This is a genomic window from Streptomyces sp. NPDC008238 (genome assembly GCF_042956445.1).
GTDB lineage: Bacteria > Actinomycetota > Actinomycetes > Streptomycetales > Streptomycetaceae > Actinacidiphila.
Window position 1 is genome coordinate 141,922 of record NZ_JBIBGK010000012.1, and the last position, 56,887, is coordinate 198,808.

A 56,887-nucleotide genomic window follows, 5' to 3' on the forward strand; every position below is an offset into this window, starting at 1 on the left:
GGTACCGAATGATGCGGGCCTGAACCGCGGGGCCGCGGGGTCAGTGAGCCGTTCGGGGCAACCCCGGACTGCCCTCACACCCCCACCGGCCGTTGTGCGCCCATACGAGAGGAGGGGGTGTGTCGGGGTGCGCCCGGAAACGACGAGCGGCGCACGCGGTGCCCAAGGATGTTGAGGTAAACCGCGAGCGTTGAGGACGTGCGCCGGCGCGGCGCCGACCCCACAACGAGCTGCGGGACCCGCACCAATCGCGCCGGGCAATCGGGAGGGAGGGTGGGGGAACAGCCCGCCGCAGGCGCAACGGACCCGCACACAACAACCGGCCGCAACCACAGACCCCGGTCAAAAGCCGCCGCAGGCACTCGCACGGAACCCCGCAAGCCGCGCCGTGACGAATCCGTCCCGGTCCGCCCCGGGCGCCCCCTCGCCCCCGTACCAGCGGACCTCCCCCGGCTCCAGGCCCTCGAACTGCTCCGCCGTGAAGTCCACGTGCTGCGTCGACCACGAGTTGTCCCGAGTCCAGCCGTACAGGCTGTACGTGCGGTGCGCCGCAAAGGGCAGGGACGCCGGCACCTCGGTGCGCCACCCCCTGCCGCCGCCCTCCAGCGACCACACCGTGAACCCCGTCACCGGCCTCCCCCGGCTCCACCTGCCGAGGTGGTCCGACGACTCGTCCGCGTCGGAGTCGGAGTCGGAATCGGAGTCGTAGAGCGTGGCCCCGTCGATGTGGTCGTGGCACACCAGCATCACCCCCAGCGGCCTGCCGTCCTCGCTCACGGCGATGCCGGTGACCCCCGCCGGTGGAACGCCGCACCCGGTCAGTGTGCCGAGCACGGCCGCGATGCCGACCAGTGCCGGCACGACGACCCCCGTCCGCGTCATGGCTTCCCCCGCTCCCCCCGGCCCCGCCGGACACCCCCAGCGTGCCCCCGTACCCCGTACGCGGGGAACCGGTCCGGGCCCGATCGATGGCGGATCGCAACGCGGGCGCAGGAACGTACGGCGTTGGCGGAGCGTTGTCCCGCCGTGGGTTTGCCCCGCGGCAGCCGGATGGCATGATCGGGCGGCCAGGACCACGACCGATGACGCACCGCCTCCGCAGGAGCCCCGAACGATGACGACCGCAGCAACCCGCAGTGAACGGCGGATCAGCCCGATCTTCCTGGGCCTGGTCGCGATCATGGCCGTCTCGGGCTGGGCGGTGTGGACGGACTTCTCCACCAGCACCGGCTTCGCCGTGTTCCTCTTCGTCGTGTCCGGCTGGGTCGTGTCCCTGTGCCTGCACGAGTACGCGCACGCCCGCACCGCGCTGCACGGCGGCGACATCTCGATCGGCGCCAAGGGCTACCTGACCCTGAACCCGCTGAAGTACACGCACGCGCTGCTGAGCATCGTGCTGCCGGTGATCTTCGTGATCCTGGGCGGGATCGGCCTTCCCGGCGGCGCCGTCTTCATCGAGCGGGGCAGGATCCGCGGCCGCTGGAAGCACAGCCTCATCTCGGCGGCGGGCCCGCTGACCAACGTGGTGTGCGCGATCGCCCTGCTGCTGCCCTTCACGCTGGATGTGGTCGACTACCGCGACCCGGCGCAGACGCCCTTCGCGTCCGCGCTGGCGTTCCTGGCGATGCTGCAGGTCACGGCCTCGATCCTGAACCTGCTGCCGGTGCCTGGTCTGGACGGCTACGGCGTGATCGAGCCCTGGCTGTCGTACCGGACGCGGCGCCAGTTGGAGCCGTTCGGCCAGTTCGGGCTGCTGGCAGTCTTCGGTGTGTTGTGGATCCCCGAGGTCAACGCCGCGTTCTTCGGCTTCATCGACTCCGTGACGGCGGCCTTCGGGGTCCCGGGCGACCTGTCGCGCCTTGGTTACGCCTACTTCCAGTTCTGGAAGTAGCGACGCTCAGTTGGCCGTCCCCGGCTCGCCGGCCTCCCGCTCCGCCTTGGCCTTGCGCAGGTAGTACCAGCACATGTTGCTGGTGAGGCCGGCGATCAGGATCCAGAGGACGCCGAGCCAGCTGCCCTCCACGAAGGAGACGACGGCGGCGGCCACGGCGAGCGCGCACAGGACGAGCGCGTAGAGGGCGAGGCGGGGCATGGGGGGCGGCTCCTGTCGGGTCGGTCGCGAACCCGCCCATTGTCCCCCATGCCCCCGCGGCCCTAGACGTCGGTCAGGCGCAGACCGGCGTGGGCCTTGTAGCGGCGGTTGACCGAGATCAGGTTGGCGACCAGCGACTCCACCTGGTGCGCGTTGCGCAGCCGGCCGGCGAAGACGCCGCGGATGCCGGGGATGCGCGCGGCCAGTGCCTGGACCAGGTCGGTGTCGGCCCGGCTGTCCCCGAGGACGAGGACGTCGGTGTCGATCGAGTCGACCTCCGGGTCCTCGAGCGTGACCGCGGAAAGGTGGTGGAAGGCGGCGGTGACCCGGGACTCCGGGAGCAGCGCGGCGGCCTGCTGGGCGGCGCTGCCCTCCTCCGGCTCGAGGGCGTAGGCGCCCTGCTTGTCGAAGCCCAGCGGGTTGACGCAGTCGACGACGAGCTTGCCGGCGAGCTCCTCGCGCAGGGACTCCAGGGTCTCGCCGTGGCCGTCCCACGGGACGGCGACGATGACCACGTCGCTGCTGCGGGCGGTCTCCGTGTTGTCGGCGCCCCGTACGCCGAGGCCGATCCGGTCGGCCGTGGCCTGGGCGCGTTCCGCGGCGCGCGAGCCGATGATCACCTGCTGCCCGGCCTTGGCGAGCCGGTACGCCAGGCCGCGGCCCTGCGGGCCGGTGCCGCCGAGGACGCCGACGACGAGGCCGGACACGTCGGGCAGCTCCCAGGGGTCCTTCGCCGGCGCCTTGGGGGCGGGGGTCTCATTGCCACTGTCAACAGTCATACCGCGATCCTGCCAGGTGGGGACGGTGCCCGGCCCGCACGGACGCTGTGACGCGCCCCGCGCCGACCGATGCCCCGCGGTGCGGGAAAGCCCCCGTCCGCACCGGAATTGGCTCGGCGGACGACGGATGTGAGGTATGACATCGGTGTTGCCTCCTGATCCGCGGCCGCGGGGCGGACGCAGGACGTCCCTCGTCCCGCGGGGCCCGGAGGAGGCACTGACGGAACGTCAAAGGTGCGCGACAGCACAGGGAAAGGCGGCCACCCGTGACCAGAACCGCCGGCAAGGGCCGCGGCCCGGGACTCCAGGACCGCATCGTCGAGCTGATCCACGAACAGCGGCTCGCCCCGGGCGCCACCCTGCCGACCGAACCGCAGTTGATGGACCTGCTCGGTGCGAGCCGCAACAGCGTGCGCGAGGCGGTGCGCGCGCTGCAGGCACTGGGCATCGTGGAGATCCGGCACGGCACGGGCACCTTCGTCGGCGAGGCGCCGCTGCGGGTGATGATGCCCTCGCTCACCTTCCAGCTGCGGTCCCGGGTACGGGCGCTGGCCGACCTCGTCGCGGTGCGCGAGCTGCTGGAGGTCGGCCTGATAGGCGAGGTCGCCGGGACGATACCGGACAACCGGCTGGACGAACTCGACGCGCTCGCCGCCCGGATGGTCGTCGACCCGGACGCGGACCGGGCCTTCCACGCGCTGCTCTACTCCTCCTGCGGCAACGAACTCGTGCTGCAGCTCCTCGACCTGTTCTGGAGCGCCTACCACGAGGTCGGCGCCGCCCTGGTGCCCGCGGACGACCCGGTCGAGCGGGTCGTCGCCAACCACCGCGCCGTCGTCGGCGCGCTGCGCACCGGGGACGCGGGCGCGGCCAGGGCCGCCATGCGCCGGCACTTCACGGACGTGCGGGAGCGGGTGTCCCGGGCGCTGCCCGCGGACACGACCGGCTGACCCCTTCGGGTGAGCGGGGCGCGAAGCGGGGCCGGGCGGGGGCGCGGTCCGCGAGGATGCGGGGATGGATGCCGTACGGGTCGAGGTCGTCCGTGAACTGCTCGCCGGGAGCGAGTGGCCGGAGCTGACCCGGTCCTTCGCCGGCTCGCTGCGCGGGGCCGTCCGCCGGGGGCCCGCCGGTGGGCTGCTGCTCGTCGGCAGCGGGGATTACGAGCCCTGGCACATGGCAGCGCATCTGGACGACGAGGCGGCCTGGAACGGGCTGCCGGAGCTGTCCCCGACGCTGGTGCGGCACCGGGTTCCGCCGGGCGCGCCGCCGCATCTGGCGGTCGGCACGGCCCGTCTGGAGGCGGCGCGCAGGGGCGAGACGGTGCTGGTGGTCACGCCCGAACGGGCCGAGGCCGGGCTGCTGCAGCGAGTGGACGACGCGCGGCGCTCGGGCGCCACGGTGCTGGCGATGGACGCCGGCGACCCGGAGCTGCGCGGGCTGGCGCACGACGCGCTCACCGTGCCGCCGGAGCCCTCCGAGGTCGGCATGGACGTACTGCAGCACCTGGTCAGCGCGGCGGCCGGGCGCCGGGTGCGGCTGCGGGACCGGCTGCCGCGGCTCTCGCGGCTCGCCGAGCAGTTGGTGTCGCCGCCGCCGGCGAGCTGGTAGAAGCGGTCCATGACGGCAACCGGGACCGATCCGCTCCGCCCGCTGCGCGGGGTCGTACCACCTCTGTGCACCCCGTTCACGGAGACGGGGGACGTCGACACCGCGGGGCTGCGCGCCCTGGTCGGGCACGTGCTCTCGGCGGGGGTGCACGGGGTCTTCGTCCTGGGGTCCAGCGGCGAGACGGCCTTCCTCACGGACGCGCAGCGGCGCACCGCGCTGACGACGGTCGTGGAGGCGGTCGGCGGCCGGGTGCCCGTGCTGGCCGGTGTCGTCGACATGACCACCCCGCGTGTCCTGGAGCACGCGCGCGCCGCCGTCGCGGCGGGCGCCGACGCGCTGGTGGCGACCGCCCCCTTCTACGCGGCGACGCATCCGGTGGAGATCGCCGACCACTTCCGCCGGGTGCGGGACGGGGCCGGCGGGGTGCCGTTGTTCGCGTACGACATCCCGTCCGCGGTGCACACCAAGCTGCCCGCGGCGACCGTGCTGGCCCTGGCGGAGGAGGGCACGCTGGCCGGGCTGAAGGACAGCAGCGGCGCGGACGGCCCCATGCGCCGGTTGCTGACGGAGCTGCGCCGCCGCGGCCTGGACTCCTCCTTCGCCCTGCTGACCGGTTCCGAACTGGCCGTGGACGGCGCCCTCCTGGCGGGCGCGCACGGGGTCGTCCCGGGGCTCGGCAACGTGGACCCGCACGGCTACGTACGGCTCCACGCGTACGCCGTCGAGGGACGCTGGCGCGAGGCCGCGGCGGAGCAGGACCGGCTCGCGCAGCTCTACGCCATCGTCGACGCGGGCGCGGACTCCACGCCGATGGGCCCGGTCTCCTCCGCTCTGGGCGGCTTCAAGGCGGCGCTGCGGCTGCGCGGCGTCATCGGCTGCGCGGCGACGGCTCCCCCGCAGGTCCCGCTGGACGACACCGCCGTCGCCGTGGTCCGGCAACGTCTGGCGGCCGCGGGCCTGATGCGCTGACGGCGACGCCCCCGGCCACCGGTGCGCAATTGATCCCGAGGCGGCCCGAGCGGCGCCCGGATGTGAACGGGCCGTGCCGTCACCGGCGCACGGGCCGGAAAACCCGGTTGCGCCGGCGGGCCCGCGCGCGGAGCATGCGACCTCGTGTCCAGACTCCTTCCCGACCTCGCACCGTGGCGGACCTCGCGCGACTTCCGCCTGATGTGGTGCGCGGGCCTGATCACGACCTTCGGCAGCTTCCTGACCTTCGTGGCCGTCCCGGTCCAGGTCAAGGAGCTGACCGGCTCCACCCTCGCGGTCGGCGCCCTCGGCGCCGTCGAACTGGTGCCGCTGATCGTCTGCGGCCTCTACGGCGGTGCGCTCGCGGACGCCCTGGACCGGCGCAAGCTCATCCTGTGGACGGAGGCGGCCCTCGGGGTGCTGTCGGCCGTGCTGCTGGTCAACGCCCTGCTGCCGCGGCCGGTGCTCTGGCCGCTGTACGTGGTGGCCGCGCTGACCAGCGCACTGGGCGGGCTGCAGCGGCCGGCCCTGGACGCGATCGTGCAGCGCATCGTCCCGCACGGGCAACTGACCGCGGCCGCCTCGCTGAACGCGCTGCGCTGGCAGATAGGCGCGATCGCGGCGCCCTCCCTGGCGGGCGTGCTGATCGCGTACGCCGGTCTGCGGTGGGCGTACGCCATCGACGCCCTCACCTTCGCCGTCTCCGTCGTCCTGGGCCTCGGGCTGCGGCCCTCGCCGCCCTCCCACGACGCGAAGCGCCCGTCGCTGAGCTCGATCGCGGAGGGCGCGCGCTACGCGTGGAGCCGCAAGGAGCTGCTGGGCACCTATGTGGTGGACATCGCCGCGACCGGACTGGCCTTCCCGATCGCCGTGTTCCCCTTCATGGCGGACGACCTGGGCGCGCCCTGGTCGCTGGGCCTGATGTACGCGGCCCTGCCCGCCGGTGCGCTGCTGATGAGCCTCACCGGCGGCTGGTCGTCGCGGGTGCACCGGCACGGGCGGGCCGTCGTGCTGGCCGCGGCGGCCTTCGGGCTGTGCATGGCGGCGGCCGGCTGGTCCCGCGACGTGTGGGCGGTGCTGGGCTTCCTGGCGCTGGCGGGGGCGTTCGACATGGTCAGCGGGGTGTTCCGGGCCACGATCTGGAACCAGACCATCCCCGACTCGCTGCGCGGCCGGCTGGCCGGCATCGAACTGCTCTCCTTCACCGTCGGCCCGCAGTTCGGCCAGGTGCGGGCCGGCGGCTCGGCGGCGCTGCTGGGCCTGCGCACCTCGGTGTGGACGGGCGGGCTGGCCTGCGTGGCGGCGGTCGGGGCGCTGGCCGCCTGCCTGCCGACGCTGATGGCGTACGACGCCCGGACCAACGAGCACGCCGTGAGCATGCGGAAGGCGGCGGAGGACGCCGTGTCCTCCGCCGCCTGACCCGTGGGGGGCGGGGGTGCGATCAGCCGGTGAAGCCGGCGGTGATCGAGGTGAACTGCCAGGTGCTCTGGTTGATGCCGGAGCAGTTGCTGGTCACGCCGCCACCGGGGCACGGGCGGTCCCGGTTGACGGCCCAGTAGGCGAGCCGGGCGATGTGGTGGGAGTTGGCCCAGTCCCGGATCTGGGTCCAGATGGCCGGGGTGGTGGTCTCCTGCTGGTCGCTCAGCCCGTTCATGCCGGAGATGCCCAGGTGGGCGTAGGCGGTGGCGTCGTCCCAGCCGAAGGTGGACTTCAGCTTGGCCTTCAGGCCCTCGGCGGCGTTCACGGTGTTGCCGTACATGTCGGCGCCGCCGCCGAAGTCGAACGGCATGATCGTGAAGACGTCGATGTCGGCGCCGAGCGCGTTGGCCCGCTCGACGAGACGGTTGCCCCAGTAGCTCGGGCCGGTCGTCGACGTGCCGAAGGTGATGATCGTGCGGATGCCGGGGTTGTTCTGCTTGACGATCTTCAGGGCGTTGAGCACGCGGTCCTGGACGACCTCGCTCTCGAACTCGTCGGTGTTCTCGATGTCGACGTCGATCGCCTTGAGGCCGTAGGCGTCGATCACCTTCTGGTAGGCACCGGCGAGCGCGGCGGGCGTGGAGCAGTTGGGCCCGAGCTTGTTGCCGCTCCAGCCGCCGATGGACGGGACGATGTCGCCGCCCGCGGCGCGGATCGCGTTGATGGTGGACTGGTCGGTGCCGCCGGTCAGCGGACGGGAGCCGTCCCAGGCGGGGTTGCAGCCGCCGGAGGAGAGGATGAAGGCCATGGTGAACCACTTGATGCCGGTGGCGCTCATCACCGTGGCCGGGCTGGGCGGGTCGCCCCAGCCGAGGTAGAGGTAGGGCGCGGCCTGCTTGAAGCCGGTGCCCCCGCCGCCGCCGGCGTTGGTGGTGACGCTCACCGCGTTGGAGGCGGCCGAGGTGTTGCCCGCGGCGTCGCGCGCCTTGACGGTGAAGGTGTAGGCGGTGCTCGCGGCCAGTCCGGTGACGGTGGCGGAGGTGCCGGTGACGGTGGTGGCGAGGGTGCTGCCGCGGTAGACGTCGTAGCTGGTGACGCCGGTGTTGTCGGAGGAGGCGTTCCAGGACAGCGAGACGCTGGAGGCGGTCTTGCCGGTGGAGGTGAGGCCGCTGGGCGCGGTGGGCGCCTGCGTGTCACCGCCGCCCCCGCCGCCGGGGCCGTCGAGGCTGATGTCGTCGGCGTTGTAGGCGCCCTGGGCGTACCAGCCGTGCACGTAGATCTGGACGCTGGTCTGCGCGGCGCCGGTGGTGAAGGGGACGGTCAGTTGGGTGTAGGAGGCGGCGGACGGGGTCCAGGTGGACGCGCCGCCGGTCACGCCGAGGTAGACGTACGCGCCGCGCACCCAACCGGAGAGCGTGTACGCGGTGTTCGGCTGCACGGAGACCGTCTGGGTGCACTGGGCGGTGTCGCTGCTGCTGACGGCGCCGGCGAGTGCCTTGGTGCCGCCGTGCACGGGGCTGCCGACGACCGATCCGCCGGAGCAGGACCAGCCGGAGAGGCTGCCGCTCTCGAAACCGGGGTTGGTGACGAGGTTGGCGGCGTGGGCGGTGCCGGGCAGGGCGATCAGGCTGCCCGCGGCGGCGAGGAAGGCGGCGGTGAGGCCGGCGAGGATGCGGGACCTGCGTGATCCCGGGCGGGGGACATGACGACGGAAGAGCACGTGACCTCCCTGTGGGGGGCGGGGGGCTGCGCTGTGCGAGTGGTCTGGACCGTTGGTCTGGACCTGTCATCGCGGATTGAAGCGAACTGTCGTGCTCCCGTCAAGAGGTCCGGGCCACCGCCGCTTCCTGGTTCGGCAGTGGCCCGGACCGGCCGCGGTGTCCCGGTCAGCCGACGCGTTCGATGCGCGCCTTCCTGATGAGGAACTTCCCGGGCTCCCGGACCTGCTCGAAGGCCGCGTTGTTCAGCAGCGCGCAGCTCCCGGAGGTCGAAGTCACCGACACCGTGGTCGACTTGTTGTTGTCCAGGTTGGTCACCTTGAGCCTGGTGCCCAGCGGGAACTGGTTGCTGGAGGCGGCGGGCGCACCGGCCTCGCCGGAGAGGGTGACCGTCGATCCCGCGCAGACGACCTGGCCGCCGTCGGCCGGCGGCGCGGCCTGGCCCTGGTTCTGGCCCTGGCTCTGGCCCTGCCCCTGGTTCTGCTGGTTCTGGCCCTGCTGGTTCTGGCCCTGTCCGGCGGGGGCGGCCGGTGCCGCGGGCGCCGCCTGGGCGGCTCCGCAGCCGGAGGCCGCCCGCTGCACGTTGATCTGCTGGATCACGGCCTCGCGGTTGGCGATCCGCGCCGCCGACTGGGAGTCGGGGTTGGCGCGTTGCCCCGCGATGAAGTTCTCGTTGTTGCGCAGTGCCTGGTCGAGCCCGTCGCACACCACCGAGGCGTGTCCCATGCTCATCGTCACCACGGCGAAGCCGCCGGCCAGGGTCGCCGCCCCGGTCGCGAGCGCGATCTTCTGCTTGGTGCTCATCGTGCGCTTCCTGGACATGGGGCCCCTTTCCTCCGACCGGCCGTCGGTCGGTTCCGGTCCACGTGCCCTGGGAAACGGAGCGCGGCTGGTCTGGACCTCAATCCGTTCGGAATCTCGGACAGGAAGGGGGTGCGTGTGCTACGGGCGGGTAGCCTCGGCGTCCCAGCGGACCACCAGCCGTCCGCCCTCCTCCGTGACCTCGTGCCCGAACGCGGCGCAGGCGCGTCGGAACCGCCGTGCGATCCAGGCCCGTTCACCGCGGTCGGCCAGTCGGGTGAAGCAGAGGTCGAGGGCGATCGGCACCGCCTCCAGCCGGACGGGGCGCCGCCCGGCGGGGTCGAAGGTGACGAGGAAGAGCAGACCTCGGTCGTTGCGCAGCCGCGGGTCGGTCGCGTAGTCGTCGACGAGGTCCCCGAGGTCGTAGAGCACCCCGTCCGTCACGCCGTGGAAGACGTGCGCGGAGGTGCCCGCCACGAGCGTGGCGCCCGCCGTGCGCAGGGCCGATGCGGCGTCGCGGATGTAGCGGGCCGGACGGGTGGTCATGTTGGGCCCCCAGTGCGGGGTGACGAGTACCGCCGGGGCCCGCGCGCGCAGGCCCGCGACGCCGTCGGTGAGCCAGCGCGGGACGCCCCCGGCCAGGTCGGCGTAGGCCACCCCGGGGCGGTTCGGCCCCGCGGCGTACTCCGGCGGATGGTCGGTGACGCCGAGGACGCCGAGGGCCGGGGAGCCCCCGACGCCGCCCAGCACCACCGGTGCGCGCGCCGCGGCCTCGTCCGGTCCGGCCCCGACGGCCGCGATCCCGGCGCCGGCCAGGTGCTCCAGGGTGTCCAGCAGCGCCGTCCGGCCGTAGTCCAGGGCGTGGTTGTTGGCCAGGTTGACGCAGCTGACGCCCAGGTGCGTCAGGGCGCGCACGGCGACCGGCGGGGCGCGGAAGAAGAAGGGCTTGAAGGGGTCGGGCCAGGGCTCGCCGCGGTCGGAGATCGCGCACTCCAGGTTGAGGACGAAGAGGTCCGCCTCCCGCGCGGCGGCCACGACCTCCTCGGAGAACAGCGCCTCCGCGGGGGCCTCGGCCAGCCGCGCGGCGACCGTGCGGCCGAGCATGGTGTCGCCGGCCAGTCCCAGCTTCACCCTTCCATCGTGCACCCGGCCCCCGCGGCCCGGTCAGCCCTCCTCGTCCTCCCGCGCACGGTCCTTCCAGCGCGGGTCGTTCTCCCACTGCAGGTTCCGCTCGGCGGCCGTCTCCATCGCCCGCTCCGCGTCCGCGCGGCTCGGGTACGGCCCCATGCGGTCCTTGGCGGGGCACTCCGGCCCCTCCTCGACCTTGTGGTGCTCGATGCAGTAGAACCACTCGCCGGGCTTCCCCGCGGGCTTGCGGACTCGCCTGAACAGCGCCATCGTCCCTCCTCGTACGACGTCCTGCCGCCATGCTGCCCGACCGGCCGCCGATACACTCGCTGACATGTCTGTCCTGGTTCCCGGCAAGCTCTCCCCCATCCGTCCCGTGCCCGCCTCGATCCCGCGTCCGGAGTACGTGGGCCGGCCGGCGCCGCGGCCCTACGACGGCCCCGAGGTGCAGTCCGCGGAGACGATCGAGAAGATGCGGATCGCCTCGCGGATCGCCGCGCGGGCCATGGAGGAGGCGGCGAAGGCGATCGCGCCCGGCGTCGCCACCGACGAGCTGGACCGGATCGCGCACACGTACATGTGCGACCACCAGGCCTACCCCTCGGACCTCGGGTACCGGGGCTTCCCCAAGTCGCTGTGCTCCTCCATCAACGAGGTCATCTGCCACGGCATCCCCGACTCCACCGAGCTGCGCGACGGCGACATCGTCAACCTGGACGTCACGGCCTACATCCACGGGGTGCACGGGGACACCAACGCCACCTACTTCGTCGGTGAAGTCGCCGAGGAATCAAGGCTGTTGGTGGAACGCACGCGGGAATCCCTGAATCGCGCCATCAAAGCGGTGAAGCCGGGACGGCAGATCAATGTGATCGGCAGGGTCATCGAGTCCTATGCCAAACGATTCGATTACGGTGTCGTGCGCGACTTCACCGGCCACGGCATCAACACCGCCTTCCACTCCGGCCTGATCGTCCCGCACTACGACGACCCCCGCGCCACCACCGTCATGAAGCCGGGGATGACCTTCACCATCGAGCCGATGCTGACCCTGGGCACCCACGAGTACGAGATCTGGGACGACGGCTGGACGGTCGTCACGAAGGACCGCAAGCGCACCGCGCAGTTCGAGCACACCCTTGTGGTGACGGACACAGGCGCGGAGGTACTGACACTCCCTTGACCTTTCCATTGCCCTTCCTTTACGAAAAGCAGAAGAAGGCGCAGGGAGCCTCGGATAGGTTAGGCAAGCCTTTCACAGGAAAGGCTTGCCTAACGTGTTTTCCCTGAGCCGCCTGGAGATCGCATGTCCGCCGTCCGCATGTCCGCCGTCGCCGCCGCCGGCATAGTGGTCGCCGTCACCGCCGTCACCGGATGCGCGGAGAAAGCGGACGGCAAGGCCTCCGACGCGATCACGGTGACCGCGACGGACAGCAAGTGCGAGGTCTCCAGGACCAGTTTCCCGGCCGGGCACGTGCAGCTGGCCGTCGAGAACAAGGGCTCCAAGGTCACCGAGGTCTACGTCTACACGCCCAGCGACCAGATCGTGACCGAGCGGGAGAACATCGGCCCCGGCACCAAGGCCACCATCACCGCCGAGATCAAGGCCGGCACGTACGAGATCGCCTGCAAGCCCGGCATGCAGGGCGACGGCATCCGGCAGAAGATCACCGTCACCGGCAAGGGCGCCGCCAAGGGCGACCCGCGGCTGGACGCCGCGGTGGCCGCGTACCGCAAGTACGCGCAGGAGCAGGCCGACCAGACCATCCCGGTGGTCCAGCAGTTCGCCGACGCCGTCAAGGCGGGCGACGTGGAGAAGGCCAAGTCCCTCTTCGCGCCCTCCCGCGTCGGCTGGGAGCGCACCGAGCCGGTGGCGGAGTCCTTCGGCGACATCGACCCGCTGACCGACACCCGCGAGGACGGCCTGGAGGACGGCCAGAAGTGGACCGGCTGGCACCGGCTGGAGAAGTCCCTGTGGCAGGAGAAGAAGGCCGGCGCCGAGGAGGGCGCCCTCGCCGACCAGCTCGTCACCGACCTGAAGGACTGGCAGACCCGCGTCGGCAAGGCCGACATCACCGCCACCAGCATGGCCAACGGTGCCAAGGAACTGCTGGACGAGGTCGCCACCGGCAAGATCACCGGTGAGGAGGACCGCTACTCCCACACCGACCTGTCGGACTTCCAGGCCAACGTCGAGGGCGCGATGAAGGCCTACGAACTGCTGAAGCCGGTCGCCGCCGAGAACGACGCGGCCCTGGCCGCCGACCTCGACAAGCAGTTCCCGGCCCTGACGGCGCTGCTCGACAAGTACCGCAAGGGCGGCAGCACCACGGAGTTCGTCTCCTACGAGACCGTCGGCAAGGACCAGCGCAAGGAGCTCTCGGACGCCGTCAACGCGCTCGCCGAGCCCCTGTCGAAGCTCGCCGCGGCCGTCGCCAAGTAACCCGAGGGGGCACCGGACCATGTCCGAGGAGACCGTCACGTCGCGCCGCAAGGTGCTCGGCTGGACCGGAGCGGGCGTCGTCGTCGCGGCCGCCGCGGCGGGCGGCGCCGTGGCCGCCGTCCGCGCCGGGGACGACGTACGACCCGCCGGCGCGGCGGGCAGCGCGATCGCCTTCCACGGCGAGAACCAGGCCGGCATCACGACCCCGGTGCAGGACCGGCTCCACTTCGCTTCCTTCGACGTCAAGACCGAGGACCGCGAGGAACTGGTCGCGCTCCTGAAGGAATGGACCGACGCCGCCCGCAAGCTGACGCAGGGCCGGCCGGTCGGCGAGGGCGCGGTCGGCGGCCTCGCCGAGGCCCCGCCGGACGACACCGGCGAGGCGCTGGGCCTGCAGGCCTCGCGGCTCACCCTCACCGTCGGCTTCGGGCCCTCGCTGTTCACCACGAAGGACGGCGGGGACCGCTTCGGCCTCAAGGCGCACCGCCCCGCGGCGCTGGTGGACCTGCCCAAGTTCCCCGGCGACGCCCTCGACCCGAACCGCAGCGGCGGCGACCTGTGCGTCCAGGCCTGCGCGGACGACCCGCAGGTGGCGGTGCACGCCATCCGCAACCTGGCCCGGATCGGCTTCGGCAAGGTCGCGATGCGCTGGTCGCAGCTCGGCTTCGGCAAGACCTCCTCGACCACGCCCGAGGAGCAGACCCCGCGCAACCTGATGGGCTTCAAGGACGGCACGCACAACGTCGCGGGCTCCGACCGGGCCGCGCAGGACGAGCACGTGTGGGTCGCCGCGAAGGACGGCCCCTCCTGGATGGCCGGCGGCTCGTACCTGGTCGCCCGCCGCATCCGCATGCACATCGAGACCTGGGACCGCACCCCGCTGCGCGAGCAGGAGCAGATCTTCGGCCGGACGAAGGGCGAGGGCGCCCCGATCGGCAGGCAGCGCGAGCACGACACCCCGGACTTCAAGGCGATGCTCCCGGACGCGCACGTCCGGCTGGCGCACCCGGACAACAGCGGTGTGACGATCCTGCGCCGCGGCTACTCCTTCACGGACGGCACCGACGGCCTCGGCCGCCTGGACGCCGGGCTGTTCTTCATCGCCTACCAGCGCGACGTCCGGGACGGCTTCGTGCCGCTGCAGATGCGGCTGGCGAAGCTCGACTCGCTCAACGAGTACATCCAGCACGTGGGTTCGGCCGTCTACGCCGTACCGCCGGGCGTCCGCGACGAGGACGACTGGTGGGGCCGCGAGCTCTTCCAGAACGACTGAGAGGAAGTGACCGGCGGTGTTCGCCAACTACCTGATCGGGCTCCGGGAGGGGCTGGAGGCCAGCCTGGTCGTCTGCATCCTGGTCGCGTACCTGGTGAAGACCGGCCGCAAGGAGAAGCTGCCGCCGGTCTGGCTGGGCGTCGGCGCGGCGGTCCTGGTGAGCATGGCCTTCGGTGCCGCCCTGCAGTTCGGTTCCTCCACGCTCACCTTCGAGGCGCAGGAGGCGCTGGGCGGTTCGCTGTCGGTCGTCGCGGTCGGCCTGGTGACCTGGATGGTCTTCTGGATGCGGCGCACCGCGCGGCACCTGAAGGCCGAACTCCACGGGAAGCTGGACGCCGCGATCGCCATGGGCACCGGCGCGCTGGTCGTCACCTCCTTCCTCGCCGTCGGGCGTGAGGGGCTGGAGACCTCGCTGTTCATCTGGACCGCGGTGCAGGCCACCGACGACGGCGTGCGCCCGCTGGTCGGCGCGGTCCTGGGCCTGCTGACCTCGGTGGTGCTGGGGTGGCTGTTCTACCGGGGCGCGGTGCGCATCAACCTCGCCAGGTTCTTCACCTGGACGGGCGCGATGCTGGTCGTCGTCGCGGCGGGCGTGCTCGCCTACGGCTTCCACGACCTGCAGGAGGCGGGCTGGCTGCCGGGGCTGACGGCGAGGGCCTTCGACATCAGCGACGTAGTGCCCCCCGACTCCTGGTACGGGACGCTGCTGAAGGGCGTGTTCAACTTCCAGCCGGACCCGACCTGGCTGCAGGTCACGGTCTGGGCGCTGTATCTCGCGCCCACGATGTTCCTCTTCCTGCGCCCCGGTAGGGTTACCGCGCCGGCCGTTGAGCCGTCCGCCGCAGCCCCGAAGGAGCCGACGTCCGATGACCCGCAGGCCGCGATTCCTGCCAGCGCTCGCCCTGTTGACGTTGACGGCGGCACCGCTGACCGGGTGCGTGACGGTGCACGGGGAACGGGCGCTCATCCCGTCGGTGACGAAGGCTGAGGCCACCGAGGCACTGGACCGCTTCACCGAGGTCAACAACGAGGCGAACCGGAAGCTCGACGCGAAGCTGATCTCCTCCGTCGAGTCCGGCCCCCTCGGCGCCGTCGACGGGGCCGGTCTGCGCGCCCGGCACAGCGTCGACCCGGACGGCGACCAGGACTTCAAGGCGCTGAGCCTTCGCGACCCGCGCTTCCTGATACCCCGCCAGGTGGGCTGGCCCAAGTGGTTCGTGGCCGACGTCGCGCCGGACTCGGACGGCTCCGGCCCCGGCACGAACCGGTGGCTGATGGTCTTCGAGCGGGGCGGCGCGCGCGAGGCGTGGCGCGTTTCGTACGTCGCCTCCGTCCGGGCCTCCGCCGTACCGGAGTTCGCCCGCGACGGGCAGGGGCACGTGGAGCCGGTGGCGGCCGAGCGCTCCGGACTGGTCGTGGACCCGGGCGAGCTGGGCGGTGCCTACACCGGTTACCTGGCCGAGGGCGACGCGAAGGACGTGTCCGTGTTCGCCCCGGGCTCGTCCACCTCGGAACTGATCACCAGCCGGGCCAAGACCGCCCGTACCGCCCGCTCGGCCACCCAGTTCGCCGACCAGCCCGCCACGGAGGGGGACTTCGCGCCGCTGGGGCTGCGCACCGAGGACGGCGGCGCGCTGGTCTTCTTCGCCACGCACCACACGGCGAAGGTCACCATGCTGCGGGCGGGCGTCACGCCGCAGGTGGACGCGTACACCGAGGCGCTGATGACCGGCACCCCGAAGAAGTCGGTCACGCTGGGCCGGATCGCCCGCCAGGCCGTGCTCGTCCCGGCGGCGAAGGACGGCGGCGGTCAGGTCGTCTTCCTCACCCGCACCGTGGGCCTGGTCGCCGCGCGCGGGGAGTGACCCGCGGGGGGCCGTGCCGCGGGGGTCAGTGCAGCCAGCCGACCGTCTCGGGCTCGGGCTCGACCTGGGCGCCGGCGTCGGTCAGTACCGCGAGCAGCGGCAGCGGGTCCGGCAGCGGGCGGTCCGGACCGTGGCCGGCGACCCAGGCGACCGTGGCGCCGGAGGGCAGCCGGGAGGGCGGCAGCAGCACGTAGCTGGCGCGGCAGTGCCAGCGCAGGCCCGGGTGCTCGTCGAGGGTCTCGGGATGGCAGTCCAGCTCGCACGGCCACCACTCGTCCTCGTCGGCCGTGGCGCGGGTGGCGGTGAAGAACAGCATCCGCCCGTCGGAGACCGCGACGGGTCCGGCCGCGGAGCCCTCGGCGGCCAGCCGCTCCAGGGCCATGCGGCCCGCCTCCGCGGGTACGTCCAGGACGTCGTGGGCGATGCCGGTGGCCGTGATGAAGTTGGCCAGCGGGTGCGCGCGCAGCCAGCGCCTGACCTGCTCGGGGTCGGTGGTGGCCTGCGTCTGCCAGGCGAAGGAGACGGGGTGCGTGCCCGGGGTGGGACAGCCGATCCGGTCGCAGGAACAGCGGTAGCCGGAGACCGGCGAGGGATGGGCGGCGGGCGCCAGCGGCAGGCCCGAACCCGCGGCCTCCAGCAGGAGTTCGTCCCGGCGCAGGTCGTCCCCGTTCCGGCCACCGGCGGCCGCACGGACCGCGGCCCCGTCCATCCCGGCACCACGCTCCCCCGCCTTGCGGCGCAGCCAGTCGGACAACCTGCCCTTGGTGACCATCGAGCCTCTTTCCTCGCCCCGTGAACCCTTGCTCCACCCTACGTAACGAGGGAAAGGCCGTAGGCGGAATCCACGGATGGTGGAAACCATCCTGCTCCCCGTCCGCATTCCGGTGTCACGCGGGGTCCCCCTGAAGGGGTGATGTCGTACGCCCTGCCGTACCGGGGCGAAACACGACGGGGCCACCCATGAGGGATTTCACGGGCATAAGGGAATGATTTCCTGGTCACCGCTGCTCGCGGGGCGCGCCACGACGGCCTGCCAGGGCTGCGGGTCCGTGAGCACCGTCACCCGCGGGCCGACGCGCCGACCGCCCCGGGGGGCGGATCCGCGCTAGCCTGGTTTTCCGACAGCATGTCGGCAACTCATTGACTTAGGGTCTCCTAAGTTGCGACGATTCCTGCAGGCCCGACGCAGGAGGATTCCCTTGACGCCAGCCCACGGCTCCGTTTCCGCACCGTTCTCGGCCGTCATCCGCTCCGCGAGCCACGACCGGCACAGCGAGGCGGAGAACTCGGCCTTCCTCGGCGACCTGCTCGGCGGACGCCTGGGCGTCGCCGCGTACGCGCGCTACACCGAGCAGCTCTGGTTCGTCTACCGGGCCCTGGAGGACGCCGCGGCGGAACTCGCCGGCGACCCCGTGGCCGGCCCCTTCCTGCGCCCCGAGCTGTCCCGCGTCGCCGCCCTGGAACGCGACCTGGACCACCTGCTCGCGCCCGGCTGGCGCGAGTACGCCGCCGCGCTGCCCGAGACCCTCGCCTACACCGGCCGCATCGCCGGGACCGCCCGCGTGTGGCCGGCGGGCTACGTCGCCCACCACTACACCCGCTACCTCGGCGACCTCTCGGGCGGCCAGGTCATCCGCGGCATCGCGGAGCGGACCTGGGGCTTCGCCCGCAAGGGCGACGGCGTGCGCTTCTACGTCTTCGAGGCGATCGGCAACCCCGCGGCGTTCAAGCGCGAGTACCGGAGCCTGCTGGACGCCCTGCCGGTCGACGAGCTCGAGAAGCAACGCGTCGTGGACGAGTGCCGGCGGGCCTTCGCCCACAACTCGGCCGTCTTCGCGGCGCTCGGCCGCGAGTTCCCCCTGACGGCCTGACGCTAGTCGACGGGGGCGGTCCAGCCGGCGGGGTCGACGCCGCCCGGGACGGGGGCCGCCGGGTCGTAGGGGGTGCGGGTGAAGACGAAGGAGCCGAGGTCGAGGTGGCTGACGGCGCCGTCGGGGGTGCGCACGACGCGGAGGGTCTCGCCGTCGTAGTAGCCGTCCAGGCCGGTCCAGGTGCCGTCCGGCCGCGCGCGGAAGCGGGCGCCGCGTGCGGTGCCGGAGAGGGCGGCGAGCTCCAGGTCGCGGCCGGCGCGCAGGCGCAGTACGTGCGGGGCGGTGCCCCAGTACCAGGGGCCGGTGAGCGCGAGCAGGTCCGGGTCGGGGTCGGAGACGGGCCGCCAGGGCTCGGGGATGCGGGGCTCGCGTTCGGCGACGAGGCGCAGCAGGTCGGCGGCGATCGACGTGGCCGGGGCGCCGGTGGTCGAGTTGGCGAGGACGACCGCGCCGAGGCCCTCGGCGACGTCGCACCACAGCCCGGCCACGAAACCGGGCATCGAGCCGCCGTGACCGACCAGCACCCGGTCGCCCGGGGCCTTCACCAGCTGTACGCCGAGGCCCTGGTCGCCGCCCGGTGCGGCCGGCCGGCGCATCTCCTCCAGCGTCGCGGGCGCCAGCACCCGCTCGTCGCCCGCGGCGAGGAAGGCGGCCCAGCGGCACAGGTCGTCGGCGGTCGACCACAGTTCGCCCGCGGGGGACATCCGTCCGGTGTCCTGCACGGCCTCGGCCATCATCAGGTCGGCGTACGGGTGGACGGCCCAGCCGCCGGCGTGCGGGGCCCGCGGGCGGCGCGTCGTGCGGGTCATCCCCAGCGGTTCCAGGACGTCGGAGGTGAGCACCTCGTCCCAGGGCGTGCCGTCGTGGAGCGCCTCGACGACGGCGCCGAGGAGGGCGAACCCGGGGTTGGAGTAGTGGTGGCGTTCGCCGGCGGGGTGCAGCCGCGGCGTCGCGCCGAGGAGGTCGGCGGTCTCCGGGCGCAGTTCACCGGGCGTGCGCTCCCACCAGGGGCCGGGGGTCTCCGCGGCCAGCCCGGCGGTGTGCGTGAGGAGTTGGCGCACCGTGACCCCGTCGGCGGGGGTGCCGCCGATGTGCTTCTCGACGGGGTCGTCCAGCCCGAGGCGCCCCGCGTCGCGCAGCCGCATCACCAGGACGGCCACGAAGGTCTTCGTGAGGGAGCCGATCCGGTACTGGGTGTCCCCGTCCGGGGCGTGCCCGTCCACGCAGGAGCGGGCCCCGGTCCACACGGCCTCGCCGTCCCGTACGACGGCCGCCACGAGGGAGGGGGTGCGGCTGTGGGACTGGGCGACCGCGACGCGGTGCAGCAGCGCCCGGCGGGTGTCGGGGAGCAGGGCGTCGTCGGGCTCGGTCTGCGGTGTCGGCATGAACTCACCCTAGGCGCTGCCGTCAAGCGGGTTCCCGCGGCCACCCCGGGGTGCGGTGCGCGTACCGGCCGGGCGTCAGCCGGTCAGGAGCACACCCGCGTAGGACACGGTGGCGATGAGCGTCCAGGAGATCAGCCCGACCGCCGCCACCCGCGGCCCCGTACGCGCCAGGACGGGCAGGTTCACCATGCTGCCGAGTCCCACCATGGCCATGGCCAGCAGGAGTTGCTGCACCTGCTGCGCGCCGTCGAGAACGCCGGCCGGCAGCAGCCCCGTGCTGCGGACGCCGATCATGACGAGGAAGCCGACGACGAACAGCGGCAGCAGCGGGGTGCGTCGCGCGGAGGCCGCGGCGTCCGGACCCTCGGCACCGGAGACGGCGCGCCGCCGGCGCAGGCCGTAGGCGACGGCGGCCACCAGCGGCGCCAGGAGCGCGACCCGCATCAGCTTGACGAGCACCGCCTCGCCGAGCGCCGCGGGGCCCGCGGTCTGCGCGGTCGCGACGACCTGGCCCACGTCGTGCACGCCGGCCCCGGTCCAGCGGCCGAACTGGACGTCGTCCAGGCCGAGCGGGTGGTGCAGCAGCGGGAGCACGCCGATGGCGAGGGTGCCGCAGAGCGTGACCAGGGCGACGGAGGCGGCGACGTCCTCCTCGTCGCTGCCGGAGACCTGGCTGACCGCGCCGATGGCGGAGGCACCGCAGATGGAGTAGCCGGTGGCGATCAGCAGCGGCTGGTCGCCGCGCAGCCCCATGCGGCGGCCGAGCCAGAGCGTGCCCCAGAAGGTGGCGGCCACGACGCCGACCACCATCCCGGCCGTGGCCCAGCCGAGGCCGAGCACGTCGTCCAGGCCGAGCTGCAGCCCGAGCACGACGATGCCGACCCGCATCAGCCGTTTCCCGGCGAAGGTCAGCCCGGGGCGGGCGCGGCCGCGCAGGGTCGTGCGCAGGCCGGGCAGGTTGGCGGCGGCGATGCCGAGGACGACGGCGGTGGTGGGCACCGGCACCGCGGGCAGCAGCAGGTGCAGCGCGGTGGCCAGGGCGGCGCCGAGGACGGCGAGCAGCAGGCCGGGCAGCACGGCCACGACGGCCCGGCGGCGGCCCGCGCCGCTTCCGGCGGGACGGGCGGCCGGGGTCGCCCCGGCGGGGGCGGTCGCGGGCGCGGCCGGGCGCGTGTGCGTCAGGGGGCTGCGCGTCGGGGTGCGGAGGTTCACCGTTCGCCGACCGGCAGCCGGTAGACACGCCGCACGCTGGAGCCCAGGCGGGAGATGTCGGCGCCGTAGATGTGCAGCGATATCGCCTTGCCCGTGCCGCCGTTCCACACCTCGTGGATGTCGCCCGGCGGCGCGAAGCCGCAGACCTCGCCCTGGGCGTTGACCACGTCCTGGGTGGGGACCAGGCGGGAGCCGGCGCCGTCGGGCACCAGCCGGTAGCGGCGCTCGTGCTCCCGGCCCAGGTGCACGCCCGTGACGCACCACGACACGTGGTCGTGGATGGAGGTGCGCTGCCCCGGAAGCCAGACCAGGGCGACGATCGAGAAGCTGCCGTCCTCCTCGGCGTGCAGGACGTGCTGGCGGTAGCGGTCCGGGTCGCCCTCGGTGTGCCGCCGGGCCAGCAGGTCGGGGGCGCCGAGGTGCGGGGCGAGCCGTTCGCCCACCAGGTGCGCCGTCGGGCCGGGCGGCAGGCCGCGGCCGACGGTCTCGCGCACCTCGTCGACGAGGCGGGCCAGCCGGGCGGTGGGCGCGGAGAGCGCCGGAACGGTCGCGGAGGTCATGCTCGCAGCGTCCGTGCGCGCGGGCCCGCGCGTCCACTGACAGTTCCTTCACTCCGCTGTGCCCCTCCTTATGGATGGGGCGACGGACGGGGCGGACGGCGGTGCGGCGCTCCGGCGGTCAGCAGCCGCTGCGCCGCCCGGCGACCGTCCGGAGCGCGTCGAGCACCAGGGCGGCGGCCGGGATCCGCAGGTGGTCCCGCGGCACGTACGCCGCCACGCGGCGGCGGGAGACGGGGTCGAGCGGCCGGCCGGTGACCCGGTCCAGCCGCATGAACGACAGCACCAGTCCCGGCATCATCGCGACCCCCAGGCCCTCGGCGACCAGTGACTGCACCACGAGGTTGTCGTCGGTGGCGAAGGCGATGTCGGGGGCGAAGCCCAGCTCGGCGCACTCGTGGAGGAAGTTGACCCGGCAGCGCATGCAGCCGGCGATCCAGCGCTCGCCGGCCAGGTCGCCGAGCCTGACCGAGCGGGACCCGGCCAGCCGGTGCCCGGCCGGCATCAGGACCATGAGCTGGTCCTCCAGCAGCGGGATCTCGACCAGGTCGTCCGGCACCGCCTCGTGCAGCCCCGGGTAGGTGAAGGCCAGCGTGATGTCGCACTCGCCGCGGGTGACCCGCTCCAGCGAGTCGGGCGGTTCGTCGCCCAGCAGCTCGACCCGTATCCCGGGGTGCTCGGCCGCGAGCAGGGCCAGCGCCTCGGGGATCAGGGTGGCGTTGGCGCTGGGGAAGGCGCACAGCCTCACCCGGCCGGTCTCCAGCCGGGTCACCGCCCCTATCTGCTCCCAGGCCACGGACATGCTGTCGAGGATGGCCTCCGCGTGCCGGGCCAGCGCCTCGCCGGCCTCCGTCAGGCGCATGCGCCGCCCCACGCGGACGAAGAGCGCGGTGCCCACCGAACGCTCCAGCGCCTTCATCTGCTGGGTCACCGCGGGCTGGGTGTAACCCAGCGCCACGGCCGCGGCCGAGTAGGAGCCGGCCGTGACCACGGTGTGGAACGTCTTGATGTGCCTGGAATCGAACACCCATGAATCATAAGAGGAACTTGGGTCAACCCGGCACGGGGCCTCCCGGTGCTTCTGGGACCGCTGTGCCGGGGGGTGTTTGCGTCCGCAATCCGGTGCGCGGCGTCCGCTGTGGGTCCACCATGTCACTACGGGTCACACGGGCCTCAACCACACCGCGAGGAGCCTTCATTGAGCGCAGCGCGCACCGCCTCGTACCGCCGGTATCTGATGTGTCCTCCCACGTACTTCCGCGTCACGTACTCCATCAACCCCTGGATGGACCCCACGAAGCCGGTCGACCCCGCGCTCGCCCTGCTGCAGTGGGAGGACCTCCGCGACCGCTACCGCTCGCTGGGCCACACCGTCGAGATCCTGCAGCCGCTGACGGGCCTGCCCGACATGGTCTTCGCCGCCAACGGCGCCACCGTGGTCGACGGCCGGGTCTTCGGCGCCCGCTTCGCCAACCCCGAGCGGGCAGCGGAGGCGCCCGCGCACCGCGAGTGGTTCCTGAACAGCGGCTACGGCGAGGTGCACGACCCGGACCACGTCAACGAGGGCGAGGGGGACTTCGCCGTCACCGAGAGCTGGCTGCTGGCCGGGAAGGGCTTCCGCAGCAGCCCCCTGTCGCACGCCGAGCTCCAGGAGTTCTTCGGCCGCCCCGTCATCGGCCTGGAGCTCACCGACCCGCACTTCTACCACCTGGACACCGCGCTGTGCGTGCTGTCCGGCGACGAGATCATGTACTACCCGGACGCCTTCTCCCCCGGCAGCCGGGCGGTGCTGCGCCGGCTCTTCCCCGACGCGCTGACCGCCACCCGCCAGGACGCCACGGCCTTCGGCCTCAACTGCGTCAGCGACGGCCTGAACGTCCTGGTCCCCGCCGGGGCCACCGGGCTGCTGCGGCGGCTGCGGGAGCGCGGCTACGAGCCGGTGCCGGTGGACATGTCCGAACTGCACAAGGCCGGCGGCAGCGTGAAGTGCTGCACCATGGAGCTGCGCGACTGAGCGTGATACGAAGGGGCGCATGTCGCAGCAGCTGCCCCTCCGCACCTCGTACGACGCCGTGATCGTCGGCGGCGGCCACAACGGCCTGGTCGCCGCCGCGTACCTCGCCCGCGCGGGCCGTTCCGTGCTGCTGCTGGAGCGGCTGCCGGGCACCGGCGGGGCCGCGGTCTCCACCCGGGCGTTCACCGGTCTGGACGCACGGCTGTCCCGGTACTCGTACCTGGTGAGCCTGCTGCCCCGGAAGATCGTCGACGACCTGGGGCTGCGCTTCGCGGTGCGGCGCCGGCGCATCTCCTCGTACACCCCGCACGGCGACGGCGGGCTCCTCGTCGACGCCGAGTCGCCGTCCGCGACCCGCGAGAGCTTCGTCCGGCTGACCGGCTCCGACCGCGACTTCGAGGCCTGGCGGCGCTTCTACGGCATGACGCAGCGGGTCGCCGAGCGGGTCTTCCCGACGCTGACCGGGCCGCTGCCCTCCCGGGCCGGTCTGGAACGGACCGTGGACGACCCGGATGCGTGGTCGGCGCTGTTCGAACGGCCGCTGGGCGAGACCGTCGAGTCGCTCTTCGAGGACGACGTGGTGCGCGGCGTGGTGCTGACCGACGCCCTGATCGGCACCTTCACCCATGCCCACGACCCCTCCCTGCTGCAGAACCGCTGCTTCCTCTACCACGTCATCGGCGGCGGCACGGGCGACTGGGACGTCCCCGTCGGCGGCATGGGCGCCCTCACCGACGCCCTGGCGGACGCGGCGCGCGCGGCCGGGGCGGAGATCGTCACCGGCACCGAGGTGACGGCGGTCGAGACCGACGGCACCCGGGCCGAGGTGTCCTTCGAGGGCGGCGTCGTCGGCGCCGGCCACGTGCTGGTCAACGCCTCCCCGTACGCGCTGGCCGGGCTGCTGGGCGAGGCCGCCCCGCCGCGGCCGGAGGGCGCCCAGCTCAAGGTCAACATGCTGCTGCGGCGGCTGCCCCGGCTGCGCGACACCTCGGTGGACCCGCGCGACGCCTTCGCCGGCACCTTCCACATCGCCGAGTCGTACACCGGGCTGGAGCGGGCCTACCGCGAGGCGGCCGCGGGCACGGTGCCCACGGCGCCGCCGTCGGAGATCTACTGCCACTCGCTGACGGACCCCTCGATCCTCTCCTCCGAGCTGGCCGCCCAGGGCGTGCACACCCTCACCCTGTTCGGGCTGCACGCCCCGGCGCGGCTGTTCGCCGACAACCCGGCGCAGGCGAAGGAGACCCTCCTCAAGGCCACCCTGGCGCAGCTGGACGCGGTGCTCGCGGAGCCGCTGGCTGACTGCCTGGCGGTGGACGCGGACGGGCGGCCGTGCGTCGAGGCGAAGTCGCCGCTCGACCTGGAGCGGGAGGTCGGCCTGCCCGGCGGCCACATCTTCCACCGGGACCTGGCCTTCCCGTACGCGGAGTCGGGCGGCGGCGCCTGGGGCGTGGGGACCGCGCACGCGAACGTGCTGCTGTGCGGGGCGGGCGCGGTGCGCGGCGGCGGGGTCAGCGGAGTCCCGGGGCACAACGCGGCCATGGCGGTGCTGGGCGGCTGACACCTGACGCCGGGCGCTACTCCTGCTCGTGCTCGGCCGCGGGCGGCCACGCGTCGCCCCAGGCGACGTCGCGGGCCGCGCGGTACAGCCGGCCGTGCCGCTTGGTGACGGTGTCGCGGCGCAGGCCGTCCTCGACCGTGCACAGGTCGATGAGGACCTGCCCCTTGCGGATCTGCGGGTGCCGCACCACGCGGTCCGGTGCGCCGGTCCCGGCGGCGGGGAAGCGCGCCGCGGCGACGTAGCTGAACTTCTCGTCCTCGTACGGCAGGGAGCCCCCCTTGACCTGCCGGTGCAGCGAGGTACGGGCGACCCGCGCGGCGAAGTGGCACCAGTCCGGGGCCGTCACCGGGCAGGTGCCGTCGTGCGGGCAGGGGGCGAGGACGTGGAAACCGTCCGCGACGAGCCTCTCGCGTGCCGCGAGGACCCGCGCGTACCCGTCGGGGGTGCCCGGCTCGACGACGAGCACGGCGCCGCGCGCCGCCCTGGCGGCCTCGGCGACGACCGCGTCGCGGTCGGGGCCCGTCAGTTCGCCGATGACGTACGACAGCGTGACCAGGTCCGCCTCCGGCAGCCGGGCCCCGCCGCCCAGCGGCGTCTTCTGCCAGCGCGCGTCCCGCACCGCCGGGTGCTCGGACGCCGCGGCCAGCTCACGTCCGAGCGAGAGCGCCGCGTCCGACCAGTCGAGGACGGTGCTGGTGTGCGTCCCGTCCTCCCAGGCGTCGGCCACCGCCCAGGTCGCGGCGCCGGTCCCGCCGCCCACGTCCAGGTGGCTCGCGGGCGCCCACTCCCCCGCCCGGGCCCGGAACTCCGCCAGCGCCGCGCCGACCGCGGCGTGGGTGGCGGGCATGCGGTACGCCGCGTAGGCGGCGACGTCGGAGCGGTCGCGGAGGATCGGGGTGCTGCTGGTGGTGCGCCCCCGGTAGGTGGCGATCAGCCGGTCGACGGCCTGGGTGGCACGGCCGGGCGGAAGCCCGTCGAGGAGACCGGCGAGGGCGGATTGCAGGGAGGACACAAGGATCAAGGGTAAGGCCCGCCGGGACCGCCGCGGGCAGGGTGCACCGGAGGTGCGGGGCCCGGGCGCCTGGTGCGTCGTGCGGGGGGGGTGCGGGTCGTGCGCGGCAAGGACGTCGTGTACGCGGCCGGCGCCGGCACGGACGGGGACGGCTCCTGCGACGGCCTGCCGCGTGCTGCCCGGGCCGGGCCCGCGAGTGACCCGCGGCGCTCACGGGGCGGGCCCTCGTCGAGGGTCCCGCCCCGGCCCGATCAGCGCCGCACCCGTCGAAGCACTCCCCCCAACGTGGTGAAGGCATCCCCCGCGGACGACCGGGCAGTCCAAGCCGCCGGCAGCGCTTGGCAGGGGCCCGTCGCACGCGGCCTCTGCGCACCCTCGACCGGGAAGAGTCGGCACCCCATTCGGGCAGCCCACCCCGCCGGGCGCTGGAGGCACCAGCAGCTGACCCCCGGGCGGCGGGGCCTGACCGGGGCCCGTCGCCACACGCCCTCACCCCGCCCCCGATCGGCGCGAATTGGCGTGTCGTCCGGCCCACCACGTACGGGCCCGCCGGCACCAGGAGGCACCGGCAGCTGACCCCCGGGCGGCAGGCCCGGACCGGGGCCCGTCGTGACTCGCCCTCGCCCCACCCCCGACCGGGAAGAGTCGGCACCCCGTCCGGGCCGGCCGGCACCCGCCCGCCGCCGGGGCGGCTGTCGGCGGGACGGCCTAGGCTCGCGCGTCATGACCTCGTCGGGATGGCAATCGGACGGTGTGCGGCGGGACTTCGGGCGGTTGTGGGGAGCCTACGCGGTGAGCGCGGCGGGGAGCGCGGTCGGCTCCGGGGCCCTGCCGCTGGTGGCCGTCCTCGCGCTGGGCGCCACCACTTTCCAGGTGTCCCTCCTCGCGGCGCTGTCGGCGCTCGTGGGCGCCGCGCTCACCCTCCCCCTGGGCGGCCGTGTCGAGCGGCGCCGCAAACGGCCCGTCATGATCACCGCCGATCTGCTCCGCTGCCTCGTGCTGCTCTCCGTCCCGGTCGCGGCGGCCCTCGGTGCGCTCACCTTCGCGCAGTTGTGCCTGGTGGGCATCGTGCAGGCGGCCGCGGCCATCGTGTCCGGCGCGGCGAGCACCGCGCACCTCAAGGGCCTCGTCCCACCGGGTGACCGGCTGCGGGCCGTGTCGCGGCTGGAGACCACCACCTGGCTCAGCCAGAGCGCGGGGCCGCCGATCGGCGGGCTGCTCGTCACCGCCCTCGGGACGACCGTCACCCTGGGCGTGGACGCGTTCTCCTTCCTGCTGTCCGCGCTGGGCGTCCGCCGGATCGGCCGCCCGGAGCCGGAGCCCCCGGCGCGGGCCGGCTCGACCGGCGGCGGCCGGGACCTCCTGGCCGGCTGGGCCTACGTCCTGGGGCACCGCGGACTGCGACCGCTTTTCTGGAACGCCCTGCTCTTCGGCGGGGCCGTCATGATGAGCAGTCCGCTGCTGACCGTCCTGATGCTCCGCGAACTGCACTTCGCCCCCTGGCAGTACGGTCTGGCGCTGGGGCTGCCCTGCCTCGGGGGCGTGCTGGGCTCCCGCCTCACCGCGCCGCTGACCGGCCGGCTCGGCCCGCACCGGGTGCTGCTGCTGTCCGGGGTCCTGCGCACGCCCTGGCTCCTGCTGCTCGCCTGGGCGCCCCCCGGCCCCCTCGGGACCGTCGTCCTGATCACCGCCGACACCTTCCTGCTGGTGGCCGCCGGGGTCTTCAACCCGTCCTTCGCGACGTACCGCATGGCGGCGACGGACGACGCCGTCATGACCCGGGTGGTCACCGCGTGGTCGGTGGGGTCCAGGACGGCCCAGCCCCTGGCGATGCTGGCCGGCGGTGCCGTCGCCGCCGTGGGGGGCGTCCGGGTGGCGATCGTCGTGGCGGGTGTGCTGTGCCTGGGCAGCGCCCTGCTCCTGCCGTGGCGTGCGCTGCCGCCGGGGGCCGCGGATCCCGGGCCGGCGGAGTCGGGGGAGGAGCGTCCCGTCCCGTCGGGCTCCGGCGGACCCCATTGATGCCCCGTGCCCGGGACGGCGTCAGTCCGTCGACCCCAGAATGCGGTCGAGCGTCCGGCGCCCCATCCTGCTCATCGTCGGATTGCTCTCGACGTAGTACCAGACGACCCCCATCGCCTGCTCGAACGCCCATGCCTTTCCGCGCTCCCACTCCAGGTCGTCACAGCCCAGTGTCCGCCGGAGCACGTTCCGCGGGCCCGGCTGCAACAGGTGCCAGGCACCGACCAGGTCCAGCGCGGGGTCCGCCGGGCCGAAGCCGCCGGTGTCGAGTACGCCGCGGAGCCGGTCCCCCTCGACCAGGACGTTGCCGGGGATCAGATCACCGTGGCTCATCACGTCGGCACCCCTGCGCGGCAACTCCCTGAAGCGGGACCACAGTCGGCGCAGCCGCGGCACGTCGAGCATCCCCCGGCTCTCCTCGAAGCACTTCGCCATCCAGTCGTCGTGGTGGGCGAGGACGCCGCCACGGCCGTCCCCGCCGAACGGCCGCCCACGCGTCCCGGCGTCCCGCAGGGCCGCGATGAAGGCCGCGAGGTCCTCGGCGAAGGCCTCCGAACCACTCGGGTCCGCGTCGAAGGCGACCGTTCCCGGCAGCCACGTCTGGACCGACCACGGCATGGGGTAGCCCGCTCCGGGCCTTCCCAGGGCGACGGGTTCCGGAACGGGGAACCGCGACACCCGTGCCAGCTCCGCGCCCGCCCTGGCTTCCCGTTCCAGGACCGCCAGCGCCTCGGCGGCGTCGGCCGGACGCAGCGGGAAGCGCGCCGAGAGGTCGTTCCCGATGCGGAACACGGCGTTGACCGTCCCGGTCGACGGGACGCGCCGGATCCCCTCGCCGCTCCACTGCGGGAACTGTTCCCGGATCAGGGCCGCGACGGTTCCGGTCGTCACGTCCATGAGGTCGTCGTGCACGGTCGAGGGCCCTCCACAGGTCCGGTCCGGACGACAGCCAGTATCCGGACGCCGGCGCCCGGGTCAACCGGGATTCGCGGTACGGAAGGTGCTCGCGTGCGGTGCGTGCGGTGCGTTCCCTGCGTGCGCGGACCGTGGCCCCGGGCGGCGGTCCGTGCCAGGGTGGCCGCATGCTTCCCATCACCGTGTGCAGGGAGGACGGGCGGCGGCACGTCCGGGTCTCCGCGAACGAGCTGGCGGAACTGGTGGGCGGGATCGGGGGCGGTGACGGCCTGTTCCTGATCGTCCAGCGGATACCGGACCTGCCGGACCACTTCCTCCAGGTGTGGCACATCGCCGGGGACGACCACTACCAGCTGGAACACTGCGACGGCGGGTACGACCGTCACTACGTGGTGTTCGTGGACACCCCCGACCCCGTGGCGGACGTGGTGGCCGCGATGACCGGCTGGGCCCTCGGCGAGAAGGGCTGGGACGCCGGGCTCGCCTGGACCCGTCTGAAGCGGCGGGCGCCCAAACGGGCCCGCCCGCTCAAGCTCGACGACCACGAGCGCGCGATGCTGGAGGCACGGGTCCGCGAGGTGCTGGTCGGCGGGTACGCCACCCGGGCCGAACTGGCCGAGGTCGCCGAGAAGTTCCCCGTCCCGGGGAGGCGACGGCCGGTCTCCCACGAGCAGGCGCGCGAACTCGCCGACCGGATGTGGCTGGAGCGCGTGGCCGAACAGGCGCACTGGACGGGCGAGACCGACCCGGAACGACTCACCGCCGCGTTCGCGGCGCTGGAGGCGGCGGGCGTCTCCGCGCGGGAGCACGTCACCGGCCCCCTCCCGTCCGGCGGCGCCAGGACCGGCGCGGCGGGTGCGCCCGGCGTCCGCGGGTTCGTCCACTTCCACCCCGGGTGCACCGACGCCGCGGCCGCCGGACGCGGACTGCCCCTGTTCTACGGCGGGTTCGACGGCTCGTCCGGGACGACGGCGGCGATCGGCCGGGAGGTCGTCGCGGCGCTCACGGCGGCCGGGCTGCCGTGGGAGTGGGACGGGGAGCCGGACAGCGTCATCACGGTCACCCCGCTGGACTGGCGCAAGCGCCTGATCGGCTAGGGCCTGTTTCGAAAGTCCCGCCTGTCCCGCGACGCCTGGCACGGCACCTCGCTGCGTTGTCGAATCGTCCGAGTAGCCCACTACGAGGACGACTCTCCGCCTTGCGATGCACCGCACCAGACGCCGCGGGACCCGCCCTCCGGGCGGCCGACGCTACTTTCGAAATAGGCCCTAGCCGGCCGGGAGCGCCCGTCACGCACCGCGTCCTCCCCGGAAGGGGACGTCCACCAGTTCCTCCGAGACGTCCCAGATGCGCCGGGCGTCGTCGGCGCCGCACAGCCGGCCGTACAGCCGCTGCCGTCCGGGAGCGCCGCCCATGTGCGCGAGGCCGCGGGGCCCGTAGAACGCGCCCCGCTCGGCGTCGGGGTGGGTGGCGGCGTAGAGCGCGGGGAGCCGCGCGGTCCGTACCGTCCCCACGAGGATGCCGCGCGCGGACAGGGCGCGGATCAGGCGCACGCTCCTGGTGTCCTCGTCGCGGCCGACCTCGGGGCGGGCGGCGAGCAGGCTCGTCGGCGCGACCCCGGGGTGGGACAGGTTGCTCGTGATGCCCCAGCCGCCGGCCTCGCTGCGCCGGTCGAGTTCGAGGCCGAAGAGCCCGAGCGCGATCTTCGACTGGCTGTAGGCGCGCATGCCGTCGTACGACCGTTCCCAGTTCGGGTCGTCCCAGTTGATGCCGTTGCTGTTCGCCGCGACGCTGATCTGCGAGGTCACCCGCGCGCGGCCGGCCCGCAGGAGGGGCAGCAGACGGGCGGCGAGGGCGAAGTGCCCGAGGTGGTTGGTGCCGAACTGCAGCTCGAACCCGTCGGCGGTGGTCTGCCGGTCGGGCGGGGTCATCACCCCGGCGTTGTTGACGAGGATGTGGATGGGCCGGTCCTCGCCCAGCAGGGTCTCGCCCAGCGCCGCGACGGAGGCGAGCGAGGACAGGTCGAGCGCGCGCAGCGACACGTCGGCGCCGGGGACCTGCCGGCGGATGGCGGCGAGGGCCGTCTCGCCCTTGCCCGGGTTGCGGACGGGCATGACGACCTCCGCGCCGGCGGCGGCGAGGCGCGTCGCGATGCCGAGCCCCAGACCGTCGCTGGCTCCGGTGACCACGGCCCGCTTCCCGGACAGGTCGGGAACGGTGATGTCGATGGCTGTGCGTGGCATGTGCTCACTCCCTGATGTCGTCGTTGACCCCAACCCTGGGGGGAACGGCGGGAGTTGTTCAGGGACCGTCGATCCACTGATCCGCGGGGCGAGGCTGCCGCGGTGGGGCGGTGCCACGTGCGGCGCTGCCGCAGAGGGGGATCGCCGATCCGTGGCTGCGCGCGGGGGCGGCCGGTAGAAAGGAGGCAGCGCCGAGGGAGGAGACGCATGGAGATCGACCGGTCGGGGCTGGCGGCATTTCTGCGCCGGCACCGGGAGCTGCTGCAGCCCGAGGACGTCGGCCTCCCGCGCGGACAACGCCGCAGGACCAGCGGGTTGCGCCGCGAGGAGGTCGCCGTCCTCTGCCACATGTCGACCGACTACTACGCCCGGCTGGAACGGGAGCGCGGCCCCCAGCCGTCCGAGCAGATGGTCGCCTCGATCGCCCAGGGCCTGCACCTGTCGCTCCACGAGCGCGACCACCTGTTCCGCCTCGCCGGACACGTCCCGCCCGACCGGGGCGCGGCCGGTGCGCACATCAGCCCCGGGCTGCTGCGCATCCTCGACCGCCTCGGCGACACCCCCGCGGAGATCGTCACCGAACTCGGCGAGACGCTGCGCCAGACCCCGCTCGGTGTCGCCCTCACCGGCGACACGACCCGCCACACCGGACCGGCACGCAGCATCGTCTACCGCTGGTTCACCGACCCCGCCGGCCGCGCGCTGTACGCGCCCTCGGACCACCCGCTGATCTCCCGGATGTTCGCCTCCGGCCTGCGGGAGATGGCCACGCTGCGCGGTCCCGGGTCGCGCGCCGCGGACTACGTCGACCTGCTCCTCGCGCGGAGCGAGGAGTTCCGGCGCCTCTGGGACGACCACGAGGTCGGCGTCCGCCCCGGCCAGGTCAAACGCTTCGTCCATCCCGAGGTCGGCGAGATGGAGCTGAACTGCCAGACGCTGCTCGACCCGGAGCAGTCGCACCACCTGCTCGTCTACACCGCGGTCCCTGGGTCCGAGAGCCACGACAGGCTGCGGCTCCTGTCCGCGATCGGCGCGCAGGCGCTCCGCTGACCCCGGTCACCCCTCGTCGGGCGCGCCCACCGGTGCGGCGTCCCGGGTGCCGGGGCGCGGCGTGCCCGGCGACCCCGATGTGCCCGTCGTGCCGTGCCAGGAGCGCCAGAGGGCGGCGTAGGCGCCGCCGCCGGCCACCAGCTCGTGGTGCGTGCCGAGTTCGGTGACCACGCCGCGGTCCATCACGGCGACGCGGTCCGCGTCGTGGGCGGTCTGCAGCCGGTGGGCGATGGCGATGACCGTGCGGCCGCGCAGGACGGCGGCGAGGGCGCGCTCGGTGTCGCGCGCCGTCGTCGGGTCCAGGAGGGCGGTGGCCTCGTCCAGCACCAGGGTGTGCGGGTCGGCCAGGACGACCCGGGCGAGGGCGAGTTGCTGTGCCTGGGCGCCGCCGAGGTGGTGGGCGCCGCCGCCGAGCTCGGTGTCGAGGCCGTCCGGCAGGTCACCGGCCCAGCGGGCGTCGACGGCGGCGAGCGCGGCACGCAGCGCGTCGTCGGTGGCGGACGGTCCGGCGATGAGCAGGTTGTCGCGGAGCGTGCCCTGGAAGACGTGGTGCTCCTGGGTGACCAGGACGACCTGGCGGCGCAGTTCGTCCGGGGCGAGGTCGGCGAGCGGCACGCCGCCGACGGTGACGGCGCCGACGCGGGGCCGGTCGACGCCCGCGAGCAGGCGGCCGAGGGTGGACTTCCCGGCCCCGGACGGGCCGACCACGGCGAGCCGTTCGCCGGGCCGTACGTCCAGGTGGACGCCGTGCAGCACGTCGCCGCCGTGGCCGTAGGCGTACCGGACGCCGGTCACCTCGATGCGGCCGTCGGCGGGCACGGCCGTGGTGGGCGGGCCGGCGGCGGGGACCATGGCCAGGCCCTCGACGCGTGCGTACGACGCGGCGCTGCCCTGCAGGTGCTCGACCCACATCAGCAGGTTGTCCAGCGGCCCCACCATCTGCCGCAGGTAGATCGCGGAGGCGATCACGGTGCCGAGGGAGACGGCCCCCCGGGCGTGGAGCGCGCCGCCGGCGAGCAGCACGCACACGACCGGCAGCGTGTAGGAGACGTCCACGGCCGGGAAGAGGACGGTGCGCAGCCACAGGGTGCGCAGCCGGGTGCGGCGGGCCTCGGCGACGGCCGCCTCGGCCGTGGCGACGCGGCGCTCCTGCAGTCCGAGGGCCTCGACGGTGCGGGCGCCGCCCGCCGTGGCCGCGAGCTCCTCGGCGAGCGCCGAGTTGGCCTCGCCCTCGGCGAGGTAGGCGGCGCGGGCCCGGCGCAGGTACCAGCGCAGGGCGACCCCCATCACCGTCATGCCCGCCGCCCCGCACAGCCCGAGCAGCGGGTCGAGCAGGACGACGGCGCCGAGGACGAACAGCACCTGGACGCAGGAGATGAGGACCTCGGGCACCGCGTCGCGCAGTGTGACGGCGACGGCGGTGACGTCGCCGGTGCCCCGGGCGGCCAGGTCGCCGGTGGGGACGCGTTCGACGGTGGCGGCGGGGAGTGCGAGCGTACGGTCGAGGAAGCGTTCGCGGATCCGGGCCGCGGCGCGCTCGCCGAAGCGCGCGCCCGCCCTGAGGGCCTGGCGGGACAGCAGGACCTGCAGCACCGTGCAGGCGGCGATGGCGAGGGCCAGCCGGTCCACGGTGGCGAGGGCGGCGCGGCCCGGCGCGTCCTTGACGGTGTCCACGATGCCGCCGAGCAGCCGGGGTCCGGCGAGCCCGGCGGCCGCGGCCAGTGCGTTGAGGCCGAGCACGCCGGCGAACGCCCGCCGGTCGGCGCGGAGTTCGGCGAAGGCGGCGCGACGTACCCGTGCTCGGTCGGCGACCGGCAGCACCCCCGTCGTCATCGCGCCTCCCCGCCGGAGCCGCGCGCCACCAGCGCCCGGTAGCCGGCCTCGTCACGCAGCAGGTCGTGGTGCGTTCCGGTGGCGGCCGTCTTGCCGTCGACGAGGAACACGACGACGTCGGCCTGTTCGAGCACGAGCGGGGACGTCGTGGTGACCAGGGTCGTACGGCCCCGCCGCGCGGCGCGCAGCCGCGCCGCCATCGCAGCCTCGGTGTGGGCGTCGACGGCGGAGGTGGGTTCGACGGCGAGCAGGGTGTCCGGGGCGGCGTGCAGGGCGCGGGCGAGCCGCAGGCGCTGGCGCTGGCCGCCGGAGAGGTTGCGGCCCTGCGCGGCGACGGCGGACCCGAGGCCGTCGGGAAGCGCGTCGACGACGTCGTCGGCGACGGCGGCGTGGACGGCCGCGCGGACGGCGTCGTCGGCGGGTTCGCGGCGTCCGGCGACGACCTCGCGGACGGTGCCCGCGAAGAGGTCGGCCTCGTTGTCCGCGACGAGCACGCGCTCGCGGACCGGCCCGACGGGGACGGCGTCCAGCCGGACGTCGCCCCAGGTCACGTCGGAGGGGGCGAAGCGGCCGAGCCGGTCCACGACGGCGACGGCGTCCTCGGGCCGGGTGGCGGCGAGCGCGGTCAGCAGCCCGGGGCGGACCTCGACGCCGGAGTCGGGGTCGCGCAGGGCGGCGGGCGCGTCCGGGGCGGGGGCGGTGGGCCGCCCCGGGTCGTCGGCGTGTTCGGGCCGCAGGGCGAGGAAGCGGATGACCCGCCGGGCGGCGACGAGGGCCCGGGCGAGGTCGGCGCCGCCCTCGATGAAGAACGCCACGGGCACCACCAGCACGGCGACGTAGCCGTAGACGGCCACGAGTTCGCCGACGCTGATCGTGCCCTGCGCGGCCATCCGTGCGGCCAGCCAGGTCACGACCGCCAGGAAGAGCGCGGGGAGCCCGTTGCCGAGGGCGCCGACCCAGCTGGTCACGGCGCCGACCCGGTACCCCTGCTCGCGCAGGTCCGCGGAGTCGCGGCGGTAGCGCGCGGCGTACGCCTCCTTGCCGCCGAGGCCGCTCAGCACCCGCAGTCCGGTCACCATGTCCACCAACCGCGCCGTCAGCGCGCCCTGTTGCTCACGGTATCCGGCGCCGACGCCCTGCAGCCGGTGCAGCAGCGGCCCGACGGTCACGGCGAGCAGCGGCACCCCGGCCAGCACCACGGCGGCGAGCAGCGGGGATATGGAGAGCAGGAGCAGCGCGACGACGACGTACGCGACGACGGCGCCGACCCCGGGGCCGGTCACGGTGAGCGACTGGGCGATGGCCTGGACGTCGCTCATGCCGATGGCGACGACCTCGCCCGCGGTGACCCGGCGCGGCAGGGTGGCGCCGAGGCGCGTCGCGTGCGCCACGGTGACCCGGACGGTGCGGAAGGAGGCGTCCATCCGGACCTTGGTCATGGTCCGGTGCCGGGCGATGCCCAGCCACGCCGTGCCCGCGCTGCCGGCGAGGAGCGCCCCGGACCAGCCGGCGAGGGCGCCGTGGTCGTGGGCGCGCAGGCCGTCGTCGACGGCGCGCGACAGCAGATACGGGGAGAGGGCCAGGCTCACCGTCCACGTGCTGCCCAGCAGCGCGCCGAAGGCGACCCGGCGGCGCTGGCTGACGACCAGCCACCACAGGAACCGGACCGGACTGCCGATGTGTCTCGGGGTGGGCGCGATGCGGCTTCCTGGCATGGTCACACCATACTGACCGGGTCCGCCCGCTCCGTCACCCTCCCTCCCGCTCCGGAACGCGCCGTTCCGGCCGGCCGGAACCGTATACGGAACGGCCGTTCGCGGCACGCCCCCACCCGGGGGCGCACGAACCGCACGCCGGAGCGCGTCACGAGCGCGGACAAGTGGCCCTCGACCCCGTACGGTCAGGAACGGTCCGCGGACGGCGCCTTACCGCACCACAGGGCCCGCCGGCGGACAGATCAAGCCGAATGTGAACTTCAGGACAACTGGCCTCCGAAATTTCGTAAACCGCAGCGAACGCACAACTGTTTGGCATAGCGTTCCGGGTTACTACGGCGCACTGCTGCTTGGGGAAGTAGCGAGTGCGCCCACATTTGTCGCGTTGTGCCAGGGGGGTCCATGCGGCGTGTCGGTATACCCAATTCAGGCCCGACGGATACGTCTCCCGCGCGCGGCCGGACGGCCGCCCCGCGCGGGCTGAGCGACAAGGCGCGCTGGTATCTGCCGGCGGCGCTCGTCACGGACGCGGTGGGGGTCGCGCTCCCGGTCCTGGTCGTCTTCGACGCCACGTTCCAGCCGCACCCGGTGCTGTGCGCCGCGACCGTCGCGGTGGCCTGGCCGGCCGTCCAGACCGCCCGCCGCAGGTACGCCCGGCGCACGCTCGGCGAGTCGCGCAGCGGGCTGTCCGTGCTCTACGACTGGCTGGTCCTGCTCGGCGTGCTCGCGGTGGTCCGCGCGCTGCTCGGCGAGCACTCCGAACCGTCCGTGGCACTGCTCGCGCTCACCCCGGGCCTGCTGCTGACCACCGCCTGCCGCAAGCTGACGTACCGTCACCTCCTGGCCTCCCGGCGCGAGGCTCAGGCGGTGCGCCGGGTCCTGGTGATCGGCGAGCCGAGCGCGGCCGACTACGTCGTCGACCAGCTGGCCGCGCGCACCGACCACGAGTACGTCGTGGTCGGCACCATCCCGGTCGGCCTGGCCAACCTGGAGTGCGGCGCGCCCGTGGCCGCCCGGCTGGAGTCGCTGGCGCCGGCGCGGCCGGGCGCCGATTCCGGCGCGGTGCTGACCGCGGCGCGGGAACTCGGCGCCGACCTGGTGCTGGTCGCGCCCGGCCCGCGGATGGCGGGCGAGCGGCTGCGGCAGTTGTCGTGGTCCGTGCACGACGCCGGCATCCCGCTGGCCGTGCTGCCGGGCCTCACCGACGTAGCGGTGCGGAGGGTGGAGCTGACCTCCGCCGCCGGGCTCACCCTGCTGCACATCAGCCCGCCGCTGCGGCGCGGGGTCCAGGTGGGCCTGAAGGAGGTGCTGGACCGCGCCGGCGCCGCCGCCGGACTGCTGCTGCTCTCGCCGCTGTTCGGCCTCATCGCCGCGGCCATCCGGCTCGGTTCCAAGGGGCCGGTGTTCTACCAGCAGATCCGGCACGGGCTGGACTGCGTGCCCTTCACCATGTGGAAGTTCCGCACGATGGTGACGGACGCCGACGACCGCAAGCCCGAGCTCGCCACCGCCAACGAGAACGACGGTCTGATGTTCAAGATGCGCCGCGACCCGCGCGTCACACGGGTCGGGCGGATCCTGCGCCGCTGCTCGCTGGACGAACTCCCGCAGCTGATCAACGTGTTGCGCGGCGAGATGTCGCTGGTCGGCCCACGTCCCCCGCTGCCGGAGGAGGTCGCCCGCTACGACGAGGTCGCGCTGCGCCGGCTGTCGGTGAAGCCCGGCCTGACCGGCCTGTGGCAGGTCAGCGGGCGCTCGGACCTCTCCTGGGACGAAACGCTTCAGCTGGACCTGCGCTACGTCGACAACTGGACCTTCACCAGCGACGTCGACGTGATGGCCCGCACCTTCCGGGCCGTCGTGGACGGCCGCGGGGCGTACTGAATGTCAGACCGCGAAATCGTCCCTCCACCAGCGGTACGTGGCGGCGATCCCGTCCCGCAGCGGGATCTCCGGCTTCCAGCCGAGGGCGGTGAGGCGGGAGACGTCCAGCAGTTTGCGCGGGGTGCCGTCGGGCTTGGAGGTGTCCCAGGCGACGGCACCCTCGTAGCCGGTGACCTCCCGTACGGTCTCGGCCAGTTCACGGATCGTCAGGTCGTCGCCGCAGCCGATGTTGACCGGCTCCTCGCCGTCGTACGAGCGCAGCAGCACCGCGCAGGCGGCGGCGAGGTCGTCGACGTGCAGGAACTCCCGGCGCGGACTGCCCGACCCCCAGAGCACCACCTCGGGGGCGCCGTCGCGTCGCGCCTCGTGGAAGCGGCGGATGAGCGCGGGCAGCACGTGCGAGGTCTCGAGGTCGAAGTTGTCGCCGGGGCCGTACAGGTTGGTGGGCATCGCGGAGACGAACGAGGCGCCGTACTGCCGCCGGTAGGACTGCACCTGGACGATGCCGGCGATCTTGGCGAGCGCGTACGCCTCGTTGGTCGGCTCCAGGGGGCCGGTGAGCAGGGCGTCCTCGGAGATCGGCTGCGGCGCGTGCTTGGGGTAGATGCACGAGGAGCCGAGGAAGAGCAGCCGGCCCACCCCGGCCGCGTGCGCCCCCGCGATCACGCTCAGCTGGATGCGCAGGTTGTCCTCGAGGAACTGCACCGGGTAGGTGCTGTTGGCCATGATGCCGCCGACCTTGGCGGCCGCCAGCACCACCGCGTCGGGACGCCGCTCCTTCAGGAACGCCTCGGTGCGCGCCGCGTCGCGCAGGTCGAGTTCGCCGCGGCCACGGGTGATCACCTCGTGCCCGTCCGCGGTCAGCCGCCGGGTCACCGCCGATCCGACCAGACCACGGTGGCCCGCGACGAAGATCCGGGCGCGGTCGGGCAGGAGTGCGTTCGCTTCGCTCATGGAAGCGGATTCTGCCAGCAGGGTTCACCCCACCGGGGGTGATTCCAAACATCAGTACGCAAAAGAAACATAACCGACCCAAGGGGGGAGATCGCATGGGCAAGAGCGCCCTGATCACCGGTGTGACCGGCCAGGACGGCTCCTACCTCGCGGAGCTGCTGCTGGACAAGGGCTACACGGTGCACGGCCTCGTCAGACGGTCGTCCAGCTTCAACACCGAGCGGATCGACCACATCTACCAGGGGCCGCAGGAGGCGAACCGGTCCTTCGTGCTGCACCACGCCGACCTCGCCGACGGCGTGGCCCTGGTGAACCTCCTGCGCGACCTGCGGCCCGACGAGGTCTACAACCTGGGCGCCCAGTCCCATGTGCGCGTGTCCTTCGACGCCCCGCTCTACACCGGGGACGTCACCGGTCTCGGCTCGATGCGGCTGCTGGAGGCGGTGCGGGCCAGCGGCGTGGAGACCCGGATCTACCAGGCCTCGTCCTCCGAGATGTTCGGCGCCACCCCGCCGCCGCAGAACGAGCGGACGCCCTTCCACCCCCGCAGCCCGTACGGCTGCGCCAAGGTCTACGGCTACTGGGCGACGGTCAACTACCGCGAGGCGTACGACATGTTCGCGGTCAACGGCATCCTCTTCAACCACGAGTCCCCGCGCCGCGGCGAGACCTTCGTGACCCGCAAGATCACCCGTGCCGTCGCCCGCATCAAGGCCGGTCTGCAGGACCGGCTCTACCTGGGCAACCTCGACGCCGTCCGGGACTGGGGCTACGCCCCCGAGTACGTCGACGCGATGTGGCGGATGCTCCAGCGCGACCAGCCGGACGACTACGTGGTCGCCACCGGCGAGGCCGCCACGGTGCGGCAGTTCGTGGAGACCGCGTTCGCGCACGTGGACCTCGACTGGGCGGAGTACGTCCGCTACGACCCCAAGTACGAGCGCCCCAGCGAGGTCGACGCGCTGATCGGCGACGCGAGCAAGGCGGAGGAACTCCTCGGCTGGAAGCCCTCGGTACGGGTCGACGAACTGGCCCGGATCATGGTCGACGCCGACCGCAAGCAGGTCGAGGACCAGCTCGCCGGGGTGACCGTGCGCATCGACCGCTGAACACGGCCCGGGGTACGTCGCGTTAAGCCATGGCAACGTCCCGCCGAGCCAAGAGTGAACACAATTTCGTCAAACTTTCACGCGAGGAGCTTCACAGACCCCTACGCTGCCGTCCACAGGCGGGCGAATGGGCCGCTTGTGCACGAGTGAGGCCTTGGGGGGCACATGCGAAGACTTGGGGCGATGACCGCCGCCGGGACACTGGTGGCGGGGGCACTGGCAGGGGTGGGGGTGGCCGCGGCTCCGGCCGCGACCGCACTCACCCCGCCGGTCGCGATGACCGCGGACGAACTGCCGACCTGGCAGACCAACGGCATCGTCTGGGCGATGGCCCAGTCGGAGGGGGTCGTCTTCGCCGGCGGCACCTTCTCCACCGTCCGCCCGCCCGGCAGCGGCGCGGGCACCAACGAGCAGTCCGCGGTGAACTTCGCGGCGTTCGACGCCGCGACCGGCGCACCGACCGACTGCCGGCTGTCGTTCACGATCGGCCCGGGCAGCACGGCCACCGTGCGCGCCCTGGCCGTCTCGCCGGACGGCGGCACCCTCTACGCGGGTGGATACTTCAGCGCCGTCAACGGCGTCCAGGTCAACAGCCTGGCCGCCATCGACATCGCGACGTGCACGCCGGTCGCCTCCTTCCACCCGGGGATCTCCGCGACCGTACGGGCGCTGGACGTGACAGCGGACAGCGTCTACATGGGCGGCGACTTCACCACCGTCGCCGGCCAGTCCCGGCGGTACTTCGCGGCGCTGACCACCGCGGGGGCCCTCAAGCCCTGGGACCCGCAGGGCGACGAGCCCGGGCGGGCCGTCCAGGCCGCCCGGGACGGCTCCCACGTGATGATCGGCGGTGACTTCGACACCGTCGGCGGCAGCAACTCGCACGCCCTGGCGGTCGTCGACACCGGAACCGGCGCGCTGACGAAGGCGTACCCGGTGGGCTTCTTCCCGGCCACCTCGGTCGTCAAGGACATCACGGACGACGCGACGGGCCTGTACGTGGCCAACGAGGGCACCGGCGGCGGTGTCTTCGACGGCCGCACCGCCTTCGACCTCAGCGACTTCGACCAGCGCTGGCGCGACACCTGCCTCGGCGCGACGCAGTCGCTCGCGGTCTACCGGACGGTGCTGTACAGCGGTTCGCACGCGCACGACTGCAGCAGCATGGGCGAGTTCCCCAACCAGCGGCGCAAGCACCTGCTGGCGCAGTCGGTGGACGACCCGAAGCTGCTCGGCTGGTTCCCCGACACCAACGACGGCCTCGGGGAGAGCATCGGGCCGCGGGTGATGTCCGTGTCGTCCACGGGCGGCAGGGACTACCTCTGGGTGGGCGGCGAGTTCACCACCGTCCAGGGCGCCCCGCAGCAGGGCCTGACCCGCTTCTCCGACGGTCCCGACACCGGCAACCCGACGACGCCGGAGGCGAGCGCGGCGAGCCTGGCGGCCGGGCAGGTCAAGGTGAGCTGGCAGGCGAGCCTGGACGACGACGACAGCGCGCTGTCGTACAGGGTCTACCGGGACGGCTCCGCCACCCCGGTGTACACCACCTCCGGCAACTCGCTGCCCTGGGTGCGGCCGCAGCTCAGCTTCACCGACACCGGGCTGACCGTGGGCTCCACCCACAGCTACCGGGTCAGCGCGAGCGACGGCACCAACACCAGCCCGCTGTCCTCCACCGCCACGGCCACCGTGGCGAGCGGCAGCAACAGCTACGCCGCGGCGGTGCTCTCCGACGGCGCCAACCTGTACTGGCGCTACGACGAGAGCGGCGGCACCTTCGCCGCCGACGCCTCCCCCGCGGACGACAACGGCGACTACGTCGGCGGCCCGTCGTACCGGCAGAGCCCGGGCGCGGTCAGCGGTTCCAGCACGGCGATCGGCTTCAACGGCTCCAGCCAGTGGGTCTACAGCGACCGCAGCCACCCGCGTCCGGCGGCCTTCAGCGTGGAGTCGTGGTTCAGGACCACCACGACCTCGGGCGGCAAGATCGTCGGCTTCGGCAACGCCACCACGGACACCAGCAGCCAGTACGACAAGCACGTCTACATGACCAACAACGGGCGGCTGGTCTTCGGCGTCTACACCGGCGCCACCAACACCATCACGAGCGGCACCGCCTACAACGACGGCGCCTGGCACCACGTGGTGGCCACCCAGGGCGCCGACGGCATGAAGATGTACGTCGACGGCACCCTCGCCGGCAGCAACCCGCAGACCTCCAACGAGAACTACACCGGTTACTGGCGAGCGGGCGGCGACAACCTCAACGGCTGGCCGGACCAGCCCTCCAGCGGCTACTTCAGCGGGCAGATCGACGAGACCGCCGTCTACCCGTCCGTGTTGACGGCCACCCAGGTCGCCCACCACTTCGCCCTGGCGAGCGCCCCGGCCGACACCGTCACCACGCTCACCCCGGCCGAGGACACCTACGTCAACGCCGGAGCCCCCTCCGCCAACTACGGCACCTCGGGCTCGCTGGCCGTCCGCGGCAGCTCGGCGTACCTGACGTACCTGCGCTTCAGCCTGCCGCCGGCCCCGGCCGGCCAGACCCTGAAGAGCGCCGTGCTGCGGGTCATGACCAGCAGCGACCCGACGGCGGGCACCAACGACACCGTCTCCGTCGTGCCCGTCACGGGCGCGTGGACGGAGACCGGGGTCGCGTACAACAGCCGGCCGGCACTGTCCTCGACCGTGCTGGGCACGCTGAGCGGTGCGACGACGGTGTCGACGTCGTACACGGTGCCGCTGGACGTCTCCCAGCTCGGCGGCTCCCTGGGCGGCTCCTACGCCCTGGCGCTGACCAGTACGGGCACCGACGCCATGTGGCTCTGGTCGCGTCAGGCGGCGTCGCAGGCGAACGGGCCGCGGCTGGTGCTCACCTTCGGTTCATAACGGCGTCCTGCCCGACGTGCGGCCCCCGGCGGGGACGGATCACCTCGATCGCGTCTCCCCGGGGGCCGCCCGCGTACACCGCCGGAGGCCGAAAGTGGCCGCCGGGGTCTCCTCCGGACCGCCTGTCCCGGCGTACGCTGCCGGGGCAGGCGGTCCGTTCCCGCACCGCCGGGGGCGGCAAGGGCTGGGGGGCTCATGCGCACTTGGGGAAGACTTTCCGCTGCACTCGTTCTGACATCGGCATCGCTGGCGGGCGCCGGGGTGGCGGTGGCACCGACCGCCGGGGCGCTCACACCGCCCGTGGCCATCACCGCCGACCCGCTGCCGACCTGGCAGACCAACGGCGTGGTGTGGGCGATGGCCCACCAGGGGAGCACGGTCTTCGCGGGCGGGACCTTCTCCACCGTCAGGTCCTCCGGCTCCGGCGGCACCACGCAGTCCGCCGTGAACTTCGCGGCGTTCAACGCCGCCACCGGCGCCCCGACCGGTTGCCGGCTCTCCTTCACCATCGGCTCGGGCAGCGCCACCGTACGCGCTCTCGAGGTCTCGCCGGACGGGCGGACGCTGTACGCGGGCGGCTGGTTCAACGCCGTCAACGGCGTGGCCGTCAGCAGCCTCGCCGCGATCGACATCGCGAGCTGCACGCCCATCGCCTCCTTCCGGCCCTCCTTCTCGGCGACCGTACGGGCGATCGACGTCAGCGACGACACCGTGTACGTGGGCGGTGACTTCACCTCGGTGGCGGGCCAGTCCCGGCAGCGGTTCGCGGCGCTGTCGACGGCCGGCGCGCTGCGCGCCTGGAACCCGGGCGCGGACAAGCCGGGCCGGGCCGTCCAGCTGAGCCCGGACGGCGCGCACGCGGTGATCGGCGGTGACTTCGACACCGTCGGCGGCACCGGCTCGCACGCCCTGGCCGTGGTCGACACCGACACCGGCGCCCTGACCAGGGCCTACCCGGTGGGCTTCATCCCGGCCACGTCGGTGGTCAAGGACCTCACCGCGGACGCCACCGCGGTCTTCACCGCCAACGAGGGCACCGGCGGCGGTGTCTTCGACGGCCGCATCGCCCTGAACACCGCTGACTTCGGGCAGCGCTGGCGGGACAACTGCCTTGGCGCCACACAGTCCGTCGAGGTCTACCGGACCGTGCTGTACAGCGGTTCGCACGCCCACGACTGCAGCAGCATGGGGGCCTTCCCCAACCAGCGGCGCAAGCACCTGCTCGCGCAGTCGGTGGACGACCCGACGCTGCTGCCGTGGTTCCCGGACACCAACGACGGCATCGGCGAGGGCCTCGGCCCGCGGGTGATGACCGTGGCCTCCTCCGGGGGCACCGACTACCTGTGGGTGGGCGGGGAGTTCACCACCGTCGCCGGCGCCGCCCAGCAGGGCCTGACCCGCTTCGCCTCCGGCCCGGACACCGGGGCGCCGAGCGTGCCCGAGGTGAACGTGGCGAGCATCCGGCCGGGCCAGGTCTCCGTGCGCTGGCGGACCAGCCTCGACCTGGACGACGGGCCGCTGACCTACCGCGTCTACCGCAACGGCTCCACCACGCCGATCCACACGGCCACCGGTTCCTCCCTGCCGTGGGCCCGCCCGCAGCTGACCTTCACCGACACCTCGGTCACCGCGGGCAGCACCTACTCGTACCGGGTCACCGCGAGCGACGGCACCAACACCAGCGCCCTGTCCCCCGCCCAGTCGGTGACCGCCGCCTCGTCGGCCCAGGCGTACCCGGCCCGGGTGCTCGCAGACGGTGCCACGCTGTACTGGCGCTACGACGAGGCCTCCGGCCAGTTCGGCGCCGACTCCTCCCCCGGCGACGACAACGCGGTCTACCTCAACGGACCGTCGTACCGGCAGACCCCGGGCGCCGTCGCCGGAAGCACCGCCATGGGCTTCAACGGCACCAACGACTACGCCTACAGCGACGCCCGCCACGGCCGCCCGGCCGCGTACAGCGTCGAGACCTGGTTCCGGACCACGACCACGGCCGGCGGCAAGCTCATCGGCTTCGGCGACCGCAACGTCGACGACAACCTGAGCGGCAGCTACGACAAGCACGTCTACATGACCAACAACGGGCGCCTGGCCTTCGGGGTGTACAACAACGGCGCCCGCACCATCACCACCACCGGCACCTACAACGACGGCGGCTGGCACCACGTCGTCGCCACCCAGGGCAGCGGCGGCATGCGGCTGTACGTGGACGGCGCCCTCGCCGGCACCGATCCGACCACCACCAGCCAGAACTACTCGGGCTTCTGGAGGGTCGGCGGCGACAACCTCAGCAGCTGGCCCAACCGCCCCACCAGCAACTACTTCGCCGGGCAACTGGACGAGACGGCCGTCTACCCGTCGGTGCTGACGGCCGCCCAGGTCGCCGACCACCACGCGCTGGGTACCGAGGGCGGCGGCACTCCCCCGGAGTCCGAGGTCACCGTCGAGGCGAACGAGGACTCGTACGTCAACGCGGGCGCCCCGTCGTCCAACTACGGCACCTCGGGCTCGCTGGCGGTGCGCGGCAGCTCGGCGTACCTGACCTACCTGCGTTTCGCCCTGCCCTCCGCACCCGCCGGGACGGTGCTGAAGAGCGCGCGGCTGCGGGTGCACACCAACTCCGACGCGAGCGCGGGGACGGCCGACAGCGCGAGCGTCGTCCCGGTCACCGGGAGCTGGACGGAGACCGGCGTGACGTACGCCAACCGGCCCGCGCTGTCCTCCTCGGCGCTCGGCACGCTCACCGGGGCCACGGCGGCCCAGAGCACGTACGAGACGGCACTGGACGCCGGCGCGCTCGCCGGGGCGCTGGGCAGCTCCTACGACCTCGCGGTGACCAGCACGGGCACCGACGCGCTGTGGCTGTGGTCGAGCGAGGCGGCGGGGGCGGCCAACCACCCCGTTCTCGTACTGACATTCGGCGCACCTTAGTGCTCACATTTTCTTCAAACACCGTCCATCAGCCGTATGTCAACCCATACCCTGCGGTGCACGGGCGGCCAAGTGGGACGCTCGGGGGCATTGGGGCCTTGGGGGGCACATGCGCAAGCTCAGATCCATCTCCGCCGCCTTGACCATGGCGGCGGGGTCTTTGGCGGCGGGGGCCGTCGCGCCACAGCCGGCGGTGGCGCTGACGCCGCCGGTGGCGCTGACGGCCGACAGCCTGCCGACCTGGCAGACCAACGGCATCGTCTTCGCCATGGCGCAGGCGAACGGCACCGTCTTCACCGGCGGCACCTTCTCCTCGGTCCGCCCGTCCGGAGAGGCGGCGGGCGGTCCGAACGAGCGGGAGGCGGTCAACTTCGCCGCCTTCGACGCGGCGACCGGCGCGCCCACCGACTGCAGGCTGTCCTTCACCGTCGGCTCCGGCACGGCGACCGTGCGGGCGCTCGCCGTGTCGCCGGACGGGGCCACGCTGTACGCGGGCGGCTTCTTCGGCGCGGTCAACGGCACACCGGTCAGCAGCCTCGCCGCGATCGACATCGCCACCTGCACCGTCAGGACGGACTTCGCGGTCGCGGTCAACGCCACCGTCCGGGCGCTGGCCGCCACCGCCGACACCGTCTACCTGGGCGGCGACTTCAGCTCCGTCGACGGCCAGCCGCACGACGACTTCGCCGCCGTCACCACCACCGGCGACGTCACCTCCTTCACCGCCAACGCCGACGCGCCGGGCCGTGCGCTGGAGATCACCCCGGACGGGGCGAACGTCGTCATCGGCGGCGACTTCGACCGCGTCAACGGCACCTCCTCGCACGCCCTGGCCGTGGTCGACGCGACGACCGGCGCCGTGGTGAAGGGCTACGGGTCCTCCTTCATCCCGTCGACGTCGGTCGTCAAGGACATCACGACCGACGCCACCGGGGTCTACACGGGCAACGAGGGCACCGGCGGCGGTGTCTTCGACGGCCGCATCGCGCTCAACCTCAGCGACTTCAACCAGCGCTGGCGCGACACCTGCCTCGGCGCCACCCAGTCCGTCGAGGTCTACAAGTCCGTGCTGTACAGCGGCTCGCACGCGCACGACTGCAGCACCATGAACGAGTACCCGAACCAGCGCCGCAAGCACCTGCTCGCCGAGTCCGTCGACAACCCCGCGAAGCTGGGATGGTTCCCCGACACCAACGACGGCCTGGGCGAGGGCATCGGCCCGCGCGCCATGTCCCTCTCCTCGTCCGGCGGCACCGACTACCTGTGGGTCGGCGGCGAGTTCACCACCGTCAACGGCGTGGCCCAGCAGGGCCTGACCCGCTTCTCCTCGGGTCCGGACACCGGCGTGCCGACCACCCCGAACGTCAACGCCTCCAGCGTCACCCCGGGCTCGGTCAAGGTCCGCATCCAGACCAGCCTGGACCTGGACGACAGCTCGCTGACCTACCGCGCGTACAAGAACGGCGCCGCCACGCCCGTGTACACCACGACGGCCTCCTCGCTGCCATGGGTGCGGCCGCAGCTGACCTGGACCGACACCGACGTGACGGCGGGCGCCACCTACACCTACCGGGTCACCGCGAGCGACGGCACCAACACCACCGTCAAGTCGCCGACCCAGACGGTCACCGCGGCGACCACCCCCGAGGCGTACCCGACCCAGGTGCTCGCCGACGGTGCCACGCTGTACTGGCGCTACAACGAGACCGCCAACACCTTCGTCGCCGACAACTCGCCCGCCGACGACGGCGGCAACCACGTCGGCGGCCCGACCCGCGGCGTCAGCCCCGGCGCGCTCGCCGGCAACACCAGCACCGCCGTGACCTACAACGGCACCACGCAGTGGTCGTACAGCGACGCCAAGCGCAACCGGCCGTCCGCGTACAGCATCGAGACCTGGTTCCGGACGACGACCACCACCGGCGGCAAGATCGTCGGCTTCGGCGACCGGACGACGGAGGCCAGCGCCACCACCGACAAGCACGTCTACATGACCAACGCGGGCCGGCTGGTCTTCGGGGTGCGCAGCGGCAGCAACCGCACCATCACCAGCTCCGGGGCCTACAACGACGGCGAGTGGCACCACGTCGTCGCCACCCAGGGCTCGAACGGCATGCGGCTGTACGTCGACGGCTCGCTCCAGGCGTCGAACTTCCTGATCACCGGCGGCAACGACTACGTGGGCTACTGGCACGTCGGCGGCGACAACCTCTCGGGCTGGACCAGCCGCCCGACGAGCAACTACTTCGCCGGCTCCATCGACGAGACCGCGATCTACCCGAGCGTGCTGTCGGCGTCGCAGATCGCCCAGCACTACAACCTGGGGAAGAACGGATGACCCACCCGCCCCGCCGGGTCGCCACCGCCGCCGCCGCCGTCCTCGTGACGGCGGCGGCGGTGCTGCTCACCGGCTGCTCCGGCGGTTCGGACGGCAAGGACGCCGCGGCCGCGCCCACCCCCGCGCCGACCGCCGCCGCCTCGATCTCCGCCGAACCGACCACACCCACCGACCCCGCCTCCGACGCCGTCCCGAGCGGGCCCAAGCTCCCCCAGGACGAACTGACCCCGGCCACCGGCTCCTTCACCAAGAAGGAGAAGGGCTACCTGTCGGGCCGGGTGCCCAAGGGCACCGACCCCGCGGCCGTGCTGCAGCTGGGCCAGGAGACCTGCGACCGCATCGCCCGGGTCGCCGAGGTCGACGAGGACGCCGCGATCGGCGGCATCATCACCGGGCAGATCGGCGGCGCCAAGGGCGCCGTCACGCACCTGTGCCCGGACCAGCGCGACGTCCTGGCGGCCGCCGAGACCGGCTTCGCCGACGGCTCCTACACCGTGGGCGCCAGGGCGAAGGCGGGCAGCGTCGTCGTGCCCGGCACCTACCGCGCCCTGACCCCCACCAAGGACTGCACGTGGACGGCCGGGACGAAAACCGGCACGACCCACAAGGTCACCATCACCGCGGCCACGAGGACCTTCGACTCGCGAGGCTGTTTCGCCTGGGCACGGGAGGGCCGATGACGGAGCTCGTGAGCAGGCTGCCGGTCGTGGTGGCGATCCCCACCAAGAACGAGGCGGAGAACATCGCCACCACGGTGGGCTCGGTCATCGACCACTTCGAGGCCGTGGTGGTCGTCGACTCCGACAGCACCGACGACACCCGCGCCATCGCCGAGTCGCTGGGCGCCCAGGTCGTCCCCTACACCTGGGACGGCAAGTACCCCAAGAAGAAGCAGTGGTGCCTGGACAACGTCCACCCGGACATCCCCTGGCTGCTGTTCCTCGACGGGGACGAGGTGCCCACGCCGGAGCTGATCGACGAGCTCCGCGAGGTCTTCGCACGGCAGCCCGTCCTGCCGGCGGCCTTCGACATCCCGCTGCTGTACTGGTTCGCCGGGCGGCCGCTGCGGCGCGGCCACACCGTGGTCAAGCGGTCGCTGCTGGACCGCACCCGGGTGGCGTACCCGGAGGTCGACGACCTGGGCGCGCCCGGCATGGGCGAGCAGGAGGGCCACTACCAGCCGCGCGCGGACGGGCCGGTGGGGCAGCTCAGGGGCCGGATCGAGCACCGCGACCTGGACCCCGTGCGCACCTGGTTCGACCGGCACAACCGCTACTCGGACTGGGAGGCCTGGCTGGAGCACCACCCGGGCGCCAAGGAGCAGGTGCGGGGGCTGAAGACGCGGCAGGGACGGATCTTCCAGAAGGTGCCGTTCAAGCCGCTGCTCTTCTTCGGCTACACCTACCTCGCCCGGCGCGGCTTCCTCGACGGCCGCGCCGGCTTCGACTACGCCCTCGCGCTCAGCTTCTACCGCTGGCAGATCGGGGTGAAGACGCGGGAGGACGTTCCTTCGTAGCCGTCCCGTACACCTCCTGGAGGACGTCGAGGACGGCGTCGAGCGAGAGCTCGTCCCGGATGAGGCGCCAGGCGGCCCGCGCGGCCGTCTGGTTCGCCTCCGTCCCGAGCAGTTCCAGGACCGCCTTCCCGATGTCCTCGGGGCGGTGCACGACCCGTCCGGCGCCGGCCCGTTCGATGTCGGGGGCGAGGCCGTTGGACTCCCGCACGACGACGGGCGTGCCCACCGACATCGACTCCAGCAGCGACATCGCGAACGGCTCGTCCACGGACGGCAGGACGTAGACGTCGGCCGCGCGGAAGGCCTCCAGCGCCTCGGCGTGGCTGAGCGGGCCGACGTGCCGCACGGACTTCTCCACGCCCAGCGTGCGCACGGTCTCCAGGGTGCCGGCCAGCTCGCCGGAGTCCGGTCCGGCGAGGACGAAGCGGGCGTCCGGGTACTGCTCCAGCACCTCGGGGATCGCCTCCGCGAAGGCCCGGGGGCGCTTGCGGGTCTGGAAGCGGGCCAGGTAGAGCACGGTCGGCGGGCCGCTGCGGACCCTCGGCTGGTGCAGCGCGGTGCCGTTGGGCATCCGTACGGGACGGGCCAGGTTGCCCGCGCCCACGACCGCCTCCAGGTCGCTGCGCTCCCACTCCGTCAGGTGCAGCACGGCGTCGGCCCGGCGCAGCAGCCGCTTGGTGGCGAGCGCGTCGAGCACCTTGGCCAGCGGCTTGTCGCTGGGGTCGACCATCCCGTGGGTCTGCAGCACCAGCGGCCGCCCGCACCGCAGCGCGGCCATCGCGACCGGCAGGGTGATCAGGTCGCGCATGAGGTGGACGTGGACGACGTCCGCCGAGCGCACCAGCCGCGTGGCACCGGCGAGCAGGGACGGCGAGGTGATCCCGGAGACCTCGAAGCGGGGCAGCACGTGCCGGGCCCGGTAGATCCGCGCGGGCACCCCCTCCACCTCTTCCGGCAGCGCGCCCTCGGGGAAACCGTCGCCCAGGGTGACGAGTTCGGCGTCGACACCGCGGCCGCGCAGCCCCCGGGCGAGGTTGAGGGCGACCCGGGTGGGGCCGCCGAAGGCGTTGGTGGGCGTGTGCAGGGTGACGACGTGCAGCACCTTCACGGCTGGCGCTCCTTCACGGCTGCGGTTCTTCACGGTTGGCGCTGCTTCACGGTTGGCGCTGCTTCACGGTTGGCGCTGCTTCACGGTTGGCGCTGCTTCACGGCTTCGGCTGCTTCACGGCTTCGGCTGCTTCACGGCTGGGGCTCCTTGAGCGTCCGGGTGCCGTCGGCGGTGTACAGGGTGAGTTCGGGCAGGTCCTTCGACAGGACGGTGCCGGCGCCGACGACGGCGTGGCGGCCCACGGTCACCCCGGCGAGCACGACGGCGCGGGCGGCGACCCAGGCGCCGTCCTCCACCGTGATCGGCGCGTTGCGGTAACGGAAGTCGACGGTGCGGTGGTCGTGGCTGCCGGTGCACAGCAGCGCCTCCTGGGAGACGCACACGTCGCTGCCGATCGTGATGGGTTCCAGGTTGAGCAGCCAGGCGCCCTCGCCGATCCACGCACGGTCGCCGACCGTCAGCTTCCAGGGCCACAGCACCCGGACGCGGTGCCGGATCAGCACCCCCTCGCCGATGGTGGCGCCGAAGGCCCGCAGGATGGCCACCCGCAGCCGGGCCGGGCAGAACCAGGCGGAGAACACGGTGTTCATCACCGCGAACCACAGCGCCTGGACGGCCTTGCCCCGTCCCTTGTCGTACCCGGCCAGTGTGAAGGCCGACAGATCACGTGCCGTCACGGACGCACCCCCAAGAACCCCCGTCCCGTGTGCCCTCCCCGGCACCGTTCGCACAGATTATCCGTGGACACGCTTCCGGGGAGGCAGGATCTATAGACTGCGCGAGGGGAATCGTTGGGGGGCTGTTGCATGGCCGTTCAGGCACACGAAATCCAGCCGCGCGGAATCCCGTCGCGCGGGCCCGGCGGTCCGGGGGGTCCGACGGGGCCGGGGGGCCGGGCGGGTACGGGCGCGGCGGCGGGGGGCGTCGAGGTCCCGGCGGTCTCGCCACGGGCGCTGCTCTCCCGCGCGCTGGCCGTACCGCTGATCCTGGGGCTGGGCCTGTTCCTGCCCGCGGTGGTCGCCGTGCAACCGGGTCCGGGCGTGCGCGACGGCGTCTTCTGGCTGCAGATGGTGCTCACCTGCTACTCCGGCATCCGGCTGGCGGTGATGGCGCTGACGGCCCACCGCAAGCTGATCCAGGGCTCGTTCTGGCTCTTCGTGTACGTGGCGATGGGCGTCGCCCCGCTCGTGCAGGACGTCCTCGACCAGACGCCGACGCCGGTCGTCGGCACCCGGGCGGACCTGCTGGTCGCGGTGGCGCTGGTGCTGATCGGCTGCGCGGCCTTCGACGTCGGCGCCCTGCTCTCGCGGCACCGGCCGATCCGCCGGGCCCGGCGCAGGGACCGCTCCGCCTCCTTCCACCGCAGGCGGGTGTTCCTGCTGGTGGCGATCGCCTTCGTCGGCAGTGCGCTGCTGGTGGCCAAACTGGGCGGCCCCGCGGTGTTCTTCAGCAGCCGCCAGGCCATCACCGACACGATCCGGGCGGACGGCGCGGCCTCCGCGGAGTCCAACGTCGGTTCCGCCTTCCTGCGCGGCTTCGGCACCGTCCCCGCGCTGCTGGCGCTGCTGGTCTTCACCCGCTGGCTGGTGACCTCGCGGCGGGCCCGCCGCAGGCCGCTGGTGATCGCCACCTGGGGTGCCCTGGTGCTGCTCAACGGCGTCGTCAACAATCCCATCAGCAACCCGCGTTACTGGTTCCTGACAGTGCTCTTCTCGTTCCTGTTCACGGCCTTCCCCAAGAGCCCCACGATGTACCGGACGGCCCTGGCGCTGGGCGTGCTGGCGGCGCTGGTCGTCTTCCCGTTCGCCGACCGCTTCCGCTACGACGACGACGGCTACAAGCCGGTGCAGACCACGTCCGTCTTCGAACCGCTGGCGATCAAGGACTACGACCAGATCGGCATGTTCGCCAACACCATCACCTTCTCGGACTCCGGCCCCGGCCACTTCTACGGCCGCCAGCTCGCCGGCTCCGCGTTCTTCTTCGTGCCGCGGTCGGTCTGGCAGGGCAAGCCCCGCGACACCGGCGTCATGATCGGCCAGTGGATGGGGATGAAGAACGTCAACCTCTCCTCCCCCATGTGGGCCGAGGTCTGGATCGACTTCGGGGCCGGTGGCGTGGTCGTGGGCTTCGTCGCCCTCGGCTACCTCGCCGCCCGCGGCGACCGCCGCTACGCCCTGCGCACCTCGGTGGACCCGCGCCCGGGCAATGTGATGGCGATCGTCATCCCGCTCGTCGCGGGCTACTCCTTCATCCTCCTGCGCGGCCCGCTGCTCCAGGCCTCGGGCCGCATCGGGGTCGCCCTGATCTGCTTCGCCCTCGTCACGACCCTGCGCTCGGACGAGCGCAAGCAGCTGCGCTGAGGGGGCCGTTCGGGCCGTGCGCGGCGGGTCAGCGCCCGGCCGCGCCCGCCGCCGGGGTGGTCAGGGCGTCGAGCGCGCGGCGCAGTTGCGTGCTGGAGGTGTGCACCGTGTACGGGAAGTAGACGACCTCGACGCCGACCGTGGCGAAGTCGCGCTCGAGCCTGGCCCCCTTCTCGGTGCCGCGCCAGTCGTCGCCCTTGAAGATGACGTCGAACCGGACCTGCTCCCAGGTCTCCAGCTTGTTCGGGACGGTCTCGACGAACGCCGCGTCCACGAAGCGCACGCTGCGGACGATCTCCAGCCGCTCGACGAGCGGTACGACCGGCGTACGCCCCTTGGCGAACGCGGCCATCTCGTCGGAGACCACTCCCGCGACGAGGTAGTCGCACTGACTGCGGGCGTGCCGCAGGATGTTCAGGTGGCCGACGTGGAACAGGTCGTAGACACCAGGTGCATACCCCACACGGTGCATGTTGCGAATCCCCCCACAGGAATACAACCGTTCCGCGAGTTGCGGAGTCTCAGACATTAGCGTGAAGCCAGTGTGTTTCTCTGGTGAACGGATAAGGTGAGCATCTGGTCACTTCTGGGGGGAAGGGGTCCTTCCGTGCCCGAGTTCAAGGGCCGCACTCTGCTACTCGTCTCCACCAACTACGCGCCCGAGCACACCGGCATCGGCCCGTACGCCACGCAGATCGCCGAGCACTGGGCGGCCGCGGACGGCGGAGGCGCCGAGGTCCACGTCCTGGCCGGCATGCCGCACTACCCGTCGTGGCGGCTCGACCCGGCGTACAAAGGCGTCTGGCGGATCGAGGAGCGGCGCGCCGGGGTGCGCGTGCACCGCAGGCGGCACACCGTGCCACCGCGTCAAACGGCCCTCACACGCGCCCTGTTCGAGGCCTCGGTCCTCGCCCACGGGCTCGTCGCGGCACCCCGCGTCCGGCCGGACGCGGTGGTGGCGCAGATGCCGAGCCTGGCCGGGGGTGTGGTCGGCGCGCGCATCGCCGCCCGGCACAAGGTGCCGTACGTGCCGATCGTCCAGGACCTGATGGGCGCCGCCGCCGCGCAGAGCGGCATCCGCGGCGGTGACCGGGCGGCGGCCGCCGCCGGGGCCGTGGAGGCGTACGCGCTGAAGCGGGCCACCCTGGTCGGGGTGATCCACGAGAGCTTCGTGGACAAGGTCGCCGCGATGGGGGTGGACCGCGGGCGCATCCGGCTGGTCCCCAACTGGTCGCACGTGGCGCGCCCCTCGCGGCCGCGCGAGGAGACCAGGGCCCGGCTGGGCTGGGGCCGGGAGCAGACGGTCGTGCTGCACTCCGGCAACATGGGGCTCAAGCAGGGCCTGGAGGTGCTGGTCGAGGCGGCCCGTCTCGACCCCTCGGTGCGGATCGTCCTGATGGGCGACGGCAACCAGCGCGAGCACCTGCGGGACCTCGCGGCGGACGTGCCGAACCTGGAGTTCGCGCCGCCCGCCGACGACGCGGACTTCCCCGACGTGCTGGCCGCCGCCGACGTCCTGGCGGTCACCCAGCGCGCCTCGGTGCTGGACATGAGCATCCCGTCCAAGCTGACCTCCTACTTCGCCACCGGGCGGCCGGTGGTCGCCTCCGTCGCCGCGGAGGGCGGCACCGCGCAGGAGGTGCTGCGATCCGAGGCCGGACTGCTGGTGGAACCGGAGGACCCGGGGGCGTTCCTGAAGGCCGTGCGCGCCCTCGCCCAGGACCCGGAGGCCGCCGCCGAACTCGGGGCCCGGGGGCCCGCGTACGTGACGGCGCACCTGAGTCGCGAGGCCGGACTGTCACGGATCAGCGCGCTCCTCGCGGAGGCACTGGACACGGCCGCAGAAGCTGTCGATCCTGAGGGGTCGGACGTATGGGGGGTTCCACGCACGTGAGTGATCAACCGCACGCATCGCAGATGTCCGAGGCCCACGACGAACCGGACCTCCTGCGCGACCAGTTCCGCCAGCTCGTCCGCTACCGCGCGCTGCTGGTGGTCGGTGTGCTGATCGGGCTGCTCGGCGGCGGATACCTGGCCGTCTCCGGCAAGGACACCTATGTGGCGACCAGCGAGGTCGTGCTGAGGGCCGCCACCGTCGACGAGTTCGCGGCCGGCGGCACGGCGCCCGACAAGGCGATCAACATCGGCACCGAACGGCAGACGGCGATGAGCAACGAGATCGCCAAGCGCGCCGCCAAGAAGCTGCACCTGCCGCAACGTTCCGTCTCCGCACTCCAGTCCGACCTCCAGGTCACCAACCCGCCCAACACACTGGTGCTGCGCTTCGCGTACACCTACAGCGACCCGGACCAGGCGGCCCGCCGCGCCAACGCGCTCACCCAGGCGTTCATGGACGCGCGCCGGGAGGCCACCGAGAACACGATCAAGAACACCGTCCACAACCTGCGCAAGCAGCTCGACCCGGTGGTCAAGCAGCGCAAGGAGCTCGACGAGCAGATCCTGCGGCTGGGCGAGGGCCCCACCCTCGACGCGGCCACCACCGTGCAGGCCACCCTCGTCGGCCGCATCTCCGAACTCAGCACCAACATCACCCGGTTGCAGACCCTCGACACCACGCCCGGCAAGTGGATCCGGGTCGCCTCCCCGCCGGCGGCGGCCTCCGGGCCCGGGCTGCCCATGATGCTCGGCCTCGGCGCGCTCGTCGGTGTCGCCATCGGCCTGCTGGCCGCCTGGGTACGGCTGGTCTTCGACCCCACCGCGCGCTCCGAGGGCGACGTGGTGCGGGCGCTGCGCGCACCGGTGCTGGGCACCCTGCCGCGCGGCAAGGGCGGCCCGCTGCTCGCCGTCGACAACGCCGACCCCCGGCTCGCCGAGGAGTTCCGCTCGGTCGCCTTCCGGCTCGCGTACGACCAGCGGTTCGCCGAGCACCGCCGGCTGCTGGTGGTCGCCCCGCGCGGCACCGGCGACGCGGCCGCCTCCGTCGCCGTCAACCTGTCCGCGTCCTTCGCCGAGATGGGCATGGAGGTGCTGCTGGTCGAGGCCGACCTGCGCACCCCCGGGCTGTCGGCGCGGCTGCGCTCGGCCGACGGCTCCCGGCCCGGCTGGGCCCGCTCCCCGCACCTGAGCGAGGGCGGCTGGCCGGCCGGCCTCCAAGTACCCATCGACGCGGGCGAGTCCGGCTCCTTCGACCTCGTGCCGGGACGCCGGGTGCGCAACGTGGCCCGGGCGCTGACCTCGTCGGCGACCAGCCGGCTGTTCGCGGAGGCGGACGCCCCGGGCGCCGCGGTGATCGTGCTGGCCCCCGCCGTCCTCACCTACGCCGACGCGCTCGCGCTGGCCGACCGCATCGACGGCGTCCTGGTCGTCGCCGACCCGCACGCGGTGCACCGCGCCGACCTCGACCGGGTGCGCCAGTTGATCAGCGGCGCCGGCAGCACCGTACTGGGTGCCGTCCTGCACACTTCGCCCGGCCGCGGCTGGTGGGCCCGGCGGGCGCGGAGGGCGGCGCGCAAGCGGAACGCCGCCGCCGCGCGGTCCGAGGCCGCCGCCGTCCCGGCCGCCGGGACCGCGTCCTCCGCGGACAGCGGCGTGAGCGTCGCGGCGACCTCCACGGCCAGGACGTCCCTCCCCTCCGCGGGCGACACCCCGGCGCCGACCACCGACACCATCCCGCTGCGCACGGTGACCCGGTGACGGTGCGCCCGGCGCCGGGCGCGAAGACCGCGATCGTCTGCTCCGTGCTCGACCAGGGCGTGGCGGCGCTCACGAACATCCTGGTGCTCGTGGTCGCCGCCCGGCTGTCCAGCGCCGCGGGGTTCTCGGTCTTCTCGATGGTCTACACCGTCTTCTCCGTGCTGCTGGGCGTGAGCGTGTCGTACGTCGGCCAGGCCCTGGTGCTGGAGCGGGGCGGGCCGGCCTCGGTGGCCGCCGCCTGCCGTTCGGCGGCGTCCTTCGTCGCGGTGGCGTCCACGGTGGCCGGGGCGGCCATGGCGGCGGTGCTCGCCTTCGTCCCCGGGCAGACGGCGTGGGCGCTGGCCGTGCTCGGCATGGTGCTCCCGCTGGTCCTCACCCAGGACGGGCTGCGCTACTGCTTCTCGGCCCTGCGACTGCCCCACCTCGCCCTCACCAGCGACGTGCTGCGGCTGGCCGTCGCGCTCCCCGCGCTCGCCCTGCAGCCGCACGGCGCCGGGCCCGCCCGGCTGGTGGCGGTGTGGGGGCTGTCCGCGGTTCCCGCGCTGCTCGCCGGCGCGGCCCTGCTGGCCCCCCGGCTGCGCGGCACCCGGGCCGACCTGCGGCGCTTCGTGCGCCGCGGCCACCTCGGGCAGCGCTTCGTCGTCGAGTACGGCGTG

The 56,887-nt window shown here is 73.3% G+C and carries 48 protein-coding genes (1 of these 48 cut by a window edge); 27 read left to right on the forward strand and 21 right to left on the reverse strand.

Features of this window, described 5'->3' with window-relative positions:
• Positions 1–342: 342 nt before the first annotated feature.
• Complete coding sequence (locus tag ACFZAU_RS24310) at positions 343–882, reverse strand: hypothetical protein (protein WP_500553909.1); 540 nt, start codon at positions 880–882, stop codon at positions 343–345.
• A 232-nt stretch (positions 883–1,114) separates the two neighbouring features.
• Between ACFZAU_RS24310 and ACFZAU_RS24315 the strand changes: the two genes are divergently transcribed.
• A complete protein-coding gene (locus tag ACFZAU_RS24315; RefSeq protein ID WP_500459669.1) occupies positions 1,115–1,891 on the forward strand; it encodes a site-2 protease family protein in 777 nt (258 codons plus the stop codon).
• Between the two features lie 6 nt (positions 1,892–1,897).
• Here the strand turns inward: ACFZAU_RS24315 and ACFZAU_RS24320 are convergent, their stop codons facing one another.
• A complete protein-coding gene (locus ACFZAU_RS24320) occupies positions 1,898–2,092 on the reverse strand; it encodes a hypothetical protein (protein ID WP_500459670.1) in 195 nt (64 codons plus the stop codon).
• A 62-nt stretch (positions 2,093–2,154) separates the two neighbouring features.
• Positions 2,155–2,871 (reverse strand): NADPH-dependent F420 reductase, encoded by a 717-nt coding sequence (gene npdG / locus ACFZAU_RS24325; protein ID WP_500553910.1) that lies wholly within the window; start codon positions 2,869–2,871, stop codon positions 2,155–2,157.
• 266 nt (positions 2,872–3,137) lie between these two features.
• On the opposite strand from npdG, the gene ACFZAU_RS24330 reads away from it, so the two are divergent.
• The 4 genes from ACFZAU_RS24330 to ACFZAU_RS24345 all read left to right on the forward strand — a co-directional run bounded on the left by ACFZAU_RS24330 (position 3,138) and on the right by ACFZAU_RS24345 (position 6,867).
• The gene (locus ACFZAU_RS24330) at positions 3,138–3,821 is read left to right on the forward strand and encodes a FadR/GntR family transcriptional regulator (RefSeq protein ID WP_500553911.1); all 684 of its coding nucleotides are present in this window, start codon (positions 3,138–3,140) and stop codon (positions 3,819–3,821) included.
• A gap of 64 nt (positions 3,822–3,885) precedes the next feature.
• Entirely contained in the window at positions 3,886–4,479 is a 594-nt protein-coding gene (locus tag ACFZAU_RS24335; RefSeq protein ID WP_500553912.1) for a hypothetical protein, read from the forward strand.
• Between the two features lie 9 nt (positions 4,480–4,488).
• The gene (locus tag ACFZAU_RS24340) at positions 4,489–5,448 is read left to right on the forward strand and encodes a dihydrodipicolinate synthase family protein (protein ID WP_499598303.1); all 960 of its coding nucleotides are present in this window, start codon (positions 4,489–4,491) and stop codon (positions 5,446–5,448) included.
• A 144-nt stretch (positions 5,449–5,592) separates the two neighbouring features.
• Positions 5,593–6,867 carry an MFS transporter gene (locus tag ACFZAU_RS24345; RefSeq protein WP_500553913.1) on the forward strand — a complete coding sequence of 425 codons (1,275 nt, stop codon included), beginning with the start codon at positions 5,593–5,595 and terminating at the stop codon, positions 6,865–6,867.
• Positions 6,868–6,889: 22 nt separating this feature from the next.
• On the opposite strand, the gene ACFZAU_RS24350 is transcribed toward ACFZAU_RS24345, so the two are convergent.
• From ACFZAU_RS24350 to ACFZAU_RS24365, 4 genes are all read right to left on the reverse strand, one after another.
• The gene (locus ACFZAU_RS24350; protein WP_500553914.1) at positions 6,890–8,587 is read right to left on the reverse strand and encodes a carbohydrate binding domain-containing protein; all 1,698 of its coding nucleotides are present in this window, start codon (positions 8,585–8,587) and stop codon (positions 6,890–6,892) included.
• Positions 8,588–8,753: 166 nt separating this feature from the next.
• On the reverse strand, positions 8,754–9,407 hold the full coding sequence (locus tag ACFZAU_RS24355; RefSeq protein ID WP_500553915.1) for an SCO2207 family protein: 654 nt from the start codon (positions 9,405–9,407) through the stop codon (positions 8,754–8,756).
• A gap of 120 nt (positions 9,408–9,527) precedes the next feature.
• Positions 9,528–10,517, reverse strand: coding sequence for a CapA family protein (locus ACFZAU_RS24360; RefSeq protein WP_500553916.1), 990 nt, complete (start codon positions 10,515–10,517; stop codon positions 9,528–9,530).
• Positions 10,518–10,550: 33 nt separating this feature from the next.
• The gene (locus tag ACFZAU_RS24365; RefSeq protein WP_500459680.1) at positions 10,551–10,784 is read right to left on the reverse strand and encodes a hypothetical protein; all 234 of its coding nucleotides are present in this window, start codon (positions 10,782–10,784) and stop codon (positions 10,551–10,553) included.
• Between the two features lie 64 nt (positions 10,785–10,848).
• Between ACFZAU_RS24365 and map the strand changes: the two genes are divergently transcribed.
• The 5 genes from map (at position 10,849) to ACFZAU_RS24390 (ending at position 16,095) form a co-directional block, all read left to right on the forward strand.
• Positions 10,849–11,697 carry a type I methionyl aminopeptidase gene (gene map / locus ACFZAU_RS24370; RefSeq protein WP_500459681.1) on the forward strand — a complete coding sequence of 283 codons (849 nt, stop codon included), beginning with the start codon at positions 10,849–10,851 and terminating at the stop codon, positions 11,695–11,697.
• Positions 11,698–11,820: 123 nt separating this feature from the next.
• On the forward strand, positions 11,821–12,957 hold the full coding sequence (gene efeO / locus ACFZAU_RS24375) for an iron uptake system protein EfeO (protein WP_500553917.1): 1,137 nt from the start codon (positions 11,821–11,823) through the stop codon (positions 12,955–12,957).
• 19 nt (positions 12,958–12,976) lie between these two features.
• Positions 12,977–14,230, forward strand: coding sequence for an iron uptake transporter deferrochelatase/peroxidase subunit (gene efeB / locus ACFZAU_RS24380; protein ID WP_500553918.1), 1,254 nt, complete (start codon positions 12,977–12,979; stop codon positions 14,228–14,230).
• A gap of 16 nt (positions 14,231–14,246) precedes the next feature.
• A complete protein-coding gene (gene efeU, locus ACFZAU_RS24385; protein WP_500553919.1) occupies positions 14,247–15,218 on the forward strand; it encodes an iron uptake transporter permease EfeU in 972 nt (323 codons plus the stop codon).
• Positions 15,142–16,095: an SCO2278 family lipoprotein gene (locus ACFZAU_RS24390; protein ID WP_500553966.1), complete on the forward strand. Its 954-nt coding sequence runs from the start codon at positions 15,142–15,144 to the stop codon at positions 16,093–16,095. Before efeU ends, ACFZAU_RS24390 begins: the two co-directional genes overlap by 77 nt.
• 25 nt (positions 16,096–16,120) lie before the next feature.
• On the opposite strand, the gene ACFZAU_RS24395 is transcribed toward ACFZAU_RS24390, so the two are convergent.
• The gene (locus tag ACFZAU_RS24395; RefSeq protein ID WP_500553920.1) at positions 16,121–16,867 is read right to left on the reverse strand and encodes a bifunctional DNA primase/polymerase; all 747 of its coding nucleotides are present in this window, start codon (positions 16,865–16,867) and stop codon (positions 16,121–16,123) included.
• A 427-nt stretch (positions 16,868–17,294) separates the two neighbouring features.
• Between ACFZAU_RS24395 and ACFZAU_RS24400 the strand changes: the two genes are divergently transcribed.
• Entirely contained in the window at positions 17,295–17,966 is a 672-nt protein-coding gene (locus ACFZAU_RS24400) for a biliverdin-producing heme oxygenase (protein ID WP_500459687.1), read from the forward strand.
• Positions 17,967–17,968: 2 nt separating this feature from the next.
• On the opposite strand, the gene ACFZAU_RS24405 is transcribed toward ACFZAU_RS24400, so the two are convergent.
• From ACFZAU_RS24405 to ACFZAU_RS24420, 4 genes are all read right to left on the reverse strand, one after another.
• The gene (locus ACFZAU_RS24405; RefSeq protein WP_500553921.1) at positions 17,969–19,351 is read right to left on the reverse strand and encodes a serine hydrolase domain-containing protein; all 1,383 of its coding nucleotides are present in this window, start codon (positions 19,349–19,351) and stop codon (positions 17,969–17,971) included.
• A 75-nt stretch (positions 19,352–19,426) separates the two neighbouring features.
• On the reverse strand, positions 19,427–20,563 hold the full coding sequence (locus ACFZAU_RS24410) for a YeiH family protein (RefSeq protein ID WP_500553922.1): 1,137 nt from the start codon (positions 20,561–20,563) through the stop codon (positions 19,427–19,429).
• Positions 20,560–21,123, reverse strand: coding sequence for a cysteine dioxygenase family protein (locus ACFZAU_RS24415; protein WP_500553923.1), 564 nt, complete (start codon positions 21,121–21,123; stop codon positions 20,560–20,562). Before ACFZAU_RS24415 ends, ACFZAU_RS24410 begins: the two co-directional genes overlap by 4 nt.
• A gap of 118 nt (positions 21,124–21,241) precedes the next feature.
• Complete coding sequence (locus tag ACFZAU_RS24420; protein WP_500553924.1) at positions 21,242–22,147, reverse strand: LysR family transcriptional regulator; 906 nt, start codon at positions 22,145–22,147, stop codon at positions 21,242–21,244.
• Positions 22,148–22,318: 171 nt separating this feature from the next.
• On the opposite strand from ACFZAU_RS24420, the gene ddaH reads away from it, so the two are divergent.
• Together ddaH and ACFZAU_RS24430 are read left to right on the forward strand one after the other, a co-directional pair.
• Positions 22,319–23,134: a dimethylargininase gene (gene ddaH, locus ACFZAU_RS24425; protein WP_500553925.1), complete on the forward strand. Its 816-nt coding sequence runs from the start codon at positions 22,319–22,321 to the stop codon at positions 23,132–23,134.
• Between the two features lie 19 nt (positions 23,135–23,153).
• Positions 23,154–24,695 (forward strand): phytoene desaturase family protein, encoded by a 1,542-nt coding sequence (locus ACFZAU_RS24430; RefSeq protein ID WP_500553926.1) that lies wholly within the window; start codon positions 23,154–23,156, stop codon positions 24,693–24,695.
• A 16-nt stretch (positions 24,696–24,711) separates the two neighbouring features.
• On the opposite strand, the gene ACFZAU_RS24435 is transcribed toward ACFZAU_RS24430, so the two are convergent.
• Positions 24,712–25,707, reverse strand: a complete 996-nt coding sequence (locus ACFZAU_RS24435) for a small ribosomal subunit Rsm22 family protein (protein WP_500553927.1) — start codon at positions 25,705–25,707, stop codon at positions 24,712–24,714.
• Between the two features lie 723 nt (positions 25,708–26,430).
• On the opposite strand from ACFZAU_RS24435, the gene ACFZAU_RS24440 reads away from it, so the two are divergent.
• Positions 26,431–27,726 carry an MFS transporter gene (locus ACFZAU_RS24440; protein ID WP_500553928.1) on the forward strand — a complete coding sequence of 432 codons (1,296 nt, stop codon included), beginning with the start codon at positions 26,431–26,433 and terminating at the stop codon, positions 27,724–27,726.
• Positions 27,727–27,747: 21 nt separating this feature from the next.
• On the opposite strand, the gene ACFZAU_RS24445 is transcribed toward ACFZAU_RS24440, so the two are convergent.
• Positions 27,748–28,623 (reverse strand): aminoglycoside phosphotransferase family protein, encoded by an 876-nt coding sequence (locus ACFZAU_RS24445; RefSeq protein ID WP_500553967.1) that lies wholly within the window; start codon positions 28,621–28,623, stop codon positions 27,748–27,750.
• Between the two features lie 185 nt (positions 28,624–28,808).
• Between ACFZAU_RS24445 and ACFZAU_RS24450 the strand changes: the two genes are divergently transcribed.
• The gene (locus ACFZAU_RS24450; RefSeq protein WP_500553929.1) at positions 28,809–29,738 is read left to right on the forward strand and encodes a DUF6891 domain-containing protein; all 930 of its coding nucleotides are present in this window, start codon (positions 28,809–28,811) and stop codon (positions 29,736–29,738) included.
• A 192-nt stretch (positions 29,739–29,930) separates the two neighbouring features.
• On the opposite strand, the gene ACFZAU_RS24455 is transcribed toward ACFZAU_RS24450, so the two are convergent.
• Positions 29,931–30,884, reverse strand: a complete 954-nt coding sequence (locus tag ACFZAU_RS24455; protein ID WP_500553930.1) for an SDR family oxidoreductase — start codon at positions 30,882–30,884, stop codon at positions 29,931–29,933.
• Positions 30,885–31,091: 207 nt separating this feature from the next.
• On the opposite strand from ACFZAU_RS24455, the gene ACFZAU_RS24460 reads away from it, so the two are divergent.
• Positions 31,092–31,934, forward strand: coding sequence for a helix-turn-helix transcriptional regulator (locus ACFZAU_RS24460; RefSeq protein WP_500553931.1), 843 nt, complete (start codon positions 31,092–31,094; stop codon positions 31,932–31,934).
• 6 nt (positions 31,935–31,940) lie between these two features.
• Here the strand turns inward: ACFZAU_RS24460 and ACFZAU_RS24465 are convergent, their stop codons facing one another.
• Both ACFZAU_RS24465 and ACFZAU_RS24470 read right to left on the reverse strand, forming a co-directional pair.
• Positions 31,941–33,767: an ABC transporter ATP-binding protein gene (locus tag ACFZAU_RS24465; protein ID WP_500553932.1), complete on the reverse strand. Its 1,827-nt coding sequence runs from the start codon at positions 33,765–33,767 to the stop codon at positions 31,941–31,943.
• Positions 33,764–35,482: an ABC transporter transmembrane domain-containing protein gene (locus ACFZAU_RS24470; protein ID WP_500553933.1), complete on the reverse strand. Its 1,719-nt coding sequence runs from the start codon at positions 35,480–35,482 to the stop codon at positions 33,764–33,766. The genes ACFZAU_RS24465 and ACFZAU_RS24470 overlap by 4 nt, the downstream gene beginning before the upstream one ends.
• Before the next feature lie 402 nt (positions 35,483–35,884).
• Here ACFZAU_RS24470 and ACFZAU_RS24475 point away from each other — a divergent pair, with 402 nt between their 5' ends.
• Positions 35,885–37,366, forward strand: coding sequence for a sugar transferase (locus tag ACFZAU_RS24475; protein ID WP_500553934.1), 1,482 nt, complete (start codon positions 35,885–35,887; stop codon positions 37,364–37,366).
• A gap of 3 nt (positions 37,367–37,369) precedes the next feature.
• Here the strand turns inward: ACFZAU_RS24475 and ACFZAU_RS24480 are convergent, their stop codons facing one another.
• Positions 37,370–38,320, reverse strand: a complete 951-nt coding sequence (locus tag ACFZAU_RS24480; RefSeq protein ID WP_500459704.1) for a GDP-L-fucose synthase family protein — start codon at positions 38,318–38,320, stop codon at positions 37,370–37,372.
• A gap of 95 nt (positions 38,321–38,415) precedes the next feature.
• Here ACFZAU_RS24480 and gmd point away from each other — a divergent pair, with 95 nt between their 5' ends.
• The 6 genes from gmd to ACFZAU_RS24510 all read left to right on the forward strand — a co-directional run bounded on the left by gmd (position 38,416) and on the right by ACFZAU_RS24510 (position 49,106).
• Positions 38,416–39,429, forward strand: a complete 1,014-nt coding sequence (gene gmd / locus ACFZAU_RS24485) for a GDP-mannose 4,6-dehydratase (RefSeq protein ID WP_499598360.1) — start codon at positions 38,416–38,418, stop codon at positions 39,427–39,429.
• Positions 39,430–39,612: 183 nt separating this feature from the next.
• On the forward strand, positions 39,613–42,321 hold the full coding sequence (locus ACFZAU_RS24490) for a CBM96 family carbohydrate-binding protein (protein WP_500553935.1): 2,709 nt from the start codon (positions 39,613–39,615) through the stop codon (positions 42,319–42,321).
• Between the two features lie 195 nt (positions 42,322–42,516).
• Complete coding sequence (locus tag ACFZAU_RS24495; protein WP_500553936.1) at positions 42,517–45,252, forward strand: CBM96 family carbohydrate-binding protein; 2,736 nt, start codon at positions 42,517–42,519, stop codon at positions 45,250–45,252.
• Between the two features lie 109 nt (positions 45,253–45,361).
• Positions 45,362–47,590 carry a LamG domain-containing protein gene (locus ACFZAU_RS24500; protein WP_500553937.1) on the forward strand — a complete coding sequence of 743 codons (2,229 nt, stop codon included), beginning with the start codon at positions 45,362–45,364 and terminating at the stop codon, positions 47,588–47,590.
• Positions 47,587–48,270 (forward strand): hypothetical protein, encoded by a 684-nt coding sequence (locus ACFZAU_RS24505; RefSeq protein ID WP_500553938.1) that lies wholly within the window; start codon positions 47,587–47,589, stop codon positions 48,268–48,270. The genes ACFZAU_RS24500 and ACFZAU_RS24505 overlap by 4 nt, the downstream gene beginning before the upstream one ends.
• On the forward strand, positions 48,267–49,106 hold the full coding sequence (locus tag ACFZAU_RS24510) for a glycosyltransferase family 2 protein (RefSeq protein WP_500459710.1): 840 nt from the start codon (positions 48,267–48,269) through the stop codon (positions 49,104–49,106). Before ACFZAU_RS24505 ends, ACFZAU_RS24510 begins: the two co-directional genes overlap by 4 nt.
• On the opposite strand, the gene ACFZAU_RS24515 is transcribed toward ACFZAU_RS24510, so the two are convergent.
• The gene (locus tag ACFZAU_RS24515; RefSeq protein ID WP_500553939.1) at positions 49,051–50,214 is read right to left on the reverse strand and encodes a glycosyltransferase; all 1,164 of its coding nucleotides are present in this window, start codon (positions 50,212–50,214) and stop codon (positions 49,051–49,053) included. The two genes, ACFZAU_RS24510 and ACFZAU_RS24515, sit on opposite strands and share 56 nt — an antisense overlap.
• A gap of 131 nt (positions 50,215–50,345) precedes the next feature.
• Entirely contained in the window at positions 50,346–50,891 is a 546-nt protein-coding gene (locus tag ACFZAU_RS24520; protein WP_500553940.1) for a WcaF family extracellular polysaccharide biosynthesis acetyltransferase, read from the reverse strand.
• A 129-nt stretch (positions 50,892–51,020) separates the two neighbouring features.
• On the opposite strand from ACFZAU_RS24520, the gene ACFZAU_RS24525 reads away from it, so the two are divergent.
• Positions 51,021–52,577, forward strand: a complete 1,557-nt coding sequence (locus ACFZAU_RS24525; protein ID WP_500553941.1) for a hypothetical protein — start codon at positions 51,021–51,023, stop codon at positions 52,575–52,577.
• Between the two features lie 28 nt (positions 52,578–52,605).
• Here the strand turns inward: ACFZAU_RS24525 and ACFZAU_RS24530 are convergent, their stop codons facing one another.
• Complete coding sequence (locus ACFZAU_RS24530; protein WP_500553942.1) at positions 52,606–53,049, reverse strand: FAD synthase family protein; 444 nt, start codon at positions 53,047–53,049, stop codon at positions 52,606–52,608.
• A gap of 135 nt (positions 53,050–53,184) precedes the next feature.
• Here ACFZAU_RS24530 and ACFZAU_RS24535 point away from each other — a divergent pair, with 135 nt between their 5' ends.
• The 3 genes in view from ACFZAU_RS24535 to ACFZAU_RS24545 are tightly spaced (at most 23 nt apart) and all read left to right on the forward strand, a layout consistent with a single transcriptional unit that may run on beyond the window.
• Entirely contained in the window at positions 53,185–54,471 is a 1,287-nt protein-coding gene (locus tag ACFZAU_RS24535) for a glycosyltransferase family 4 protein (RefSeq protein ID WP_500459715.1), read from the forward strand.
• A 23-nt stretch (positions 54,472–54,494) separates the two neighbouring features.
• The gene (locus ACFZAU_RS24540) at positions 54,495–56,231 is read left to right on the forward strand and encodes a tyrosine-protein kinase domain-containing protein (protein ID WP_500553943.1); all 1,737 of its coding nucleotides are present in this window, start codon (positions 54,495–54,497) and stop codon (positions 56,229–56,231) included.
• A protein-coding gene (locus ACFZAU_RS24545; protein WP_500553944.1) for an MATE family efflux transporter crosses the window boundary here: on the forward strand, positions 56,228–56,887 show its 5' portion. Its footprint extends 600 nt past the window's final position; only the first 660 of its 1,260 coding nucleotides appear in the window; its start codon is at positions 56,228–56,230; the stop codon falls past the right edge of the window. The genes ACFZAU_RS24540 and ACFZAU_RS24545 overlap by 4 nt, the downstream gene beginning before the upstream one ends.

What these genes read in the sequence shown, in the direction of transcription:
- ACFZAU_RS24335 (WP_500553912.1), top strand. Translation starts at nt 3,886, where the DNA reads ATGGATGCCGTACGGGTCGAGGTCGTCCGTGAACTGCTCGCCGGGAGC.
- ACFZAU_RS24530 (WP_500553942.1), bottom strand. Translation starts at nt 53,049, where the DNA reads ATGCACCGTGTGGGGTATGCACCTGGTGTCTACGACCTGTTCCACGTC.
- ACFZAU_RS24525 (WP_500553941.1), top strand. Translation starts at nt 51,021, where the DNA reads ATGGCCGTTCAGGCACACGAAATCCAGCCGCGCGGAATCCCGTCGCGC.
- efeB (WP_500553918.1), top strand. Translation starts at nt 12,977, where the DNA reads ATGTCCGAGGAGACCGTCACGTCGCGCCGCAAGGTGCTCGGCTGGACC.
- ACFZAU_RS24445 (WP_500553967.1), bottom strand. Translation starts at nt 28,623, where the DNA reads ATGGACGTGACGACCGGAACCGTCGCGGCCCTGATCCGGGAACAGTTC.
- ACFZAU_RS24495 (WP_500553936.1), top strand. Translation starts at nt 42,517, where the DNA reads ATGCGCACTTGGGGAAGACTTTCCGCTGCACTCGTTCTGACATCGGCA.
- ACFZAU_RS24395 (WP_500553920.1), bottom strand. Translation starts at nt 16,867, where the DNA reads ATGGTCACCAAGGGCAGGTTGTCCGACTGGCTGCGCCGCAAGGCGGGG.
- gmd (WP_499598360.1), top strand. Translation starts at nt 38,416, where the DNA reads ATGGGCAAGAGCGCCCTGATCACCGGTGTGACCGGCCAGGACGGCTCC.
- map (WP_500459681.1), top strand. Translation starts at nt 10,849, where the DNA reads ATGTCTGTCCTGGTTCCCGGCAAGCTCTCCCCCATCCGTCCCGTGCCC.
- ACFZAU_RS24355 (WP_500553915.1), bottom strand. Translation starts at nt 9,407, where the DNA reads ATGTCCAGGAAGCGCACGATGAGCACCAAGCAGAAGATCGCGCTCGCG.
- ACFZAU_RS24505 (WP_500553938.1), top strand. Translation starts at nt 47,587, where the DNA reads ATGACCCACCCGCCCCGCCGGGTCGCCACCGCCGCCGCCGCCGTCCTC.
- ACFZAU_RS24480 (WP_500459704.1), bottom strand. Translation starts at nt 38,320, where the DNA reads ATGAGCGAAGCGAACGCACTCCTGCCCGACCGCGCCCGGATCTTCGTC.
- ACFZAU_RS24405 (WP_500553921.1), bottom strand. Translation starts at nt 19,351, where the DNA reads ATGCCGACACCGCAGACCGAGCCCGACGACGCCCTGCTCCCCGACACC.
- ACFZAU_RS24315 (WP_500459669.1), top strand. Translation starts at nt 1,115, where the DNA reads ATGACGACCGCAGCAACCCGCAGTGAACGGCGGATCAGCCCGATCTTC.
- ACFZAU_RS24510 (WP_500459710.1), top strand. Translation starts at nt 48,267, where the DNA reads ATGACGGAGCTCGTGAGCAGGCTGCCGGTCGTGGTGGCGATCCCCACC.
- ACFZAU_RS24460 (WP_500553931.1), top strand. Translation starts at nt 31,092, where the DNA reads ATGGAGATCGACCGGTCGGGGCTGGCGGCATTTCTGCGCCGGCACCGG.
- ACFZAU_RS24440 (WP_500553928.1), top strand. Translation starts at nt 26,431, where the DNA reads ATGACCTCGTCGGGATGGCAATCGGACGGTGTGCGGCGGGACTTCGGG.
- ACFZAU_RS24340 (WP_499598303.1), top strand. Translation starts at nt 4,489, where the DNA reads ATGACGGCAACCGGGACCGATCCGCTCCGCCCGCTGCGCGGGGTCGTA.
- ACFZAU_RS24455 (WP_500553930.1), bottom strand. Translation starts at nt 30,884, where the DNA reads ATGCCACGCACAGCCATCGACATCACCGTTCCCGACCTGTCCGGGAAG.
- ACFZAU_RS24465 (WP_500553932.1), bottom strand. Translation starts at nt 33,767, where the DNA reads ATGACGACGGGGGTGCTGCCGGTCGCCGACCGAGCACGGGTACGTCGC.
- npdG (WP_500553910.1), bottom strand. Translation starts at nt 2,871, where the DNA reads ATGACTGTTGACAGTGGCAATGAGACCCCCGCCCCCAAGGCGCCGGCG.
- ACFZAU_RS24415 (WP_500553923.1), bottom strand. Translation starts at nt 21,123, where the DNA reads ATGACCTCCGCGACCGTTCCGGCGCTCTCCGCGCCCACCGCCCGGCTG.
- ACFZAU_RS24450 (WP_500553929.1), top strand. Translation starts at nt 28,809, where the DNA reads ATGCTTCCCATCACCGTGTGCAGGGAGGACGGGCGGCGGCACGTCCGG.
- ACFZAU_RS24430 (WP_500553926.1), top strand. Translation starts at nt 23,154, where the DNA reads ATGTCGCAGCAGCTGCCCCTCCGCACCTCGTACGACGCCGTGATCGTC.
- ACFZAU_RS24475 (WP_500553934.1), top strand. Translation starts at nt 35,885, where the DNA reads ATGCGGCGTGTCGGTATACCCAATTCAGGCCCGACGGATACGTCTCCC.
- ACFZAU_RS24320 (WP_500459670.1), bottom strand. Translation starts at nt 2,092, where the DNA reads ATGCCCCGCCTCGCCCTCTACGCGCTCGTCCTGTGCGCGCTCGCCGTG.
- ACFZAU_RS24310 (WP_500553909.1), bottom strand. Translation starts at nt 882, where the DNA reads ATGACGCGGACGGGGGTCGTCGTGCCGGCACTGGTCGGCATCGCGGCC.
- ACFZAU_RS24500 (WP_500553937.1), top strand. Translation starts at nt 45,362, where the DNA reads ATGCGCAAGCTCAGATCCATCTCCGCCGCCTTGACCATGGCGGCGGGG.
- ACFZAU_RS24365 (WP_500459680.1), bottom strand. Translation starts at nt 10,784, where the DNA reads ATGGCGCTGTTCAGGCGAGTCCGCAAGCCCGCGGGGAAGCCCGGCGAG.
- ACFZAU_RS24490 (WP_500553935.1), top strand. Translation starts at nt 39,613, where the DNA reads ATGACCGCCGCCGGGACACTGGTGGCGGGGGCACTGGCAGGGGTGGGG.
- efeO (WP_500553917.1), top strand. Translation starts at nt 11,821, where the DNA reads ATGTCCGCCGTCCGCATGTCCGCCGTCGCCGCCGCCGGCATAGTGGTC.
- ACFZAU_RS24540 (WP_500553943.1), top strand. Translation starts at nt 54,495, where the DNA reads ATGTCCGAGGCCCACGACGAACCGGACCTCCTGCGCGACCAGTTCCGC.
- ACFZAU_RS24470 (WP_500553933.1), bottom strand. Translation starts at nt 35,482, where the DNA reads ATGCCAGGAAGCCGCATCGCGCCCACCCCGAGACACATCGGCAGTCCG.